The 55,808-nt window shown below is 58.1% G+C and carries 51 protein-coding genes and 7 pseudogenes (1 of these 58 running past the window's edge); 11 read left to right on the top strand and 47 right to left on the bottom strand.

Annotated features, from left to right (window positions below):
* On the top strand, positions 1-1,877 hold the 3' portion of the coding sequence (traG, locus tag MOV76_RS04980; RefSeq protein WP_077991366.1) for a Ti-type conjugative transfer system protein TraG. 43 nt of this gene lie to the left of the window's left edge; the window shows 1,877 of its 1,920 coding nt (coding positions 44-1,920); its start codon lies off the left edge, out of view; it ends in the stop codon at positions 1,875-1,877.
* A gap of 8 nt (positions 1,878-1,885) precedes the next feature.
* Here the strand turns inward: traG and MOV76_RS04975 are convergent, their stop codons facing one another.
* Entirely contained in the window at positions 1,886-2,155 is a 270-nt protein-coding gene (locus MOV76_RS04975) for a type II toxin-antitoxin system prevent-host-death family antitoxin (protein WP_097545114.1), read from the bottom strand.
* Between the two features lie 158 nt (positions 2,156-2,313).
* Positions 2,314-2,795, bottom strand: a pseudogene (locus MOV76_RS04970) (hypothetical protein).
* 503 nt (positions 2,796-3,298) lie between these two features.
* Between MOV76_RS04970 and MOV76_RS04965 the strand changes: the two are divergent.
* Positions 3,299-3,604 carry a WGR domain-containing protein gene (locus tag MOV76_RS04965; protein WP_012489498.1) on the top strand — a complete coding sequence of 102 codons (306 nt, stop codon included), beginning with the start codon at positions 3,299-3,301 and terminating at the stop codon, positions 3,602-3,604.
* A gap of 81 nt (positions 3,605-3,685) precedes the next feature.
* Here MOV76_RS04965 and MOV76_RS04960 read toward each other — a convergent pair whose 3' ends face one another.
* The 6 genes and pseudogenes from MOV76_RS04960 to MOV76_RS04940 all read right to left on the bottom strand — a co-directional run.
* Positions 3,686-3,853, bottom strand: coding sequence for a hypothetical protein (locus MOV76_RS04960; protein WP_004676096.1), 168 nt, complete (start codon positions 3,851-3,853; stop codon positions 3,686-3,688).
* Between the two features lie 345 nt (positions 3,854-4,198).
* Positions 4,199-4,522 carry a DUF736 family protein gene (locus MOV76_RS04955; protein ID WP_004676095.1) on the bottom strand — a complete coding sequence of 108 codons (324 nt, stop codon included), beginning with the start codon at positions 4,520-4,522 and terminating at the stop codon, positions 4,199-4,201.
* Positions 4,523-5,127: 605 nt separating this feature from the next.
* Positions 5,128-5,524: pseudogene (locus MOV76_RS04950) on the bottom strand (type II toxin-antitoxin system VapC family toxin).
* Positions 5,521-5,787, bottom strand: coding sequence for a type II toxin-antitoxin system Phd/YefM family antitoxin (locus tag MOV76_RS04945; RefSeq protein ID WP_004676093.1), 267 nt, complete (start codon positions 5,785-5,787; stop codon positions 5,521-5,523). Before MOV76_RS04945 ends, MOV76_RS04950 begins: the two are co-directional and overlap by 4 nt.
* Positions 5,788-5,871: 84 nt before the next feature.
* On the bottom strand, positions 5,872-5,994 hold the full coding sequence (locus tag MOV76_RS39810; RefSeq protein WP_258719717.1) for a hypothetical protein: 123 nt from the start codon (positions 5,992-5,994) through the stop codon (positions 5,872-5,874).
* A 179-nt stretch (positions 5,995-6,173) separates the two neighbouring features.
* A pseudogene (locus MOV76_RS04940) lies at positions 6,174-6,433 on the bottom strand (toprim domain-containing protein); the annotation flags it as partial.
* Positions 6,434-6,743: 310 nt separating this feature from the next.
* On the opposite strand from MOV76_RS04940, the gene MOV76_RS04935 reads away from it, so the two are divergent.
* From MOV76_RS04935 to MOV76_RS04925, 3 genes are all read left to right on the top strand, one after another.
* Positions 6,744-7,934: a DUF1173 domain-containing protein gene (locus MOV76_RS04935; protein WP_077991364.1), complete on the top strand. Its 1,191-nt coding sequence runs from the start codon at positions 6,744-6,746 to the stop codon at positions 7,932-7,934.
* 303 nt (positions 7,935-8,237) lie between these two features.
* A complete protein-coding gene (locus tag MOV76_RS04930) occupies positions 8,238-8,684 on the top strand; it encodes an excisionase (protein ID WP_077991362.1) in 447 nt (148 codons plus the stop codon).
* Positions 8,674-9,114, top strand: coding sequence for a PIN domain-containing protein (locus tag MOV76_RS04925; RefSeq protein ID WP_245304432.1), 441 nt, complete (start codon positions 8,674-8,676; stop codon positions 9,112-9,114). Before MOV76_RS04930 ends, MOV76_RS04925 begins: the two co-directional genes overlap by 11 nt.
* Before the next feature lie 180 nt (positions 9,115-9,294).
* Here the strand turns inward: MOV76_RS04925 and virB11 are convergent, their stop codons facing one another.
* The 13 genes from virB11 to MOV76_RS04860 are packed head-to-tail and all read right to left on the bottom strand — an operon-like array spanning position 9,295 to position 19,436.
* Positions 9,295-10,323: a P-type DNA transfer ATPase VirB11 gene (virB11, locus tag MOV76_RS04920; protein WP_077991360.1), complete on the bottom strand. Its 1,029-nt coding sequence runs from the start codon at positions 10,321-10,323 to the stop codon at positions 9,295-9,297.
* 7 nt (positions 10,324-10,330) lie between these two features.
* A complete protein-coding gene (gene virB10, locus MOV76_RS04915; protein WP_247263947.1) occupies positions 10,331-11,506 on the bottom strand; it encodes a type IV secretion system protein VirB10 in 1,176 nt (391 codons plus the stop codon).
* Between the two features lie 8 nt (positions 11,507-11,514).
* Positions 11,515-12,372: a P-type conjugative transfer protein VirB9 gene (virB9, locus tag MOV76_RS04910; RefSeq protein WP_077991357.1), complete on the bottom strand. Its 858-nt coding sequence runs from the start codon at positions 12,370-12,372 to the stop codon at positions 11,515-11,517.
* Entirely contained in the window at positions 12,369-13,040 is a 672-nt protein-coding gene (locus MOV76_RS04905; protein WP_077991356.1) for a virB8 family protein, read from the bottom strand. Before MOV76_RS04905 ends, virB9 begins: the two co-directional genes overlap by 4 nt.
* 1 nt (position 13,041) lies before the next feature.
* Complete coding sequence (locus MOV76_RS04900; RefSeq protein ID WP_077991355.1) at positions 13,042-13,326, bottom strand: hypothetical protein; 285 nt, start codon at positions 13,324-13,326, stop codon at positions 13,042-13,044.
* A gap of 39 nt (positions 13,327-13,365) precedes the next feature.
* Positions 13,366-14,298, bottom strand: a complete 933-nt coding sequence (locus MOV76_RS04895) for a type IV secretion system protein (RefSeq protein ID WP_077991353.1) — start codon at positions 14,296-14,298, stop codon at positions 13,366-13,368.
* Positions 14,299-14,300: 2 nt separating this feature from the next.
* A complete protein-coding gene (locus MOV76_RS04890; RefSeq protein WP_007636178.1) occupies positions 14,301-14,534 on the bottom strand; it encodes an EexN family lipoprotein in 234 nt (77 codons plus the stop codon).
* Complete coding sequence (gene virB5 / locus MOV76_RS04885) at positions 14,531-15,232, bottom strand: P-type DNA transfer protein VirB5 (RefSeq protein ID WP_077991351.1); 702 nt, start codon at positions 15,230-15,232, stop codon at positions 14,531-14,533. The genes MOV76_RS04890 and virB5 overlap by 4 nt, the downstream gene beginning before the upstream one ends.
* Positions 15,229-17,595 (bottom strand): VirB4 family type IV secretion/conjugal transfer ATPase, encoded by a 2,367-nt coding sequence (locus MOV76_RS04880; protein ID WP_077991348.1) that lies wholly within the window; start codon positions 17,593-17,595, stop codon positions 15,229-15,231. The genes virB5 and MOV76_RS04880 overlap by 4 nt, the downstream gene beginning before the upstream one ends.
* Positions 17,588-17,926 carry a type IV secretion system protein VirB3 gene (locus MOV76_RS04875; protein ID WP_077991347.1) on the bottom strand — a complete coding sequence of 113 codons (339 nt, stop codon included), beginning with the start codon at positions 17,924-17,926 and terminating at the stop codon, positions 17,588-17,590. The genes MOV76_RS04880 and MOV76_RS04875 overlap by 8 nt, the downstream gene beginning before the upstream one ends.
* A 5-nt stretch (positions 17,927-17,931) precedes the next feature.
* The gene (locus MOV76_RS04870) at positions 17,932-18,231 is read right to left on the bottom strand and encodes a TrbC/VirB2 family protein (protein WP_077991346.1); all 300 of its coding nucleotides are present in this window, start codon (positions 18,229-18,231) and stop codon (positions 17,932-17,934) included.
* Positions 18,228-18,896 carry a transglycosylase SLT domain-containing protein gene (locus MOV76_RS04865; RefSeq protein WP_077991344.1) on the bottom strand — a complete coding sequence of 223 codons (669 nt, stop codon included), beginning with the start codon at positions 18,894-18,896 and terminating at the stop codon, positions 18,228-18,230. Before MOV76_RS04865 ends, MOV76_RS04870 begins: the two co-directional genes overlap by 4 nt.
* Before the next feature lie 3 nt (positions 18,897-18,899).
* Positions 18,900-19,436: a hypothetical protein gene (locus tag MOV76_RS04860; RefSeq protein WP_077991342.1), complete on the bottom strand. Its 537-nt coding sequence runs from the start codon at positions 19,434-19,436 to the stop codon at positions 18,900-18,902.
* A gap of 98 nt (positions 19,437-19,534) precedes the next feature.
* Between MOV76_RS04860 and MOV76_RS04855 the strand changes: the two genes are divergently transcribed.
* Entirely contained in the window at positions 19,535-19,906 is a 372-nt protein-coding gene (locus MOV76_RS04855; RefSeq protein WP_004673403.1) for a hypothetical protein, read from the top strand.
* 768 nt (positions 19,907-20,674) lie between these two features.
* Entirely contained in the window at positions 20,675-20,857 is a 183-nt protein-coding gene (locus MOV76_RS04850) for a hypothetical protein (protein WP_016737443.1), read from the top strand.
* Between the two features lie 110 nt (positions 20,858-20,967).
* On the opposite strand, the pseudogene MOV76_RS04845 reads toward MOV76_RS04850, so the two are convergent.
* The 7 genes and pseudogenes from MOV76_RS04845 to MOV76_RS04815 form a co-directional block, all read right to left on the bottom strand.
* Positions 20,968-21,180, bottom strand: a pseudogene (locus MOV76_RS04845) (zincin-like metallopeptidase domain-containing protein); the annotation flags it as partial.
* A 32-nt stretch (positions 21,181-21,212) separates the two neighbouring features.
* A complete protein-coding gene (locus tag MOV76_RS04840) occupies positions 21,213-21,764 on the bottom strand; it encodes a hypothetical protein (RefSeq protein ID WP_077991339.1) in 552 nt (183 codons plus the stop codon).
* On the bottom strand, positions 21,757-22,338 hold the full coding sequence (locus MOV76_RS04835) for a hypothetical protein (RefSeq protein WP_077991337.1): 582 nt from the start codon (positions 22,336-22,338) through the stop codon (positions 21,757-21,759). Before MOV76_RS04835 ends, MOV76_RS04840 begins: the two co-directional genes overlap by 8 nt.
* The gene (locus MOV76_RS04830; RefSeq protein ID WP_077991335.1) at positions 22,335-24,485 is read right to left on the bottom strand and encodes an integrase; all 2,151 of its coding nucleotides are present in this window, start codon (positions 24,483-24,485) and stop codon (positions 22,335-22,337) included. Before MOV76_RS04830 ends, MOV76_RS04835 begins: the two co-directional genes overlap by 4 nt.
* Positions 24,482-26,269: a hypothetical protein gene (locus MOV76_RS04825; RefSeq protein WP_077991333.1), complete on the bottom strand. Its 1,788-nt coding sequence runs from the start codon at positions 26,267-26,269 to the stop codon at positions 24,482-24,484. The genes MOV76_RS04830 and MOV76_RS04825 overlap by 4 nt, the downstream gene beginning before the upstream one ends.
* Positions 26,266-27,690, bottom strand: coding sequence for a site-specific integrase (locus MOV76_RS04820; RefSeq protein WP_077991331.1), 1,425 nt, complete (start codon positions 27,688-27,690; stop codon positions 26,266-26,268). Before MOV76_RS04820 ends, MOV76_RS04825 begins: the two co-directional genes overlap by 4 nt.
* 164 nt (positions 27,691-27,854) lie before the next feature.
* Positions 27,855-28,568 (bottom strand): annotated as a pseudogene (locus MOV76_RS04815) (ArdC family protein); the annotation flags it as partial.
* 294 nt (positions 28,569-28,862) lie between these two features.
* Here MOV76_RS04815 and groEL point away from each other — a divergent pair.
* Positions 28,863-29,086 (top strand): annotated as a pseudogene (groEL, locus tag MOV76_RS04810) (chaperonin GroEL); the annotation flags it as partial.
* A gap of 747 nt (positions 29,087-29,833) precedes the next feature.
* Here groEL and MOV76_RS04805 read toward each other — a convergent pair.
* From MOV76_RS04805 to MOV76_RS04760, 10 genes are all read right to left on the bottom strand, one after another.
* Positions 29,834-32,632 carry a bifunctional diguanylate cyclase/phosphodiesterase gene (locus MOV76_RS04805; protein ID WP_077991329.1) on the bottom strand — a complete coding sequence of 933 codons (2,799 nt, stop codon included), beginning with the start codon at positions 32,630-32,632 and terminating at the stop codon, positions 29,834-29,836.
* A gap of 175 nt (positions 32,633-32,807) precedes the next feature.
* On the bottom strand, positions 32,808-35,069 hold the full coding sequence (locus MOV76_RS04800; protein WP_077991327.1) for a methyl-accepting chemotaxis protein: 2,262 nt from the start codon (positions 35,067-35,069) through the stop codon (positions 32,808-32,810).
* 292 nt (positions 35,070-35,361) lie between these two features.
* Positions 35,362-36,327, bottom strand: a complete 966-nt coding sequence (locus MOV76_RS04795) for an AraC family transcriptional regulator (RefSeq protein ID WP_008534397.1) — start codon at positions 36,325-36,327, stop codon at positions 35,362-35,364.
* A gap of 296 nt (positions 36,328-36,623) precedes the next feature.
* Complete coding sequence (locus tag MOV76_RS04790) at positions 36,624-37,889, bottom strand: NAD(P)/FAD-dependent oxidoreductase (protein ID WP_077991326.1); 1,266 nt, start codon at positions 37,887-37,889, stop codon at positions 36,624-36,626.
* A 63-nt stretch (positions 37,890-37,952) separates the two neighbouring features.
* On the bottom strand, positions 37,953-38,264 hold the full coding sequence (locus MOV76_RS04785) for a putative quinol monooxygenase (protein ID WP_004671505.1): 312 nt from the start codon (positions 38,262-38,264) through the stop codon (positions 37,953-37,955).
* A gap of 12 nt (positions 38,265-38,276) precedes the next feature.
* Positions 38,277-39,380: an NAD(P)-dependent alcohol dehydrogenase gene (locus tag MOV76_RS04780; RefSeq protein ID WP_004671507.1), complete on the bottom strand. Its 1,104-nt coding sequence runs from the start codon at positions 39,378-39,380 to the stop codon at positions 38,277-38,279.
* Between the two features lie 58 nt (positions 39,381-39,438).
* Positions 39,439-40,437 carry an ABC transporter permease gene (locus MOV76_RS04775; protein ID WP_026188838.1) on the bottom strand — a complete coding sequence of 333 codons (999 nt, stop codon included), beginning with the start codon at positions 40,435-40,437 and terminating at the stop codon, positions 39,439-39,441.
* 5 nt (positions 40,438-40,442) lie between these two features.
* A complete protein-coding gene (locus MOV76_RS04770; RefSeq protein ID WP_004671512.1) occupies positions 40,443-41,384 on the bottom strand; it encodes an ABC transporter permease in 942 nt (313 codons plus the stop codon).
* 12 nt (positions 41,385-41,396) lie between these two features.
* Positions 41,397-42,926: a sugar ABC transporter ATP-binding protein gene (locus MOV76_RS04765; RefSeq protein ID WP_170964873.1), complete on the bottom strand. Its 1,530-nt coding sequence runs from the start codon at positions 42,924-42,926 to the stop codon at positions 41,397-41,399.
* Positions 42,927-42,981: 55 nt separating this feature from the next.
* Positions 42,982-44,070: a substrate-binding domain-containing protein gene (locus MOV76_RS04760; protein ID WP_004671515.1), complete on the bottom strand. Its 1,089-nt coding sequence runs from the start codon at positions 44,068-44,070 to the stop codon at positions 42,982-42,984.
* A 255-nt stretch (positions 44,071-44,325) separates the two neighbouring features.
* On the opposite strand from MOV76_RS04760, the gene MOV76_RS04755 reads away from it, so the two are divergent.
* Positions 44,326-44,955 (top strand): 2,3-bisphosphoglycerate-dependent phosphoglycerate mutase, encoded by a 630-nt coding sequence (locus MOV76_RS04755; RefSeq protein WP_064842555.1) that lies wholly within the window; start codon positions 44,326-44,328, stop codon positions 44,953-44,955.
* Between the two features lie 363 nt (positions 44,956-45,318).
* Positions 45,319-46,425 (top strand): NAD(P)-dependent alcohol dehydrogenase, encoded by a 1,107-nt coding sequence (locus tag MOV76_RS04750; protein ID WP_037145482.1) that lies wholly within the window; start codon positions 45,319-45,321, stop codon positions 46,423-46,425.
* 235 nt (positions 46,426-46,660) lie between these two features.
* Here MOV76_RS04750 and MOV76_RS04745 read toward each other — a convergent pair whose 3' ends face one another.
* The 8 genes from MOV76_RS04745 to MOV76_RS04710 form a co-directional block, all read right to left on the bottom strand.
* A complete protein-coding gene (locus MOV76_RS04745) occupies positions 46,661-47,941 on the bottom strand; it encodes a bifunctional 3,4-dihydroxy-2-butanone-4-phosphate synthase/GTP cyclohydrolase II (RefSeq protein ID WP_082935757.1) in 1,281 nt (426 codons plus the stop codon).
* 16 nt (positions 47,942-47,957) lie between these two features.
* On the bottom strand, positions 47,958-48,476 hold the full coding sequence (locus tag MOV76_RS04740; RefSeq protein WP_004671524.1) for an NAD(P)H-dependent oxidoreductase: 519 nt from the start codon (positions 48,474-48,476) through the stop codon (positions 47,958-47,960).
* 359 nt (positions 48,477-48,835) lie between these two features.
* The gene (locus MOV76_RS04735) at positions 48,836-49,168 is read right to left on the bottom strand and encodes a GFA family protein (RefSeq protein ID WP_225880288.1); all 333 of its coding nucleotides are present in this window, start codon (positions 49,166-49,168) and stop codon (positions 48,836-48,838) included.
* A 77-nt stretch (positions 49,169-49,245) separates the two neighbouring features.
* Positions 49,246-50,541, bottom strand: a complete 1,296-nt coding sequence (locus MOV76_RS04730) for an LL-diaminopimelate aminotransferase (RefSeq protein ID WP_011053357.1) — start codon at positions 50,539-50,541, stop codon at positions 49,246-49,248.
* Positions 50,541-51,710, bottom strand: coding sequence for an ABC transporter substrate-binding protein (locus tag MOV76_RS04725; RefSeq protein ID WP_008534383.1), 1,170 nt, complete (start codon positions 51,708-51,710; stop codon positions 50,541-50,543). The genes MOV76_RS04730 and MOV76_RS04725 overlap by 1 nt, the downstream gene beginning before the upstream one ends.
* A 123-nt stretch (positions 51,711-51,833) precedes the next feature.
* The gene (locus MOV76_RS04720) at positions 51,834-52,955 is read right to left on the bottom strand and encodes an LLM class flavin-dependent oxidoreductase (RefSeq protein ID WP_011053356.1); all 1,122 of its coding nucleotides are present in this window, start codon (positions 52,953-52,955) and stop codon (positions 51,834-51,836) included.
* Positions 52,956-53,015: 60 nt separating this feature from the next.
* Entirely contained in the window at positions 53,016-53,423 is a 408-nt protein-coding gene (locus tag MOV76_RS04715; protein ID WP_008534380.1) for a carboxymuconolactone decarboxylase family protein, read from the bottom strand.
* Positions 53,424-53,495: 72 nt separating this feature from the next.
* Positions 53,496-54,005 carry a flavin reductase family protein gene (locus MOV76_RS04710; RefSeq protein ID WP_008534378.1) on the bottom strand — a complete coding sequence of 170 codons (510 nt, stop codon included), beginning with the start codon at positions 54,003-54,005 and terminating at the stop codon, positions 53,496-53,498.
* 134 nt (positions 54,006-54,139) lie between these two features.
* Here MOV76_RS04710 and MOV76_RS04705 point away from each other — a divergent pair, with 134 nt between their 5' ends.
* Positions 54,140-54,907, top strand: coding sequence for an SDR family oxidoreductase (locus tag MOV76_RS04705; protein ID WP_004671535.1), 768 nt, complete (start codon positions 54,140-54,142; stop codon positions 54,905-54,907).
* Between the two features lie 443 nt (positions 54,908-55,350).
* Here the strand turns inward: MOV76_RS04705 and MOV76_RS04700 are convergent.
* Positions 55,351-55,796: pseudogene (locus tag MOV76_RS04700) on the bottom strand (transposase).
* Positions 55,797-55,808: the final 12 nt, after the last annotated feature.

Genomic DNA, 55,808 nt, shown 5'->3' with positions numbered 1-55,808 from the left:
TGGCGCCGATCGCCGGCACTGCTTTTGGTGCCTATGTCGTCGGCTGGCGGTGGCAGGAACTCGCCGCTGTCATGTCAGGCAAGACGGAATATTGGTTCCTGCGCTTCGCACCCCTGCCGGCGCTTCTGTTCGGGCCGCTCGCGGGGCTGTTGACGGTATTGGCTCTGCCACTGCACCGGCGAAGGCCGGTGGCCATAGTGAGCCTCGTCAGCTTTCTGGCTGTGGCCGGTTTCTACGCACTGCGCGAATATGGCCGGCTCGCCCCATCCGTGGAGAGCGGCGCGGTCTCATGGAGCCGGGCACTTTCCTATCTGGATCTCGTGGCCGTCATCGGCGCGCTGATGGGCTTCATGGCCGTGGCGGTCGCCGCGCGCATCTCGACCGTCGTGTCCGAACCGGTGACGCGCGCCAGGCGCGGTATCTTCGGGGACGCGGGTTGGCTTTCGATGTCCGCGGCTGCAAAGCTCTTTCCACCCGATGGCGAGATCGTCGTCGGCGAGCGCTACCGGGTCGACCAGGAAATCGTCCATGAGCTGCCCTTCGATCCGAACGATCCGGCGACTTGGGGGCAAGGCGGCAAGGCCTCGTTGCTGACCTACAAACAGGACTTCGATTCCACCCACATGCTGTTTTTCGCAGGATCGGGCGGATACAAGACCACCAGCAACGTCGTCCCGACGGCGCTGCGCTATAGCGGGCCGTTGATCTGCCTCGATCCCTCCACCGAGGTCGCACCAATGGTGGCCGAACACCGAGCCGGCGCCCTCAAGCGCGAGGTCATGGTGCTCGATCCGACGAACCCGATCATGGGCTTCAACGTGCTCGACGGGATCGAAGCATCCAAGCAAAAGGAAGAGGACATCGTCGGCATTGCGCATATGCTGCTGTCGGAAAGCCTTCGCTTCGAAAGCTCGACGGGATCCTACTTCCAGAACCAGGCGCACAACCTCCTGACCGGTCTGCTCGCCCATGTGATGCTCTCGCCCGAATATGAGGGCCGGCGAAGCTTGCGCAGTCTCCGCCAGATCGTTTCCGAACCGGAGCCCTCGGTGCTCGCTATGCTGCGCGACATTCAGGAGCATTCCGGTTCGGCCTTCATCCGCGAAACGCTCGGCGTCTTCACCAACATGACCGAGCAGACGTTTTCGGGCGTCTATTCCACAGCATCGAAGGATACCCAGTGGCTGTCGCTCGACAGCTATGCCGCGCTCGTCTGCGGCAATGCCTTCAAATCGAGTGATATCGTTTCGGGCAAGAAGGACGTCTTCCTCAACATCTCCGCATCGATCCTGCGCTCCTATCCGGGCATCGCTCGTGTGATCATCGGCTCGCTCATCAACGCCATGGTGCAGGCCGACGGCGCCTTCCAGCGCCGGGCGCTGTTCATGCTCGATGAGGTCGATCTTCTTGGCTACATGCGCGTGCTCGAGGAGGCGCGCGACCGCGGCCGCAAGTACGGCATCTCGATGATGTTGATGTACCAATCGGTCGGGCAGTTGGAGCGGCATTTCGGGAAGGATGGCGCGACGTCATGGATCGATGGCTGCGCTTTCGCCTCTTACGCAGCGATCAAAGCGCTTGACACGGCGCGCAACGTCTCTGCGCAATGTGGCGAGATGACGGTGGAGGTGAAGGGCAGTTCCCGCAACATCGGCTGGGACACGAAGAACAATGCATCCAGGAGATCCGAGAACGTCAACTTCCAGCGCCGGCCGCTGATCATGCCGCACGAGATCACCCAGTCGATGAGGAAGGACGAGCAGATCATCATCGTCCAGGGGCATAGTCCGATCCGCTGCGGTCGGGCGATCTACTTCCGGCGAAAGGAGATGGATGAGGCAGCTAAGGTCAATCGTTTCGTCAAACCCGTGCTATGATCGTGGTTTTATGAGCGGCCCACCTCGTCCTCGCCGGCATAGGCGTCGACGGCGTTTTCGAGTTCGGCAAAAAGCTCGTCGGGCATCGTTTCGATAGTGCCGACGGTGCGTCGGCCTGCCTGCCTGATCAGTTGCTGATAATCTTCGATATTGAGGAGAACCAGCCGGGGTTTGTTCCGCTGGGTGATCGTCACCGGATGACGCAGCGCCTCGGCGATGATGTCGCTGGATTTACGTGGGAGGTCACTGGTTGAATACGTCCCGCTTGGCTTCGGCATATGGGCTTCCTTGTTGCTATCGCTGGGATTTACAGCATTTACAACATTACTGCGATTGTTGTGAAACTTCGCAGCCGTCCTTCCTCGGCCCACTTGAGGGCCATCGGCAACTGAGAGGCAACCTCGTCTGTCGCCTCTCAGTATGTGAGATGGTGCTGCTACCACCATGACCAAACGGCGCGCCCCGCATAGACCGGGATGCGAGTTGCCAACGTGATATCCTTGATGATCGGCGCCAGCGAGCCGAGTTCGTCCGCAATCAGCGCAACGAGCTCAGGATAGTTGATATCGACGCCAGTGTCGTCGGCAGCCCAAGCGCTCATCCAATCGCCGCCGTTGACGCGGAATTCACGCGTGTCGTAATCAATTCGAGTTCGTCCAGCAGATTGATAGTGAAGCGCCCGAAAATCTCGATCTCGCCCTCCAGCTGATATTCGGCGAATTCATCCTCCCCGATGAGAACACTTCGTTCCAATTCCATGATGACGCGGATCCGATCGATTGCCGCGTCGAGCCCCTCAACCAGGCGATCGTGAAGCTCTCGCGAAAAATCGCTGTCGCAGCCGAAGCGGTTTGCCAGGACCCCGAGCCGGAAGCCGGCAAGCTTGGTGTAGAGCATGAGGTTCTGATCGGTTGTCACAATGTGATCTCCTTCATCTTGATGACGGAGATCGGCCACTCTGTTGCAAAGAGGGGTCAAGGACCGCGGAACGCGGCTCGCAAGCGGGGGAACCGATTTTTCCAGAGCGCAGTGAAACGCAGCAGCGGAAAAATTGGGGGAGACGCGCCGTCCTTGACGCCGGATTTGCTGGAGTAAAATTGGACGTCAGAGAGAGAAGAGACCCGCGGACCCGAAGGGGACGCGACCGTTTCCGGCGTGAGCCGGCAGCAGGTGTCGAGGATAGAACCCCGCCCCGCGGCTGGGCAATTCGCTCACGTCATTCCGCGAGAGGGGGCGTGACCGGAGGCGCAGACGGTGTTCGGGCTCCGTGAGCGGAGCGAATAGCACCCGGCCGGCGATTGGCCGGCTCGCCCAAATCCATGATCTTCGGCTTCGACGATCATCACAAAAATGAATCGGTGTGGGCCGATCGATTCATAAGTGTCGTTAGACGCAAAAGCTGGAAGAGGCGACTCTCCGTCATGCTCACTCAACCCTATCAGCTCTACATCGAACGCACGGACGCGACGAAAAACATGGCGCGCTTCTACGCGCTCGCAATCGAACCGACGTTGTTCGGCACACCTTGCCTGACGCGGCGATGGGGACGCATCGGAACGATCGGACAAGCCATGGTGCATCACTTCGACAGAGAGGAGGATGCAGTCCGTATGTTCCTCGAACTTCTCCGATCAAAACGGGCGCGCGGCTATAGGCCGAACACAAATGCCGGACGGGAACCCATGGTCCGCGCTGTCCGCGGAAGTCTTCCTGGTCCTTGCCGGTGATTATCGGCGTGAAGCGCAGCTTCGGGTCGACGCGCCGGTCGATCCGGCGCGCCGGCCCAGGCGAGGAGGCAAACGCCGCCCTCAGAAGGGTGGCGCGGCGTCGATGGCGCCCTCCTGCTCGGCGATCGCTACCCTCAGTTCGGCCCGAGCGATCTCCAGCTCCGCTTCGATCTGGCGGCGCTCAGCCGGATCGGCGTTTCTGAGCTCGGCCCGCAGTTCCTCAACCTGAATTTCGAGTGCAATCGTCATCGTCGTCATCTCCTGAAATGTGAAAGATGACGCCCGGGGTCGTGAGGATCGGGCCGGGTCAAGGATCGCGTCAGCGACCGGCGGAGCCGGCGAGCGGAGGAACCGATTTTCTGACGGTGCCCTTCAGGGCGCCGGCTGAAAATTGGAGGGGCCGCGAAGTCCTTGAGGCGGCACGAGCCTCACGGCAGACTTCAAGTATCTGGGCAGACAGGGTCCTTGGTCTCGTGTGGCACGACAGGAGGATTGAAAGCGGGCTCGATGCCCGCTTTCAATCCCGCTATTGCGCGCAAAACTTGAGATACGACGAAGCCGGCCCCGATTGCTCGGGGCCGCTCGCTTTGTTCTTCAGTTCGGGCTGTTCCAGAGGATCACCTTCTTGCTCGGATCGCCGCCGGGTGCCGGTGCGAGATTGCCGAAGATCACACCGATCTCGGGGGCCTCAAGCTTCACTGAGAGGTATTCCTCGCCGGTCTGCCGCGCGATGCGGTTCCAGGCGGCGCCGATCTCGAAGCCCGTCTTGCGGTGAATGACGCGGTAGTCGGGCGCTTCTTCGCTTGCCTTGCTGGCATTTGGGACGATGGCGATCGGGGCGTTGACCCGGATCGTGGCGAAGACGCCTTCGAGGATGCCGTCGGTCTTCTGCGTGAGCGTTGCGATCGTGGTGGCCATGGTTGTTGTCTCCGGTTGCTCGGGACCATTCCCGATGGCGCACGAAGAGACGGCCGACCTGCTGCGGTCAGCTCGCCTGAAAATTTTGCAAAATTCTATTTTCCACCAGGACAAGCGAACCGAAATCGAATTTTGCAAAAATTTCGGGCGAGTCTTACCCCTTCAGGGGTTGGCCGCAAAAGCAGGCGGTCGTCTATACGAGCGACATAAAACGGGAATGGTTCGGGGCAATCGAAGGCTGCGACAAACCATCATGGCCCCCCGGTCCAAGCACTGGGGGATATTGGCCGCGCACTCCACGGACGCTTCGCCCGCATGTCGATCAACATAATCCCTCGCCCGCTCCCGGCTGCGGCAGGCTGTGAGCACCTCGATAGCATTTCTGCTGATCGGCGAGGTCGCCGCGGCACCGCATTGCCGTCTGCAGACCGTGCTCCAATCCCGGGTGAAGCTGTTCACGCGGGTGTCGAATGAGTGATCTTCCCCAAACGTGCCCGCTCCCAAGCACCTGAGCCGCCGATGGGTCGCCAGGTACATCGCCATTGGCAAACACGCAACCGGAACGATCTGAGCCGGCTTCATCCGCGGAGCCAAGCTCGGTGAGATCACAAGGCAACAGGATCGGAGCAAGTCACAAACGGAATGCCATAAAGCGCGACATTTTGATCGTCCGAAACCAAATACGCTCCCTCCGCCACGGCTTGCGCCATGAGCAGATGATCGAAAGGATCGCGGTGATGAAGTGGAAGAGCAGCGAGAGCGATAAGATGCGCGTCCGAGATATCCAGCCGGTCGAAACCTTGATCCGGCAAAATCGCAACAATCTCTTCGATATCGGCATCAAGTTTGCCGATGCGCAGCTTCACAGTGATTTCCCAAAGCGAGACAGCACTGACGAGGACATCATTCTCGGGATCGCCGATGGCGACGCGCATGGTTCCCTAGCTTCTCGTCGTCGTTCAGCCACCACAGCAAGGCATGTGTATCGAGCAGCAGCCTCACGTCCCGTCTTCCATGGACTTCAAAACATCCGCCGGCAGACCATCGAAGTCATCGGCAACTTTGATCTTTCCGCGCAGCGCGCCTGGTTTCCGCATGACGACGCCGGCTGACGGCGGGCCGATTTCGGCGACAACCTTGTGATGCGACGTCAGGACGAACCGCTGGCCGTCTTCGACCTGCTTGAGGAAAGACGTCAGGTTGCCGCGAAATTCCCGCACGCCGACACGGCGGGGAGATGGTATCTGCTGCCGAGATTGGGTCATGGCGAAGCTCCGTTTCAACGGCAAATGTGTACACAATTTTTACGAAATACAAGCATCTCCTTCAGCCGTATGGACAGATGGCGCTTACGCGCCATCTCCCGCCGCTTGCCAAACGGAGATGCCAAGTCGGCGGGCCTTGTCGGCCAGATTGCCGGCAATGCCGGAGCCGGGGAAGATGACGACGCCAGCCGGCATGACCGAGAGCATGTCGTCATTGCGGCGGGAAGCCAGGGGAAGAAACCTGAGCGACCCGCTGAAGGCCCGCCCGCCGCATGGTAAGGGTCGCCTCTCGGCAGGCCCGCGGGCGGGCGCCTACCCGTGCGGCGACCGGCAGAGACCGGCCATCCTGTAGGCCCTCACGCCCTCACCTTCCCCGTCCGGCTCGATCATGCGGGCAGAAAGGCCAGAGCGTTTCCCAGAACGAGCTGCGCCCTGAGATTAGCGATGAGCCGTTCCGGGCTGAGCCGGCGCAGATCCTCGTTGAAGTCGCCGAGCTCCGGGGCAAGCACTAGCGGCAGGATCCCCAGCGCCTGGGCGCGGCAGCTCAATCCCTCGATACGTGCCGGCCGGCCGCATCGGCGTCAGCTGCGATGTAGAGACGCCGGCAGCCAGCGGGCAGTCGGAAGGCGGCAAGGTGATTGGCGGTTCAGCGCCGGCCGGCTCGAAGGGCTGGGTAGCACGCGATTAGAACTCACTTTATGCTGGCGCAGTCTCTACATTTTGACGGGCTGACGTCTAATCAACGCACCGTTGACTTCTAATTATCATGATCGTTAATTTTAATTTTTGGAGGCTGGAATGCACGTATCTTCTTTCCTGCCTATGGCGTTGAAATCGGCCCCAGCGGCCGTAACATTTACATACTAACTATTTTGCGCTAGTAAAGTCCGCGAAGCTCGTGCTACGCCTTCCTTTTACGGTTCGATCAGCCTTTGGTCAGGCAAGGGAGGAACGACGTGCGACAGTTTTTGATCGGCAACCAGGCGTTCGACGACAGTTCTCCAGAGTTTCTGCCGCAGCTCGAACGCGCTTACCAACAGAAGCTCAGGCCACTTTGCCAGTGCCGGCAACCGCCGGTGCCGATGTACATTGCCCGGATGGATGGCCAATTCCTGATCAAACGCATGCCGCTCTCAGGCCGGCAGCATGATCCCGGCTGCTCGTCTTACGACCCGCCGTATGAGCTATCCGGCCTCGGGCCGTTGATCGGCAACGCCATCCAAATCGACGCGGCGACCGGTGCGGCAACGCTGAAACTCGATTTTTCGCTGTCGAAACGAGGGGGCCGATCGACGTCGACATCGCCTTCGGAGCCGTCGGAGATTGTGCGAAGCGAGCCCAAGAAGCTCTCGCTCAGGGCGATGCTCCACTATCTCTGGGACATGGGGGAGCTGACGGAATGGACCTCGCTATGGGCCGGGAAACGCGGCTGGGGGCGCGTGCGCAGCAGTCTGGTGAACGCGGCAAAGCAGATGATCGTCCGCGGCGGCCCTCTCAGCGATATCTTGTTTGTCCCGGAAGTCTTTCATCAGGACGACAAAGAGGGGATTTCAGCGCGGCGTGCGGCTATGTTGGCCGGCGCCCAGTTAACCGGTCCCGGTCCGCGGAAACTGATGATGACCGTCGGAGAGGTAAAGGAATTTTCCTCAGCGCGCGATGGCCAGAAGATGCTGGTGCGCCACCTGCCTTTCCCCTTCATGCTCGATGAGGGGGCGTGGAAACGGTTGAATGCCCGATATGAAACCGAACTGGAACTGTGGCGATCCAACGAGGGGTTTCATCTCATCGTCATCGCCACGTTCGGCATTTCGGGAGCGGGGATAGCTTCGGTCGAGGAAGTGGCGCTGATGGTGGTCAACGAGAACTGGATCCCGTTCGAAACCATCCATGAACAGCGTCTCCTGGAGCGGCTCTCAAGCCTGAAGCGAAGGAGCGTGAAAGGACTCCGGTTCGATCTTTCGCGCGACCAGCCGATTGCCTCCGTGACCTTACCGGAGGCAAAGCCAGCGCCGATCGCCATGTTCATCGTTCCGACGAAGGCCGACGAAGACTATGACGTTGCACTGAATGAGATGATCGCCGCGAGAGCCGAGATGACGCCGTGGATCTGGCGTGTGGCCGACGGCGAAATGCCGCGACTGCCATGATCCACACCAGCCTCCTTGGTCAGCGACGTAGACGCCCTAAAAGGAAACCAACGCCCGGGCGATCTCGACTGCGTGAAGCTATATCCCGGTCAAATCGGCCCAGAGGCGGCCCTTTTGCATTGCACGATCACATCGAAAGCGGAGCGCTTGCCGTTGGCGGTAACCCACGCTTGAAGTTGGCGGGTCGAGCTCGTTCGCCGCGCGCTCCTATGGCACCCAGAAATCGGAGATGGAAGGGGAAGATATTTCAGTTATTGCAGTTATGAGCGACTTGCCCTATATACATGGTCAGAGGTGTTCGCCATGACCAGCCATGTTCTTCAATTTACCAAATTGTCGGATCGCGACCGCAAGGCCGTCGCGCCTATGCCAAATCTGGCGGAGGGCGACCAACTGGAACTACGGATTCGCCGTCAAAGTGGACAACTTCAAACCCTTTCTCTCCCAGCCTCGGCTCTCGCGCCTGTCGAAGCACTCCTCGATCATCTGTTGCGCGGCAAGCGTGTTGCCGTGCTCACGGAAGATCAGGAATTGAGCCCGACCGACGCCTCCACCATCCTCGGCATCTCACGTCCTCTCGTGGTGCTGCGCATGGATCGCGGCGATCTGCCCTTCCGCTATGTCGGCAAGCACCGCCGAGCCAAATTGAAGGATGTTCTCGCGCTCAAGGCCAAGCTCGATGCTCGCCAGAAAAGCCTCGACGCGCTGGCCGAGGACACAGAGGATCTCATCGTCAATCATGGCCTCTAAGCCGCCTGTCGCGGTCTATGATGCCTGCGTCCTCTACCCTTTCCATTTGCGCAATGTCTTGGTCCAATGTGGCTTCGACGGTCTCGTCGACGCACGCTGGACCGACGACATCCACGCCGAGTGGATTCGCAATCTGGCCATCGGCTCCCCCGAGATACCCATCTCACGTCTGGAAGCGACCCGTGATCGGATGAAAGAGGTTTTGCCCGATGCAGATGTCGGTAACCACCAATTTCTCATCCCCGACCTCTCGCTACCGGATCCGGATGATCGTCATGTTTTAGCTGCAGCCATCGCCGGAAAGGCTTCTGTGATTGTCACGTGGAATCTCAAAGATTTCCAGCCGCGGACCTTCGGCCTCATGGGGTGGCCTGCGTATCGCCAGACAATTTCCTCGTGGGCCTCCATTCCATCTTTTCGAGCGCATTGATCGACAGCATCAGGCGCGCCCGGTTGAATTTACGCAAGACGGTGCCGGCGGTTGACGAATTCATTGATGCACTGGACCATCAGGGGCTCCGCGCGTTTTCAGTGGTCCTGCGTGAGAAGGCCGCACAATTGGACTGACGGTCGAGACAGACAGAATCGTTAGAGGCCCGGACGCAACCCGTTAAGCTCGATCCGACGAAGAGCGGCCGAGGTCAGTCGCGGCGTCTCGATAGTAGATCTCGCTCACCCGAAACCGGCCGTCGATCCGCTTGCATTGGATGATGATGTCGACCGCGATCGTCAACATCTCGCGGATGTCGTGCCGTTCGAGGTCCGCACCTCCCTCCGACTCCTTGACCAGCAAAGTCAGCTGCTCAAAGGCGAGGCGGGCCGAGTCGGCATGGACCGTGGTGATGGAGCCAGGATGGCCGGAGTTGACATTGCGGATGTAGTAGAAGGCCGTGCCGTCCCGCAGCTCCTGAAGTAGGATGCGGTCGGGCCGCATGCGCAAGCAGGATTCCAGCAGATCCTTCGCATCGACTTTAGACAATCCCTGGCCGCCTTTGGAATAGAACAGTCGAACGTGGTTGGGCTGCGGGACCACCAGTTCCGGAGTGTCTTCGATCGAAATAATCCGCTCGCTTTGCGGAATGTGGCGGATCAGCGCTTTCGATAGAGTTGTTTTTCCCGACCCGGTGGCGCCGGAGATGATGATGTTCTTTCTTGCAAACACCGCCTCCCGGAGAAACGCCTTGTAGGCACCGATGCGATAGTATTCCAACAGCCTATGGTCTGATCGTCGCCCGTCGTCTTGGGCCGGCACAACATCGGCGAACAATCCCCCATGATCGAGATCCTCCAGGGTCAACGACACGGAGGATGGCTTACGGATGGTGATGCTGACGGTTCCCTTCGTCGTTGCCGGCGGGATGACGATCTGAATTCGCTCATCGTCCGGCAAGGTCGCCGACAGGATCGGTCGCGTCTCGTCGATCGACTGATTGGAGAAGCTCGCGACGGAGCGGGCGAGACGCATCAGCCGGTCGAAAGAAAGTTCGGGCATCTCATAGGTCTGCCATCCGTCCCTACCCTCTGTGACGACCTGTCCCGGCCGGTTGACGATGACCTCATAGAGCGTCTTGTCGCGTAGGAAGCGTGATAGTGGCGAAAGCAGTTCGCGCACGACGCCGGCGTCGGCAGCTTCAGTCATGCAGAACCTATTTTGTCACGAGCTTCGAGGAGGGGCTGAAATCCCCAAGCACGGCGCGGTCATAGACGCGATTGCGGGGCTCCGTCACGCGAAGCCGATAGACGCTGGAGAAATCGAGATCGCGCGCCACGAAGATCGAAACGAGCTCGCCCTGATGTTTCATCAGGGTCGGGGGAATGTTGATCGACTGCTCGACGGCGATCGCCGCGGCCTGCTGACCGGCACTGGTGGTGTTTTGCGCTTCGACGTCGCTGTCCTGCAGCCGGCTGCTGGCATAGGAACTGGCATCACCGACGATCGACAGGAGCATTGCGCTGCCAAAACGCACCCACCAATGGGTGTCCACATAGCCGTCGATGCCCGCCCGGCCAAGCGCATCGGTTGCCGGCGATGCCAGCGTGATGATCACGCCTTTCGGCGTCTTCGCCCGGTTCCAGAGAACGAACACGCGCTTTTGCCCGCGGCGAATGCCGCCGCGATATTCGCCGACGACCTGCGTACCTTTTTCCATCAGCACAACGCGGCCGTTATCTGAAAGAACGTCCCGGTTGATGACGCAGCTCGTGAACCCCGGCTGATCGGAGGAGAGCGCGGTCTCGAGAACGCAAGGAATGGATGTCCCCATTGCGACGATGAAATCGCGATTGCCCAACGTCCCTGCACGCGATCCCTGCAATTGCGTCGGCGTCAGCAAGCGGTTGAAGCGCTGATCTTCGTTTTCGCCCTGCGAGGCGAAGCCACCGGGATTGGCGCCGAGCGGCACGTAGTTCGAAGCCTGATCCGTCGCCGCATCCTGATCCTGCCGCCGCGTCGCCGGCGATTTCTCGCCGCCATAGGCGATGACCGGCGCACGCCGGGCAGCGTCGAGCAGCTTATCGTCGTCCGTGGGCGCTTGTTCTGTGACAGCGGGCGTCGGCAGTTGGACCTGCGGAAGAGGCGCTACAGGCTGGACCGGTTCCTTGGCCGGTTCGAAATCCGATGTCTGCCGGATGACCACCCGCTCCGGCTGGGCACCGTCTGACGGTTTGTCCTGGCCTCGCATCGACCAGAGAGCGAAGGCGACAAAGACGACGATCGCCAAGGCGATAGCGCCGCGTTTGAGGATCGGGTTATTGTCGAGCCGGCCACCGGCCGACGTCTCGGCGCGCTCGCCCGGAATCTGGGTAATCTCTTCCTCGGCCATGTCACCTCCTATTGCGCCGCGCCGGGCGGCACTTTGACGACGCGCTCGACCGATGGTGACGTCGTGTTGGTCTCGGGATTGGTGCCGACGCGATCGTAGGCTTCGTTGAAGACGCAAAGCCCGTCGCCGCCACGGCGCAGTATGAACTTGCGGCTGATCGCGTGAACGAGGACGAGATTGCCGTCGACTGACTTCGGAACCAGGCTTTCGCTGCCGTCGGAATTTTCCATATAGATCGCCGGCATTTCCTGGTTGCCGGCAAAGGTGAAGGTGGTGACCTTGCCGTTGTCATAGACCGTTTGCGGTTCGAGCGCCTGGGTCCCTTGCGCCGAATAACGCCAGTTGCGCGGTCCATAAGCTTCGTGAAGGGCAAGCACGCGATCGGCCTCGCCGGCCTGTGCCGCCTGCGCGCGCGCAGCTGCTTCCTGGCGGCGCCGCTCCGCCTCATCAGCGGGATAGCGGTATTTCACATAGAAATAGGTGTTCTGCCCGGCTTCGACGCTGCCGTCGCGAACGGTGAGTTCCATCTGATAGCTGCGGGTCGAGCCGTCCCGTCGTGTCGTCACGACCGAGATATTCGTCACCGGCTGATTTTCCCTGGGCTTCAGGAACAGGATGTTGCCGGCCGGCGCCACTTCCCAAGCAACGCTGTTGCCAAGCGCCACATGAGCGACTTCCTCGTCGGCGGCGAATTCGATTTGCACCGAAGACCGCAGTGTGCCGACGACTTTGGTGATGTTATAGGGCTGGTAGACGACGAAACGGATGCGGCTGTCCTGCGCGGCGCCGCGCGGCGTCTCGAGGGCGAGCGCTGCAGACGAAAACCCGGTGGCCAGGATGAGCGGAAGGAGAAAGTGCGGTCTCAATTGATGGCCTCCGGATCGGCGCGATATTCGCTGACGACGAAGCCGAGCGGATTGGTCAACCGGTCGGTCGAGGACATCGGAGCGTTGGCATAGGAGAAGGTCAGGGTCGTAACCCAGTGCGTGGTGCGCACCTCGTCACCGCGGCTCACGGTCCTCATATAGCGGACGGATGCCACATTGGCGTTGATCAGCGAGATGGAAACAATGTTGATCCGCGACGTGGCGCTGCGGCCATAAATGTTCTGCGGGGAATCGGGATTGCTGCCGCGGTAGACTGCGGCAAATCGAGTCTGTTCCGGCTGCGTCGACAGCAAGGCGACGGTGCGGAAATTCTCCTCGCCCTCGCTCCAGACGTAGCCCTCGCGGGCGCGGACATATTTGGCCGCGAAATATTTGGTGACGGCCTCGTCGTAGGTGCCGGCGGTGGATGTCAGCGCCGAGACCACATCGACGATACCGGTGGAATTATCGACCCGCACGACGAAGGGCTCGACGGTTTTCAAAGGAGTGAGGCCGGCAACGGCAAAGACGGAAACGGCAGCAACCGTGCCGGCGCAAGCAGCGACGAACCAGGCGATGCGGGCGGAACGCTCGACCTGGATCATCCGGTCCTGATCGAACCGGCGGGCTTTGTCGAAGTAACTTTTGAGGTTATTCGTGGTCACCATGTCATTCGCCCTCGCATGGACGGTAGGAGCCCGCGACATCGAAATGCGCGAAAGCGGCCGGTGTGGCTGAAGATGGTTCCGGCACATAGGCGGCCGCGTGACTGGTCGGCTCCGCGGGAACAGCCCCGGTCGTCGGCTGCTGCCTACCTCCGCCATCCTCCCACTGCCACATGGCGCGGTTCAGCGGCCGGCGGGAATAACCGTCACATTTGGGCAGCGGGTGGGAAATCGAACCGCAGCCTACGAGACCAGCGGTCAGCAAAAGCGATAAAACGATACGGAGCATCCAAAAAAACCTGTTCGATTATCTGAAGCGTTGGGGGCGTCATTCGGTCCGGCCTGGCGTCAGGCGGCGGCCGACGGAACGCGCGCCGCGGCCGACCGCTCTGACTGTGTGGGATGTCGCCCAGGAGAGCGTGCTTTCGTGCGCATCGCGGGCAGCGCCGTAGCCATAGGTGAGCGACGCCCCGCCCGCCGCAAGAGCTGAAGCAATGCCGGGCAGTTGGTAGAAGACATAAAGAGCGGCAAGGCAGATGGCGCAGAGCGCGATCGGCCGCATCAGGACGTCGCTATAGCCTTCGATCGCCGCAAACGTCGTGTCGATGCAAGTGATCAGCAGCGAACCGATGGCAACGACCAGAACCTGAAGGATGACGAAATTGACGAGCTGGCCGATCCAGGATTCGGTGAACCGGCGGGTCGACTGGAACATCGCAAGCGCGACGAAGATCGGTCCGATGGCCAGAACGATGGCGAGCGCCAGCCGGGCATAGAGCGAAACGATATAGCCGATCGCGGCCACGATGAAGCTCGCACCGATGACCATCATGCCGCCGATGCCGGTGACGATATCGACCGGCCAGGAGGCGCGCGACCAGATCTCATAGGCGCATTTCTGGCCCTTATCGAGCAGGCTGTCGAAGGTCGATGCGCTCGGCGCCGTGCCGGAGTTCAGCGCCTGCGAGATTTCGCGCGGCAGCGCATCGAAAAAGATATTGGTGACGTAGGTCTGATAGTCGCCGGCATTCCTCACCAGCATGACGATGATGGCGAGCTTCATTGCGCGGAAGGCGAATTCGAGTATCGGTTCCTGCACGGAGCCGCGCAGAACGAGATAGCCGTAGAGCACGACATAGAGCGTGAGTGCCGCCGTCAGCGGGCCGCTGACCCAGCTGGCAATATTTGACGTGCCGGAGGAAATGAAGTTCTCGAGCGGTGCCTTGAACTGCCCATCGACGAAGCTGAAGACCTGATACATCGTCAGCCTCCCAACGATTTGCCCATCCGCTCCAGCCGCAGCTTGCCGTCGGCGGCCTCGGCGTTGCGGCAATTGGGCGTATCGCGGAGTTCTCCGGGATTGTTACGGCATTCGCCGATAATCCTAGCGAGCAGAGCATCGTCGGCCATAAGCTCATCGACGGTGTAAATCTTATCCGCCTGTGGGGAGCAGGCCGCCAGAAAAAGCATGGCCGTGCCGGAAAGAAACCACCTCATTTGAGCGCCGCTCCCATCGTGTCCATGCGCTTGCGCCAGTCCTCGGCCTTGCGTTGGTCGTCGACCTGCACCTGGGCCTGCTGGACCATCTGCAGGCCCTGCATGCGCAGGACATCGGTTTGCAGGAAGGCGGTCTCGGCCTGGAGGCGGGCCTGCAGATCGGCGATGTCCTTGGCGTCGGCAGCACTGGAGATTTTCTGGCGAAGCTCATCGATGCCGTCGATGCGCTTGGTCGCCGCATCGTAGATCTGCTGGCCGAGGCTCATCTGCCCGGCGTTCTGGTTCTGGATGCGCGACAGTTCCTGCGCATAGAAATCATCGGCATCGGTGCGATAGCTGGAGTTGTCCTGGCGGAATTTCGAAGCGGAACTGCCGAAGACGCCGCTGCCGGAACCTTGGAACAGGCCCTCGATCGCGTTGAAGTCCTGGGGAAGCGCCTCGCGGATCGACGGATCGTTCAGCAGGTTGGCGACGTCGGCCATGTTGGTGATCTTGTTCAGCGAGCCGTAGAGCTGCTGGGCTTGCTGGAGCTGCTGGTTCAAGGCGTCGAGCTGGGACTTCAGCTGCGTGATGCTCTCGATCTGCTTGGCGATCGATGTCTGATCGATGACCGGGATGCCCTGGGCCGACGCCAGCATCGCCGACGCTAAAAGAGCGGCCGATACGAACAATGGCCGCATCGTTCCTGTTCGGATCATCCTGTCTTCCTCCTCTGATGAAACACGGCAAGCCAATCCTCCCGTCCCTCGCCGATCTCCAAACGGATAGTATCGGCAAGCTCGACATTGGCCGTCCGGCCGGAGAGGATGGCAAGTTCGTCGTCGAAGCCGTTGAGGTTCAGCTCGGCGACAACGCTGTTGTGCCCCTGCTTGACGATGAACCGGCGGGTTTCGACGGAGAGTTCGCGTGAGACGAGCTCGAATTCGCGCTCAGTCAGCTTGAAGCCGTCGACATAGTCGGCGCGGTCGCCGCGCGGGTTCGGAAGAAAGATCTGGGTCGGGCACTGCTCGATGATCGTGTGGGCGATCGGCGATACGATGGCGTCGCGCGGGCTCTGGGTCGCAAACAGCATGAGACCGTTCTGCTTGCGGATCGTCTTGAGCTTGTTCTGGGCGAGATCACGAAAGCCTTCGTCCTGCAGCGCCTTCCAGAACTCGTCGATGACGATGATGATGCGACGCCCGTCTATCAGTTGCTCGATGCGATAGAACAGGTAAGCCATCAACGGCGTGCGGATTTCCTCGTTGTCGAGGAAATCGGTCATGTTGTAGCCGATGAACCTGGCGCCAATGCCGATATCGTCGGCTTCGTTGTCGAAGACCCAACCAAGCGGCCCGCCCCTCTCCCAGCGTCGCAGACGTGCGGCAATGCCCTCGGGATCGGTGTTGTTGAGGAAGGTGCGCAGGGCGCCGATGGAGCGACGCTCCACCGGCAGGTCCGCCACCCCGTCGACCGCCGAGGCGATGTCGCGCAACTCGGTGATCGATAGTTCGCCAGATCCGGATCGGACCAGCTTGGCGATCCAACCGGTGAGGAATATTTTGTTTTCCGCAGTGAATTCCAGTGCTTTCAACGGCGCGCAGCCGGTGGCGACACCATTCCTCAGCGGCAGATAGGTGCCGCCGGCCGCGCGTACGAAGAGATCCGCGCCGCGGTCCTTGTCGAAAAAGACCATATGCGGATCGTGCTTTTCGAGCTGCGACAGCATGAAGTTCAACAGCACCGTCTTGCCCGCACCCGACGGGCCGCAGACGAAAGTGTTGCCGAGGTCGCCGTGATGGAAATTGAAATAAAAGGGCGAACCCGAGGCGGTCTTGAGCATGGCGACCGCCGGTCCCCACTCGTTGCCGTCCTTCTTACCCGCCGGATAGGAATGATAGGGAGCAAGGGCTGCAAAGTTGCGCGACGTGAGCGCGCCCGAGCGCGCCCGATAGCGGAAATTGCCCGGCAATTGCGCCCACCAAGCGGCCTCGAGGCCGAGATCCTCGCGGGCGACGACCGCGCCGCCGCTGGTGAGGTAGGCGCGCGCCTTCGCCATGTGATCGGTCAGTTCCTTGACCGAGGGCGCGAAGACGGCAAGCGCAAGGTGATGCTCTCCGAGGACGAAGCGATTGGATTCGAGATCGTCCATCGCCTCGCCGAGTTCCTCGATCTGCGAAGCCGCCTTGTCGCCGGCGCTGACCATCTGGTTCTGCTTGCGGCCCATGATTGTTCGAGCATCGGGCTTTGAGGTGAAGGCGAAGGACTGCGTCAGGATGAGCTCGAAAGGTGCGGTCAGGATAGCATCGAGCATGCCGCTGCGCGTGGTCGCCGGATATTCCTTAAAGCCGAACATGCCGGCATAGCGGCTGTCGGCCTCGTGACGGATCTCGACGGTCTCGCGCCCGAAAATGACCCGGTCGGAATAAATCGCCGAAGAAATTCGTCCCTCCGTCAACGGAATCGGTTCCCGCCGGCCGCCGATGATCTGGTGGAGCACTTCGCTCGACTCGGAGAAAAGGATCCCGTCATGTTCGTGGAGGGTGAGCAGCCGCGGCTCGAAGCGCTGCAGGCCGGCGACGACATCCGCCACACGGTCACGCAGATGCTTCAGAGCCTGCCCGTCGAGCTCTGTATCGGATCGGCGGGCCTTGCGCAGTCGGGAGAGAAGCTTGGCCGCCTTTTCGGCAGGATCCCGGCCGGGATGCCAGACAAGGGTGAGGTAGAGATCGTTGCGAAACAGGTCTTCCCTCACCATCCGCTCCCGATATCTCGCGTTCAAACCGTCGGAGAAGGGATTGGCGAAGCGTCCCTCGGGATAGGCATTGTCGCGGCGGCGCACGACATGCGTCCAGAGCGCCAGCCGCTCGTCGGCGATATTGCGATAGAGCGTGTTCAGGCTTCGGTGCAGGCCGTTGAGGTCCCTGACGTCTGATGTCTCGAAAGAAACGCCGTCGAGAGCGATCATCGTCATCAACGCTCGGGATTCGAGCGCAATGGTCGTCTCGTCGACATGCCTGACATAAGGAATGAAGGTCTCCGGCCCGAGCTCGCGCGACCGGAGCGTCGCAATGTTAGACAAAGCTGAGATCCCTTTCGTCATAACGCCGGGTGAGCGTCAGAGGCGAGAGCGTGGCGCCGCCCCAATAGGAGGCATTGCGGGAGCGGCCACGGGTTTCGATCCACGCAATCAGGATCCGAAACATATTGTGGTCGTGCTTGACGAGCGCGCGAAACAAGACATGGAAGACGATGCCGACCAGCGCGTAGGCGATTGATCCCGCGGTGATGTAAAGGATGGTCGTCAGCATGATGTTGACGCCCATCGCCTCCATCGTCACACCCGCGATCATTGCCGGGCGCGTGCAGGCGAGAAACAACGTGTCGTCTTCGAGACTCGGAATGCTCACCATAGCGCTCAATTCCCGACGATGGTGTTGACCAGCTCGGTGGCGCCGAAAATGCCGCCGATCCCGATAATCCAAAAGCCGGCTCGCCTCAAATCCATGTAGCCAAACATCCAGGCAATGCAGATGATGATGACGGCGATGACCGCCAGCAGACGGGCGATATTGCCGGTCAGCATGTCGACGATGTTCTGCAGCACGGTTTCGATGCCGGCGGCCTGGGCGAAGGCTGGCTCGACCAGGCAGATGACAATGGCGGCCGCCATCAGCGTGGATGAGGCAAGGGGGCGAAGACTGGCTTTGGAGATCATTCACTTTGCTCCGATCGATCATTCTGGAAAACGAGAATCGAGGATTGCCGCCCTGAGCTGAACACATCCCAGGATGCGGCCTCGACGGTTTGGGAGGGTTGTAAAGGCGGTTCGGGAAGTGCTGGTACCACCTCATCCTGTGGCTGCCCGCCAGCCCCGGCCTGGTCACCGCGTTCGCCAATGGTGAGCGAGGCAAGCGTCGGCGATAACTGCTTTGCTTCCTGGCGTACCTGCTCGTCATATTTGACCATGGCGCCGAGGGATGGATCATCGCGGCCATAATAGGACTGGAGCATCACCCTTTCGGCCTGAGCCGGATCCCCCGCGCGTAATGCGGCGCGGTAGTATCCGTCGAGAAGCGTGGCCGTGGCCTTGAGGTTCCGGCAGGGATCGAAGGCGTCGGCGACGGATAGATTCAGTTTCTGAAGGTGCTCGATGCCAATGCCGCCAAGGCCGATCTGGATATCCTGGCGATCGCCAATCAGGGACGTGGCAACCTCGATCGCTTCGGCCTTCGATGCGGGTTGGGTGGCCAGCGGCGGGCCCGTGTTGATGCGGATGGCGAAGGGCTGAAACCGGCTCTCGAGGCTGACAACGCCGGCCAGCGTCTGCACCTGAACCATCGGCGCACAGGTTTGCGCGATTTCGACGAATGCAGCACCCATCGGTCAATACCAAACGCGCTGTTTACCGGCGCCGTCGATGGTGACATCGACATAGCGCGGCTGCGATCGCACATTCGGGCGCGTTATCGGATAGCCCATGCACTGGCGGTGCCCGTCCACGCGCTGCCAATGTGGCGACAGGACCGAATTGTCGCGGGAAGTATAGTCGTTCCCATCCCAGCAGAGGCTGTTGCTGACCGGCTGCGGCGATGTCGATACGCAGGTTGCTTGCCGACCGCCGCGACCGCTATCAGTCGTGAGCTTGTACCCCGCATCGCAATAATAGGGCTCATAGCCAGGCCGCGAACTCTGAAAACCGACGCCGCTACAGGTCGGGAATGAGTGCCCCTCGGCAAGCTCCCGCCACAGCTTCTGGATCGGCGGCCGGCATTCTGCATATTGCGTCGGCCCGCCGGGATTGGAAAGGCATAGGATAACCTGGCATCCCCAATCCTCGGCCCGCGCGTTACTGCCGAAAATAAGATAGGGTGGCGCAACGAAGCAGACCGTAAGCAGTGAATTCAGGAGAAGGCTTTTCATGAACAGGATCCTTCGAGACGATGGCGCCCTATTGCGTTTCGGGAGACTCAATCTGCCTGCCCGCGTTTATACTGTCGTATATAACATAGTTAAATGACATGACAAGCGCGATTAAAACGCAATGGCACAACCTTGCCTTCTCGGGACTCATTCTCCATGAGATCCTCGACCATCCGCTGGAGGACGAGACCCCGCAGGCGAGGCTGAAGCAGATCGGCATGATGACGATCCTCTATACGATGACTCAGGCCCATCAGAAGCTAACCCTCTCTAATATAATTGAGATTACCGAGCTAACACGCAGCGGTGTGAAGGAGACGGTCGACCTTTTGGTAAAGCGGGGAATGCTGGTGGAGACGATGGGGAAGAACGCCATGGGCCGGGGGACGGCGCGGCAATTCGAGATCTCTCAGGACCTCCTGAGCAAGCTGAGCTCTTTCCGCGCCAGCCAGGAGGCGGGGTTAAACTGACTGATCTTCGGCTTTAATGGAGTGAGATGCGAATCATCCGCCAGCCCGATCGCATGGCTGCCGGTAGTCATCAGGGACGATCAGGCAACCCGTCCGCAGGCGGGTTGCAATCAAACAATGAAGAGTATCGGAGAAATCAGCATAGCGGCGCCGTGAGGCGGATTTCGGGAATTCTCGCCACGCTAAGGGCGGAACAAGGGCAGCCGCAGGAGCCTCAGCATAGCGGCCGTCAAGGGAGGCGGGACCGACTGCCCCCGCCCGTGCGTTCCCTATCTCCGTCGCCGCTCAGCATATGGAGCGCGTTGCGCACCGGCGAACTCGGCTGGAACATGACCTACCGGTGAGGGCGCCGATGGTTGGCTCTCCAGTGTCTATCCGGCATTACGCGCCAAGCGAAAACAGATTTCATGAACGGGTCCAACGCGTTTGGACGGAGAGATCGCTAATCCCAGGCAGGATCTGACGAAACAGGAAAGACGTTGTTTGCAGCTTTTATCCGACGGCGATAGTGACGGTGCTATCCATAGGAGACTGAAACTTATCCATTCAAACCGTCCGCCTCCATCTTTCCAATGCGCGCCAGCGGCTGCAGGCACCCGCTCGTGTTGAGGCCGCGGCCAAAGCTGTCAGCGCAAATTTATCAAAGCAATATTTTTTGCTAGTTCCAAATAGATCATCCGACGACCCGCTGTCATCAACGCTTCTCTCGATGCTACGCACGACGACTCGTTCGCGCGGGACATCGTTCTCGTTCGCCCTCGGCGGACGATGGCTTCCGCCATCGCGATGCTAAGGGAGGATCTGCCGGAGGAGGTTGCAAGCCTGCACAGTCGCGTGATTTTCAGCATCGACGGTCGAGGGGATGCGCTGGTTCTCACCACGGGCCGCATGACGACGCCGTCGGAATACTTCGCGCGTCACTTCAATATGCCGGTGAACACGCCCCACTAGCTGCGCGAGGTCAATGCCTGACGATTTTAGACGCCGGTTCGCGGGATAGGAGCTTGCGGCCGTCGGGTCGCGGCAGTGGGCGGCGTCCGGGTGGCTAAGAAGGAGACGGCTCACGCCGCCTCCTCCTCGTTGAGGTCCGGCTGCAAGTCATGCAGATAGTCGACCGCGCGCTGGGCATGAGCTGCCGCTGAAAAGATGGCACGCTTGTCGCTGCCGAGAACCTTGAGCCAGTCATCGAGATAGCTTGCATGGTCGGGGCGTGGTTCGAGCTCGGGGACGATACCAAGATCGGCGCAGAGAAAGCAGCTGCCGAGTTCGGCGATATATCCTGACAGTCAACCGAAAAATACGATGTTCAGGACGTGGCGCAGTACCGGCGAAAAGGGGTGTCAATGAAATCTGGAGCCTTGGCGACATATTCGAGCGTCGCGCGGCGCCCATCTTCTGAAATCGATCGAATGTGCTCCGCAGCAGCGGATATTGAAAACGGCTTGCCGGTCTTCTGCGTGAAATTGCTCTGCAAATTGGTCCAGACGACGGCATCGAACGCTCTCGTGACCGCCCAAGCGTTAATTATGGAGCCCGACCCATCATCTCGCGATCGTGTGCGGCCATCCCGATGGATATAACCAATATTGGCAAGGCTTGTGCCTTCTCGGATGCGGAGATCCTCCACAGCCTCCGACAGGTCACTTCTCAAGCTTTGACAATAGGCAACCTGGTTATCGGAGCCATTCATCGGATCCAGCACAAGCGTCAATGCTCCGAGGCGAGACGACGAAATACGTGAGAACTCGATCTTCAAGACCGGCCCGTCGAATTGCCACGGCCCATGCCAATTATCGAAATCTGGGCGCCCGTCCCATAGCAAAGAGCCCCATCCGAGGATTGCAATTCGTTCACTCATGGCGGCCTCTTGGCGATGTGTTCGGTGGCCAGCATGCAGCAACTAGGAAGAAGCCCGCTAGGAGCAGCACGACAAGACCGCTGACCCCTGCTATCGGTTTGGCACATCCGCCGGGCTGAACGATTGATAGCAGACCCAGCCAAATGCTAAGTAATCCCGCCCAGATTCCTATAGCACCGAGACGAACCCCTAACCTCACGACGATATCTGGATGATGTGACGCAGCACGCATCTGGTACCAGGGTTTCCAGCACCCGAGCGGGCATAAATTGAGTGTTACCTTGCCAGTTTCGTTATCCTTGTCGGTAGTGCCAAAGCCTCCCAAGGCATCTCGATACCACCCAGACATCACGATGGTGTTTTGCTTCAGCTCGTTGATCTCTATACGGCCAGCACCCTCGGCATTGTAGCGATCCAAGAAGTTCTTATCGAACTTTCTGGTCTGACAAACGACGCTCCGATCATTTGTCTGATGGATTATTTTTATCAAACTTCGGGACGGGAAATCTTCGACCCAGACCCACCCCTCATTCGCCTCGTCGTGTAATGACGCACGGATAATATAATCTGTCATTGCCCCCCTCCCTCCAGAACTGCCTGTATGCGACCAAGCTCACTTCTTAGTACTTCCCGTTGCAATTTTGACAGCCTTTTCTCTTTCAACAAGCTTCGAGTATCGTCAGCCATACGTTTCCATGCTGGCAGGTGCCGAGCGGTGATGCAGGCGTTTGGACAGCGCGTTGGCTGGCAAAGTGCTGTTAGCGGCGATTTGTTGTCGTTGTTGGTGGCCTGCTTCAGGCACATGGCCATGCCGGGATCGAAGAAGCAATCGGCCAGCACGCCGACATGAAGGGTCCGCGCGAGGCTCGCGAGCATGGTGCGCAGTCGGGCGCGATCAGCGATCATGGCCGGAAGCGGCCCGAGATCATCCGATACGCTGTCGAGCGTCTTCGCGATCCGCACCGCCGCAGGCCCCGACAGCCTGGCTCCGGCCTGCCGCTCGTCGAAATAGATCAACAGGTCGTCGAGCTGGCCGAGGCTACGCTGGTTCTCGACTTCCGCCCTGAAACCGGAACGGCTGGAGCCGGCATATCCTTCGAAAGCGGCGACGGAGGCATGCTTGTACTGGATCATTTCGGCGATGGTGCCGAAGGGACGATTGGCGATGTGCCATGCGATCGTTCGTCTGAACTGCCGCGTCGTAATACGCCAGGGTTGTCCACCTGGTCCGCTCGGGACCGCTGGCTCGTCGGGTGTTCCGAACAGGTCGTTGAGGTGATCTCGGAATCGGTTGAGCTGGCGGACGATCTCAGCCGAGAGGTGGTCCTTGCAAACAGGCCTTGCGATCAGAACGGGCCAGAGCGTCATCAGGCCGCGGGCGGAAGCGACCCGAAAAGACAAGCGTTCCAGAACCTCGACAGCTCTGGCAACGGGCTCGATGGTGACCCACTCGGCAGGTTCACCCTGGGCAGACTTGCCCTTATAGGCGACGGATTGCACGCGATGGCGCATGATCACGCCGTCGTCGCTGCGCGTCAGAGAAACGCATCCACGCTGCATCGCCTGGACTTCGCAATCTCGCATGCCGGTCAGATAAGCACAGAGAATATAGGCCGCTGATTGCAGCATGCGCTCTTCCGCCGCCAGGGTCTTGGCATCGAAGCGAGACCGCCAGGGCTTGCCGGTCTCTGGAAGAATGGAGATGGGTGTATCCATGCCGCCAGTCTCGACACCGAGCTCGAGCACCGCAGCTCTGATCTGGCGTGGAGCGCCGTTCGTGAGTTGAATGTGCATCTTCGGCTCGGCCAGCGTGTCGATACCGATGTGCAGGTGAAGCAGGTGGGCGTTGACGGGTGGCGACAGCTCTCCTGTCTCGGGATGCCGGAGAAACATGCCGTTATGGGCAGTGCCCCAGACCGGCACCCCGCGACCTTCACTGCGCAGCCGCCCGAAATAATCCTCAAGCCGCTTACGCTGCTGGCGCCGCCGGTCATTACGTTCGAGAACGCTGTCCTGCTCGATGAGTGAGGTGCAGTGAGCTTCGAGGTGGTCCATCTCCTCGCGGGCTGCGAAGATATCGGCGGCGAACTCGGTGACATACCGGATCGACCAAGCCAGCAACGGTGAGATGATTGTCTCGGGAATGCGCGGCGTTCGGTTCTCGCAGATGTGACGATAGCCCGCGACACGCGCAGGTGATCTTCCGGACCAAGGTTGAAACCGCAGTCCTCCGGAGGGCAGATGGTCGCGATAAAGGAAGAGATCGGCAGGTACTTCCAGTAATTGCGCGACAATGACGGGCCGACGGGCCCGATCGGCACTGAGATGGCGGGCATATCGGTCCAGGAGTGGCTGATCGACCAGGTGAAGATCGACAGCACCGAGTTCATCACGCACGAAATCGAAGAAGCGCCGCGCTCGGTTGAACGCCTGCCGGACACTGCCGGGAGGAAGTATCTTGCGGTGACCCGGCAGATCGACGTTCAGCCGGGCATAGAGGAGTTCGCGCAACGCCTCGCGGACGCTCGTATCCCCGACAGACCCGAGATGCACGGTGACATGACAGCGACGGGCGCTCTCCCGAAACACGGCCGGGCCGAGATCCCAGCTCGGATCACTGTAGCGCGACAGAGCGTCCCGATCGAAACCAGGCTTCAACGGAGCGGTCGCGAGAACCGGGCGCAGATCGTGTTGCCGGGCTGCTGACGATAGTCCCCTCATTGGCGGGCCTCCGGAGGGAGATAGAGGGGATGCACTTCTGCCTCGCGACGGGCTGCGGCAACCACACTGTCGGGGAATGCCGGCAGAACCTGCCCGGCAATGCGAGCATGGGCACGCCCAAACTTCATGGCCCAATCCGCCGCGGAGAGACCCGCCCGCTGCTCTTCGATAAACCGCAGGAACGCGACGATAGCCGGCAGCTTGCGCGCGGTGATGACAGCGTTACGGCATTCGAGACAGCCCCAGAACGGTTGCGGGCAAGGCTCGCCTGAGTCTCCGAACGGGCTGCGGTCAAACCCGGAGCATGCCGCCAGCCAAACGTCCTGCTCGCCACTGAGGATACCGTCTCGGTTCTCGCGCGCTTCCGGCGTCGCATCGCATTGCCGCCAGGAATCTTCCCGGGCGGGCGCCACAACGATCGGACCTGCAGCGGCCGCGACTTCTGAGAATGCCTCGGCAATGGTGGCTTCGTGCAGCGGTCGCAGCGAGGGGATATCCGCGTAGTGGCGAGCGGCGATCTCCGGCGTATGTCCGACTGCGAAACGGGTCATATGACCCTCGGTCTTCAGATACCAGAGCGCCTTGTGGGTCTTGCGCAGCCTGGAAAGAACGAGACGAAGAGGTTCACCATTGTCATCGACGATCCCATGGCCTGCGGTCCATCGGTCGACGAGCTCATGTGGATGCTCGATACCCGCCCGGAGCTGCGTAGGCCCGGTATAATAATAGAGCCAAAGATTCTCGCTCGGCACGAACTGCCGTGTGAATGCCGTTGCCTCGATCAGCTTGCGGATCAGACCGCCCGGTGTTCCGATCCCACCGTCACGGACGCGGATGTGCTTGTGCTCAGCGCCGCGGGCCCGCCGCTTCACATAGGCGATCTCGATCGTGCCGGGTCCGGGATTCTGAAGGCAGTCGACCGTCAATGCCTTGCAGCACTCGATCTCAAGGCCGGTCTCCAGTGACAGGAAGGTCAGCAGAGGAGGAATATCCATTGCACGCAGATGGAAACCTGCATGTAGATCCTCGGCCAGGGTCGAGACCGGAAGACCACGCCGCAGCCTCATGAAATAGAGGCTTTTGAAGGCGGGGTCTGCGCTGCTGAGCCTGCCGGACGCGACGATCCGGGCATTGGCCTCGTCGGTCACTCTGCGAAGGTTGGGATAGTTGTCGTCTTCATCCAGCGGCTTCCCGATCCGCCGGAATATCCTGGCGATATCGCCACGGGCAGCGTCGCGAAGCTGCCTTGCAACGAACGGGCTATAGGCATCACGCGGTCGGGATCGGCCGGCGGATTGTGAGCTAGTGTAGCTGAGGCGACGACGAACACCTTCATCCAGAAGCCTTGGCTGGTCGGCGTCTATCGAGCGCAGGGCGAGGATGGCTTTGGCGAGAACAGTGTGTCGGTGGATCGGGGTCATCCCGACGAATGCGAGGAAATCCTCATACCCATCGATATCATCTGCGCGCAGATCGGCGGGCGTCTTTACCGTGGAATGCTCGCGCAGATATGCGAAAAAGCGGAGATAGGCCTGGAGGTGTTGCTTGATCGTGCTCCGCGCGCCGAGCGGACCACCAAGCTCGGACTGCCGGCGCAGAGCCCCTGCAAACGCGAGGGCGAAGGGTCTAGGATGCTCGCCGACAAGATCAACTTCGACGGACCCGCCATACCGCGCCTCGATGTTGAAGCGCAGACCCAGCACCGGATCGCTGGCGTGTGGAAGAACAACGCCATCGGCTGGCGCAAAACGAACCGCAGTTCCCTTGCGTGGGCGCCCCCTCATAGCGTGGCCTCCGAGGGGAGCAGTCCCAGGAGTTCTTCGACAGCCGCATCGACGGTATCGGAGCGCGTCGCGATGTGGTCCAGGTAAATATATGTTGTCGTCAGGCTGGCATGGCCCAGAAGCCGTTGCACCTGCTGGAGAGGATCGCCAAGAACTTGCCGATATCCCTCCATCGGCCCGGCAGGCAAGGCAGCATCGCGGAGGCGATGCTGAATGAGCATCGCCAGCATGTGAACGGCGAAGGTGTGACGGAGTTGGTGCGGGCTGATGCTGATATCGAAACCGAAGGATCTGCACCGGCTGGAGGCACGGGCGAAAGCGACTTCCCAGGAGTTCGGCTGCACCGGTAAGCCGATCTCCGAAAGCCATAATATCGCCGGTTCGCTCGGCGTGCCGTCGCTGTCGCAGACAATGATCCGACCGCGTTCCTCCGGATCGAGCAGGTCGAGTGCGATATCGCCGCCATCAAGCAACCGCAGCCGGGCAGCATGCCGATCCCGATGAACGAAGATCGGTCGGTCGATCGACCGCCACGCAGAGCGTTGCTGGAACTTCGTGACGGCATGAGCACGTTCGACACCGACATAGGCGCGCACCTGCTGGAGCAGTCGAGCGGGAACGAGGATCTGTCGACCGCGATCACCCTTGGTCTGGGCATCCGCCAAATCCAGCCAGACCTGACGGCCCGGACGCTGATCGCCGAAACCGAGATCGGAGGTGAAGAGGGATGATGCTTCTTCCAGCCGAAGACCTGTCGTCACCAGGAGATCGGCGAACAGCGCATTGCGGATACCGTTGCGATCTCGGGCGCCAGGGCGTACGTGGCCGTCAGGCAAAAGCGTTTTGAGGCCGACGTCCCGAAACCGTCGGTAGTCATCGAGCGTGACGAAACTGACGTCGGTTCGACGCGCGGCGGGCTCATAGGCATCGTTCCGCGCTGCCACCTGCGACCGCCGCCCAGCGTACCCCTGCCTCCAGACCGAGCGATGCGTGAAGGGTGCTTCCGCGATCAGTCCTTCCTGCACACCCCAGCGATATAGCCGGTCGAGGCAGGCGACGGCGCGGTTCCACGAGGCAGCGGAGATGCGTTGTCCAGCGTCGGCGCGGCGCTGGACGCGGTGATAGGCAAGAACATCATGCCGGTCGGCTTGCCATATCGTCTTCGCGCAGGCTTCCGAAAGAAAACGAACCCAGACGAGAACGTCGTAGCCATAGGCACGAAGAGAATGGCGGGAGCGAACGCCGTTGAGAGGGAGGTCGCGGAAAAAGCGATCCAGATCAGGATCGTATAGCGCCCCATCGCAGAGGATCATCGGGACATAGGCATCAAGCCCCGCCGATGATCTGCGCTCCTGAATGGTGATACTCAAAGCTGCGATTACATTGTCCACAAGTTGCTCAACCTTCCCCCGGACCCCCATCCGGGGAGCCCAGAATCAACGAAGGAGTTCAACTTGCCCGGCACTCTCCAGGCCGGCCTCCGCCAGCTATTTGGGAGCGCTGCGTCCGGCCTGGAAAGCGCCTCCGTCAGCGAGTGCATCAACCTGAGCATGAAGCCAAGAGTTAGTGCAGACTGTCAAGATAAGGCAATGAGCTCTTCGCGGGCGCGTTCGCTCCTGTCTTTCGCATAGCGGCTGAGATCCCGATCGAGCCTTCGCGGTGCAGCGGTCCAGTGCGTCATCTCGTGACTGAGAACGGCGACATAGGATGCATCGTCCCGGAAGGCGTCGAAGCACGGCATCTGGATGTAGTCACGGGCAGCAGCATAATAGGCCGCCGATCCTCCATGGCGGATCAGGGCGCCGGTATTGGCAAAGAAGCGGCCGGCAGCACCGATGCGGCTCATCCAATCCTGGTCAGGCGCGATGGAATGGGCAAGGCCATCAAGGCCGGTGATCTGGTCGGTGTTGAACACGGTGTAGGTTTTGAGGAAGGGGATGTCGCGTTCGATTTCGGCGCCTGTCTCCGTCGTCTCGGCGCGGATGAAAGAGCTGGCGAAGACGACGGTCGTGCCGGTTTCGCCCCTGCGGACGGCGCCGCCGAGCTCGATTGCCTGGCGAAACGTCATCCACCTTGGTGATGCAAAGCCGCGGGCGATGGCTTCAGACCAGAGGAGCAGAGCATTGATGCCGGTGTAGGGTTGGCCATTGTGGCGCAGTGGCCGGCTGACCTCGGCTGTCCAGCCTCCCGTCGTCCATGGCTTGGTCCATGGACGGACGCCCTGTTTGAGATCGGCGATGATCTTGGTGGTGATGCGGCTGTAGATATCGGATCGTTGATTGGATTGCTGCCTGTTCATCTCTGAACCTCCGTTCGAGGTCGCGGCCATCGCGACCTGCTACGGCGGTCCAAAAGCCAGGCTGCAAGTGCGGCCAGCACCCGCAGGGCCGCAACGAAGTGAAGGACGGCAAAGCCGTTGCGGGCAGCGCGAGCCTGGCAGGACCAAAAGCCGGGGCAGGACGGGATGCAGCAACACCACGGCGAGACAGGTTTGAAACCCAGGCAGAAATGAAAAATCCAGTCTATTACGCAAGGCGGGAGCGTCCGGGATGAATCGATGGACCCGAAGCGTGGCATCGACCTTGCGCGGCCGTTCCTCGTCGACGCAATGGAGAAGGTTAGCAACGAGAGTGCCATTTCGTCGAGGAAGCCAAGACCGCCGAGACCAAACTCGTAGTCTTCGCGCGCATGCAATTCGACCCGTACCTCAGCCCCTACTTCGTCGCCAACCAGGACAAGATGCGGGTAGAGTTCGAGGATCCGTATATCCTCATCCACGAAAAGAAGCTATCGAACCTGCAGTCCTTGCTGCCGGTAAGTTGAGGTCTGATGGAGCATTCCAATCGGCCGACCGCCTTCAGCAAATAGGCAGAACCATTACGAAATCACGGCGCAATCGCTGGCGTTTTTTTCCGCCACCCGTTCAAATGGCCGAAAGTTTCGAGTTGATCGAATTGAAGCTCCCGTGTTCGGGAAGTGGTGGGATCCGGGAACGTTTGGCAAGATTCAACGAACCACTGGCCGCCACGCCCAGAGAGGGTCATAGGGAATACGATGACAAGCGCGGACGCTCAGTCGTTCAGTCAGGTTGCGAGCACGTATCAGCTTGGGATCGGTATGACTCACATAGCGCCTCCAACTGATTTACGGCACTAGCCAAATCGTGAAGTTCCGATTTCAGCGATTGGATGATGTCGAAATGTCCGGAGCCATTCGAATTCGCAGTTGAACTTTTCAAATCCGCAGAATTTCTATTCGGATGGGGAAATGGGATGAGCTTTTGCACGGTTATGCTTTTGACGATATTGACGCAGAATAGTAGATTGTACTGGGCAAGTCTTTGCAATGGCAATCGAAAGCGAAAACACGTCAACGTATGTTTCGTCGCGCAATTCGGTACAGGGCCTGCATATTTCGGAACATCAAAGCACCTGAAGTTTTAAGTAGTTCCTATTGGTCCGCGTTTTATCCAATCGCCCAGAGTAGTTTGGGCTTCCGTTGGATGAGTGCGGTATAAACAGCGCCGCAGGTGGCGTGGATCCTGCGCGCTGTTAGCCGTAGGCTTCACGCGGTTCGGGTCCCAACAGATGCGGGAGGCAAGCGCATGAGTGCCACCCCTTCCTCTGCGGGCATCGGCGTAAGATGGGAATCACCGCGAGAGAACTCGGGCACTGCGTTTGCAGCGAGAAGTTCGGACTTCGGGATGGGCTTGCTATAGTAGAACCCCTGTGCCACAGCGCAGCCGCTTTCAGCCAAGAATTTTTCTTGATCGACCGTCTCCACGCCCTCAGCGACTACATTTTGCCCTAGGCAGCGCGCAATTGAGAGAATTGCCTTGACCAGTTCTCTACTTCGCTTGTCGGATCGATTGATGAATGACCGGTCAATTTTGAGGGTATCAATGGGAAAGTTAGCCAAATAGCTCAGAGATGAGTAGCCGGTGCCGAAATCATCGATCGCTATGGAAATTCCGCTCGCATGCAATTGAGAGAGTGTCGTCGAAACGCCCTCGCAGTTATGGAGCAGGAGACTCTCAGTTATTTCAACCTCGATCCACTCCGCACGACAACCGGTTTCCTGCAATACGTCCGCCACCGTTTGCGACAAACGCGGGCATTGAAACTGCTTAGGAGACAAATTTATCGCAATCTTGTGCGGGGGCAGTCCATCTGCATTCATGACGGCAGCCGTGCAACACGCCTCATGCAGCACCCATCGTCCAAGATCGATGATCAATCCCGTTTCCTCGGCGACACCTATGAATTCTCCCGGAGGGATCATTCCCATCTTCGGATGATGCCATCGTAGCAGTGCTTCTGAACCGATCACCTTTCCGTTGTCCAATAGGACCTTTGGCTGATAATGGAGTTCAAGTTGCTCATGTTTCAAAGCTAGGCGTAGGTCTGATTCTAGCGCTAGGCGCTTTTCAGCCCCAATCGTGAGATCCTTTGAGTAGAAGCGGAAGTTGCTACGCCCCGAGCGCTTCGCCAAATACATCGCAGAATCCGCATATTTCACCAAATCGTCGGGAGCGTCGCCGTCATTTGGAAATACCGATATCCCGATGCTGCAGGATACAAAGATCTCCCTGTCGGAAAGCATGAAGCGTTCGCCGAATGCGGCAAGCATTCTGCTGGCAATTTGAGCCAAATCGTCATTGTCCTGAACATTGGGCAGCAAGACTGCAAATTCATCTCCACCGAGTCTCGCCACGGTGTCGCTGGCACGGACGCCTTTTTTCATGCGTGTCGCCACCTGCCGCAGCAACTCGTCACCAACGGGATGTCCCATAGTGTCATTGATCGCTTTGAAATGGTCCATGTCGATCAGCATCACCCCGGCTCGCTGGCCCGCCGAAGCCGCGTCCCCGATCATCTCGCGTAGCCGTTCATTGAAAAGTGTCCGGTTAGGCAGGCCGGTCAGAGAATCGTAGAATGCCATCTGATGGATTTTCTTACGGGACGTGTCCAGTTCGGTGATATCGCGGGCGACGCCGAGGATCCCCATCAGCTTTCCCCCCGTGAATACCGGAACCTTACGAGTCTCCAAAAGCGTTGATCGACCGTCCTCGTGAGCGGTAAACCGTTCCTCATTGATGAGAATACGGCCGGCTTGCATGGCCTCCTCATCCTTGTCACGAAAAAATTGGGCGAGTTCGGGAGTAAACAGGTCATAATCCGTTTTCCCGACGATTTCCGCTTCTGCCTTGCCGACCAATTCTTCGAAGGCATGATTGCACAACAGATATTTGCCTGTTACGTCTTTCAGCCATACCATATCCGGAATGGTCTGCAGGACACTTAGGAGGCGAGCCCGAGCTTCAATAGTCGTGCCCTCGGCGTGCTTTCGTTCGGTAATATCGCGAGATAACACCAGAAAAGTGACGGTTGAGTGATTGCTGCTTGGTCGCCTTGCGACCGACAGTTCAAACCAACGGGATTCGCCGTTTGGTAGGGCTATACGGACACAACGACCGTAGGAGGCGCCGGTTTCATCGGCTTCTTCAAGAGCCAGCATAGCGATGTCGGCCTGATCTGGAGGGAGCACATCGCGGACAAGCTTGCCGAGCAGCACTTCTTTTCGCTGCGCCAGGATCTCCTGATTCCTTGCCCAGACCTGCAGGTAGCGACCGTCGGCATTTACCTCGAACAGAACGTCAGGAATGGCGGCAATAATTCCCTCTGCGAATTCAAGAGCCTCTTTGAGATCATGCTCCGCACGTTTTCGCTCTGTGATGTCCAACATCGCGCCAACCAAGCCGATCCTGTTACCAGCGATATCAGTGATTGCGGTCTTGCTGAGTAAAAGATCAACGACACCACCATTCTCGGTGGTGGCCTTTGCTTCATATTGCTGAACACCGCCATTTGCAAAAAGCGCCTCGTCCAACGCGGCATACGTCTCGGCTATGGGTGCGGGCACCAAATCGAAAACGGTTTTTCCGATAATATCTCCCTTTGAGCGGCCGGAGAAGCTTTCGAAGGCCCTGTTGCAACCAAGGTGTATCCCATCTCTGTTTTTGAAGAAGACGGGTAACGGGATCGCGTCGAGTACGACGGCACTGGACATCTCTTCGGCGTTGAATGGCAAGTCGACGTTTGTCGCAGGATGCCGGGGATTCGCCCGGAAAGCCTTCTCAAACGGTTGCTTCAGACTTGCGACATCTGCGTCGTGACCGTCCGATGGCCGGACAACGGAGGCTTCCGAAAATGGCGGGGCCGTGCCCGTGGCAAGCGGAGGGCTGGCATTGACCGCGTTGCGGAAGGCTCCACGCCCCTGGTCGATTTGAGCATCAGTCGCCATCTGCACTTCCACAGGCTGTTCGGGGCGGGATGTGCGTTCCGATTGACGTACGTGTTTCATGTGCCTGTCCTGCTTTGTCACGTGGCTGAGCAATCATGCGTCAAGCCAGCATTTTGTTAGGACCGCACAAGTCATTTGGCGGAGTACCATGCCGCTACCCCACCGGGATATCGCTCTCATTCAGAATCATCAAAGACGTGTATTTGCATGTGGTCGGCGACGCCGCCCATATCATTTAGAACGCTTGCCAATCATCATTCGAAGGCGCGAGCACCAGGTTACCACGGCGCATCGGATAGTCTCCGCGGTCAACCATTGTCTGACCGGGCGGGAAGCTCTTCCCAAGTTCGCCCGTGACCTTCTGTGGCTTCCCGCTCTCGTCTTTGAAGTGGAAATGTTTCAACAGTGCGGCTAGGCTTTGGCTCTCTTGAGCGAGGTGCGATCCTGCAGTATTCATCTCCGCGACCATGCTCGCATTTTCTTGAGTGGCATGGTCCATATGGTTAACCGCGCCGTTGATCTCGCGCAGGCCCGACGATTGTTCCTGGGAGGCCGTTGCGATTGCGTCCATATGAAGATTTACATCCTGCACAAGCTCTTCAATCGTTCTCAGGCCCGATCCGGTTTCACTCACGAGCCTTACGCCTTCGTCGACGGCAAGAGCTGAATTGCCGATGAGATCCTTGATTTCTTTTGCCGCTGTCGCTGAGCGCTGTGCAAGCTCCCTGACCTCCTGGGCAACAACCGCAAAGCCTTTTCCCGCGTCGCCAGCACGCGCTGCTTCGACGCCGGCGTTCAGCGCCAGGAGGTTCGTTTGGAAGGCGATCGCGTCGATGACGCTGATGATCTGGGAAATCTGCTTGGAGGAGTTTTCAATGCGATTCATGGCGCCGATAGCATCGCGTACAACCCGACCGGACATTTCCGCATGATCTCGCATCTGTTGGACGGCTCCGCGCGCCTCAGCCGTCCTCTTCGTGGTCGACGCAACGTTGACGGTTATCTCCTCCAACGCCGCTGCAGTTTCCTCGAGCGAAGCCGCCTGCTGCTCCGTGAGTCTTGAAAGATTTTCAGATGCGGCCGAGACGCCCGAGCTGCCATTCGTGACCGTTTCAACTGAATGGCCGACGGTAACAAGCACGTCCCGGAGCTGACGAATGGAAGCGTTGAAATCCCTGCGCAAACTTTCAAACTGTGGCGCTAACGGCTCCTCAATCTCATAAATCAAGTCTCCATCCGCCATCCGCTTCAACCCGGTTGCCAATGCCGTCGTCGCTCGGATGAGGCGCTCTTCTGCTTCTTTTTCCGCCCTTACCTGAATATCCAGCTTCTCTTGGTCAGAACGAATGCGCTCAGCTTCCGCGGATGTCTCCAGGTTACTTTTCTGTATGGCCGCGCCGCGGAAAAACTCAAGGCAACGCGCCATGTCCCCGATCTCGTCGCGTCGGATCGTCAAGGGCACCGGCGCCGACGTATCGCCTTCTGCGAGTGCCTTCATTCGGCTTGTCAGAGTCCGAATGGAGCTTGAAATTCTCCGAACGACCGAAATGCACAAAATGAGTACCGTAGACATGATCAGAAGCGTGGCGCCGGAGTAGCCGATAAAGGCATTGCGAAGATCGGCGTAACGCTGAAATGCCATCTCGTCCAACTCGTCGCCGGTGCGCATAATGAGTGCGGTCAACAAAGCAGCCCGCTGTTGGGTGATTTCATTCCATCGATCCAACGTCTCGGGGGGGAAGGAAACGCCCGGCTGGTTTGCATACATCTGATCGCGAACGCCCGCGATGAACTTGCCTGCGGCGCTGGCCTCGAAGTCGTCATAAGATTTGACGAGATCGGCGGGGAGAAATTCCTGCATCGCAGGCACATAAAGCTGCTTTAGATTTTTTGACTGTAAGAGGGACGAAAATAGATCGACGGACATGGCTGAATTTTTGACGTAGGCTCGGCCGGGCCTGATCTCCAGCAAACTAGCTTCCGTGATCTGCATGAGCGCGTGAAAACCGGTAATTTGGCGTGCTAAATCCAAATCATTGACAGTCGCCCCAGTGCGACGGACGAGCTCCAAGCCCGCAAGGGCAGCTGGGCGCAAAGCAACAGCTCCCTCCGCCTCGCTAGCCGTTCCGTCATCGACGCGCCGGCGGAAGCTATCGATATTGTCCCGCCTTTCACGAATGATCTGTACCGCCCGTTCTATGGCCGGATCGTCGAATGCCTTTTTCCAAGAGTCGTAAGCGGAAAAGACCGCTGTAAAAGCCCTGTCCGATGCAGCTTGCTTTGCCCGACGCACGTCGGCGCCTGCAAACGCTTCCGCCGCTATAGCTTGGGCGAGGAATCCGCCTTCCCGCCCAAGTCGCTGCGTTGTTTGTGCGCTGCGGAAGGTAGAGTATTCTCGGTAATATCCCAGTGATGTTGATACTCCGATGATTACGAACGCCGTCAACGGGATAATTGCCAAAATCATTAAAAGTAGAGATAGCGGCAGTCTCGACATATGTTCCTCATAGACGACTATAAATTACACCGGCTTCCATTAGCGACGCGGTCCAGAACATTGCGACATTGACCGCTATGTGTGAGATGACCTCGGCATAATTACTATAAGATTAACCCCTGTAGTGGTCTTGAACTGCGTTGCGCAGATCGGAACATCGTCGCGTTCAGGGGATCATCTGCAAGACAGATCTTGGGCCGAGGCAGTCGGCTTTTCTGGAGAGTGCTGTTGCTACAAGCCTTGAGGACGGTCGAGCGTGCCGGCTGATCGTAGCTCGGTCGGCGCAATCTGCTTATGATATACGCAATGTTTCCGAGGGAAGTACCCCATAGCGCTTGCGATAGTCCGCAGAAAATCTGCCTCTATGCACGAAGCCCCATTTCAGAGCGACCTGCGTGACCGAGAGGCCAGGTTCGCCTGTCATCAGTTCCTGATGCACTAATTCCAACCGTAGGTGCTGCAGGAATGCCAGAGGGGTCGTATTCCGAAAGTTGCGAAAACCGCTTTGAAGAGTGCGTCGGCTTACGCCACAAGCCGTTGCGATTTCCTCAAGAGATAGCGGCCGAGTAATATTGGCACGCATATAGTCGACCGCCCGCTTAACGGCCTTGGGTAAGGGTGATTCAGCAACGCGGCATAACTCAGATGAGTAGCGATGCTGCGCAGCTTCGATCAAAAGCTCCATCGTCGTTTCAGTGAGGTGATGAAGTGCTATCGGTGATTGAAGGAGGGTTCCGTCTCGTAATCCAGCATACAGCACTGGTACCAGTTGAACCAAAAGGGAGCCGAACCCGACCGATAGGTCGATTTCTGGCGAGAAATCGAGGCTGCCTCTTATTGGCGTATTGAGCCGACATCCCAAACGGCGCGTCAGCTCATCATGGGCGATCCTAAGCCCCAAATGTTTCCTGGGCCCAATGAATTGGGTCGTACTCGCCGACATACTGTTCACGAAAACGCCCCGCGTTCCCTCTGACGGGATTTGTCTGCCGTCAACGGTAACGACCGATCGCCCATGTAGTGGAAGCATGATGATGTTTGCCTCCGCCGGTCCCCGGTGCTGGACCGTTAGGTCGCCCTCGTAGTGCGCGGCAATAACTGCAATCGGACCATTGGTAATCGCATGTACATCGTAGGCGATCGTCTTATCGCCATGTACATGCGCTTCAGATTGCGGGGAAAGCCTCGAAAGCGCTGCCGCGAGTTCCTCGCTGCAGGTACCTTTGAGCGAGAAATGGTCAATCTTAGAGGGGGACACTCTCAACTCTCCACATCATCACTTCCTTCCCGAAACGGTATTCAAGCATGAGGCCCGCCTATCGCTAACGACAGGCGGACAGGGCAATTGACTTGTCGCGGCCAGTCCTCGCCGTGAATTCGACGCAGTCGAAGTCGCCTAAGTTGATAGTGCGAAGATCAATCATTGTTATATATGGAACTCCGACAGAATTGTTACCTGCTGCCAACCATCGCTTCGCAACCGATTCCCAAATGTCTGGCCTTTGATGGTCTCCATTCACGGCCCAGCAGACTCGGGCGTGCTCGCGCTAGCGACTAAACCTCATCCTTTAAGGTTTCTTTTTGCGTGATCAAACGTGCGGAGTGATGGCCGGAAACAAAGATCCATAGCCAGCTTAGTCCAACTGCCAATCTGCTCCTCGTACCTATCAGGAAGTAGATATGGGCAAGCCCCCAAATCCACCATGCAATTCCGCCCTTGAGCCGGATCTTCCCGAAGTCGATAACAGCCGAATTCGGCCCGATGGTAGCCAGGTTTCCCAGATGCCTATATCTGAACGCACTTGGAGTGGGTGTACCCAGACGTCGTGCTTCAATTACCGAAGCGACATATTTGCCTTGCTGTTTGGCGGCGGGAGCCACTCCGGGGACGGGTGTTCCATCAGCGGCCTTCACGGAGGCAGTATCTCCAATAATAAAAATCTCGGGCTTACCGCCAACAGTCAGATCTGGCTGCACGACCGCCCTACCCGCCCTGTCCTTTTCAGCACCGACCCAGGCGGCGGCGTTCGACGCTTGCACCCCCGCAGCCCAGATGACGGTCCGGCTTGAAACGAACTCATCTCCGATCGCGATGCCGTTCTCGTTGCATGCCGTCACGGGAATGCCTGTTCTCACTTCGACGCCCATCTTGATTAGCGACTGCTCGGCATATCTCGAAAGTGCTTCCGGGAACACGGGTAGGACACGTGGACCTGCCTCGATGAGAAGGATGCGCGCCGATCTGGTGTCGATGCTACGGAACTCCTCAACAAGGGTTCGTTGGGCCAGTTGCGCTATAATCCCAGCCATCTCCACGCCTGTCGGGCCTGCTCCGATTATGCTGAACGTGAGCATTGCCTTCCGCCGTTCGGGATCAGCCTCCAATTCGGCCTTCTCAAACGCGAGAAGAAGCCGCCGCCGGATGGTCGTCGCGTCTTCGAGTGCCTTTAGCCCGGGCGCAAACGGCTCCCACTCGTCCCGGCCAAAATAGGCGTGCCTTGCACCTGTCGCGAGAACGAGCGTGTCATAGGGAATAGCATTCCCATCCTTGAGCGATACTACGCGTGCCTCGGTATCAACGCCAACAACCTCGCCCAGCAGCGTCGATACATCCTTTCGTCCTCTGAACAATGCTCTGATGGGCCAAGCTATCTCCGAGGTTGCCAATACAGTCGTGGCAACTTGGTAGAGGAGCGGTTGAAAGAGGTGATGGTTGCGCCTGTCGACGATCGTTATGGAAGTGTCGGGACACTCGAGGTCCTTCGCTAACTGGAGTCCGGCAAAGCCACCGCCGACTACGACAACTCGATGCGTATCCATTTCGTCTCCCTCAAACCTGCGCGCTCGGGGCGCGCGCCTCGTAGAAATGGCCATTGCGCCCGATCAGTCGCTGATACGGGTATTTACATTAATCGACGGTGGACTCACCAACAGTGGAAGAAGAGGCTCCAGCACCCGCTTGACATTAGGATGTTCGCCATGGCCAACGACAGCCGCCTCATTCTGCCAGCCGTCTAAGATGATGAAAGTGTTCGGATCGTCCGACCGCTGGTAGAGGTCGTAGTAGAGACAACCAGACTCTTCGCGGGCGGGTCCAATGAATTCCTGAAGGAGTTCTTTTACGCGGTTTCGATTTTGGGACGTGGTTTTGAATTCCACGACAAGGTGCTGTTCCTCTGACTTCTTCGATGTCATTTGCGCTGGCTCCTAGTTGAAAACGACGACCGGCTTGATCACTCGCCCGGCTTCGGCGTCCGCGATCGCTTCGTTGATCTTCTCGAAGGGATACTTGGTGATCAATTTTTGGAAGGGGAAAAGCCCAGCCTGATTAAGATCCATCATCTGCGGAATGAACAGCTGTGGAATCTGATCACCAAGGATCGCACCCTGGATCTTGCGATTGAACACCATTAGATCGAGGGGGATGGGAATGTCGTTCCCGAGCGCGTCGAGGCCGAGCAAGACAACGTGCCCGCCGGCACGGGTGCACTTGATCGAGTTCAGAATAACCGGAATGATGCCAACTGCGTCGATCGCGAAGTCGGCACCGCCGCCCGTCAGCGCATGGATCTGGTTGACTACGTCGGGATCTTTGCCGTTGATCGCATGTGTGGCACCAAGCCCCATGGCCATGTCTAGCCTCTGCTGATTCAGATCTATGATGATAATCTTGCTGCACCGACGAACTTTGGCGGCCATCACGGCGGCCATGCCGACAGCACCTGCGCCGAAAACGGCTATCGTCGACCCTATTTCCGGCTTCATCGCGTTTATCACTGTTCCTGCACCTGTTGCCATGCCGCACCCGAGTGGCGCAGCGTCGGTAAGGTCGAGGTCTGTTTTCGGCAAAAGCGCTGCATTGTTTTCAGTCGCAAGGATATGCGTCGCAAAGGACGACTGGCCCACGAAATTGCTGCCAATGCCAACTTCATCGCAGAGCAATGCCTTCTTACCATTCGGACGAAGCCCCGTAAGATTGTACTGGGTATAGTTTTGGCAGTTCATTGGGTGAGAACGGCGGCAGTCGGCGCAGAATCCGCATGAGCTCTGGCTCAGTGCGACGTGATCACCCACTTTGAGGCTCTGAACTTCTGGTCCGACCGCCTCGACGACGCCGACGCCTTCGTGCCCCGGGATCACCGGTGCCGGCGGGCCAAAAATACCGTCGCGAAGCAGCAAGTCCGTGTGGCAGATCCCGCTCGCAACCGTGCGAACCAGGATCTCGTTGCCTTCGGGGTCAGCCAGTTCGAGTTCACGGAATTCCAGCGGGCTCTTTGGCTTCACGGCGACAGCCGCAGTGATCTTCACCATTATATTCTCCTGCGTTCTCCCGCAATTGCTACGGGAATGACTTGATCGGTCCGACGGACTAGACGCGACCCGCGCGCGCACCGTAGATGATTGCGGCAAATGCAATGATCACGCCCTGGACGATAAGCTTGCCCGGCTCCTGGATGCCGAAGACGGTCAGCATCGCGAACAGGAAGCTGAAGGCAACGACGGCAACGAACGGCCCGGCGACGCCGCCCCGGTCGACGCCGAACGTCACACCGCCGAGGATCGTGGCGGCGAGCGCATTCATGAAGGTGTCGAAGCCTGGCTTGATGGTGCCGACCGCCAACGCGGATACCTGGACCAGGGCCGCGATGCCTGTCAGGGCGCCCGCGAGCGTGTGCGAGACAAAAATCGTACGTGCCAACGGAATTCCTGTAGTTTCCGCCGCCCTCGGATTGTCGCCGACGGCCCTGAAGTAACGCCCGACGATGAGAAAGCGAAATGCGATAGAAATCAGGGCGGCGATGACGATCCACAGGACCACGGAATAGGAAAGGCCGTGGATATTGCCGCTCGTAAGTATTCGAAGCCAGCTTGGCGTTGAACCGGGCGCGCGGCCGGCGCTCATGTATTGGACGATCCCAATCAGAATGGCCGAAACACTTAGTGTGGAGATAACGGCAGAAGCGCGCACGTATGCTACGAGTATTCCGTTTACACCCCCCACAGCTAGCCCAATCACAACAGGCATGAGGACGGTCATTAGCGGTGGATAGTTGTTGAGCTGGCCCGAGCTGGCCAGATAGATCGCGAAGGCGAAAATACCGCTGACAGAGAGATCGATGGATCGCACCCGCATGACAAGCGACTGGGCGAGCACCGCGATCCCGAGCGGCGCTGACTGCTTGAGGATTACAAACCAGTAGTTGGGATTTATGAGCGTGGCGCTCACTGCTGGAGCAACCGCAACCAGGATTGCGAGCACATAGTATGCGGGCGGTAGCCCGAGTATCCACGAAATGGCGCTCTTACCCCTCAATGAGCGAGATGGTGCTTCAGTTTTCGAGTCTGATGTGGTCATCGAGAAGTCCATCTCTTTCAAAGTCCGATTGTTTTGCGTCGCTGCGAAACGACGAGTACGAGAAGCAACACACCCTTGACGACCGACTGAAGAAATGCAGAGACGTTGGCCAGATTCATCACATTATTCACTGTCCCGAGGATCGCCGCGCCAACGACGGTTCCCACAATGCTTCCGATGCCCCCGGCGAGGTGGACCCCACCCAATGCTGCAGCCGTTACAGACTCAATCCCGAATGAAGCGCCGCCCTTAGGATCACCCGATGCAAGGCGACCTGCAAGAAACATCCCCGCAGCGCATGCGAATAGAGCGGAAAGAACATACGCTTTGATGATGGTGCGCTCGACGGGAACACCGTTCATCCGTGCGTTGAAGTCATTGCCGCCGGAAGCGAAGAGGTAGAGGCCGAAGGGACGACGATAGAGAATCCAGGATGCGAAGAGCGATGCCGTGATCAACCAAAACAATGAGTTAGGTACGGGGCCGATGGATCCGGCTACCGAGCCGGAAAGCCACTCCGGAACGCGCCCACCTGGGATTGGCAAAATGATCAACGCGATACCTTGGCCGATGCCCATTGTTGTCAGCGTCATGATGATTGGATGTACATTGAGGCGCGCGACACCGTAACCGTTCGCTACTCCGAACCCCATCGCCACCGCGATGCAGATAAGCACGCGGGTTATCTCAGGAAGATCAAGCGTCATGATCGTCGTCGTTAGACTGATGACGGACCCAACCGACACGTCGAGGCCGCCAGTGAGAATGACGAACGTCTGACCGAGAGCCGAGATGACGAGCACCGTCGATTGCGCCAGGAGATTAGACAAATTCTCCGGATCCATGAAGTCCGGCAATAATATTACCGAGGCGACAACCATCACCAGGAGCGTTCCAATGGAAAGCCCGATCGCTCCCGCGCGATAAGGGAGCTTCAGGCGACTGGCAAATGAATTCATAAGTTATCCTCCTCAATGCACCGCAGCACGGGGATCCGGTGACGCACTCGCCCCCAGCGCAGTCTCGAGGATTCTTTCCTCGGTCGCCCCCTCTGCGGACATCTGCCCGACGATCTTCCTGTCATGAACGACCAAAATGCTGTCGCAGAGCCCTATAAGCTCAGCGTGCTCGCGCGACGAAACCACGACCGCACCGCCACGATCACTGAAGTCCCGCAGCAATCTGTAAATCTCTGCCTTTGCACCGACGTCGACGCCGCGCGTGGGCTCCTCAATAACGAGGATGTCCACTCCGGAGAGCAACCAGCGGCCCAGCAGCACCTTCTGCTGATTCCCGCCCGAGAGTTTACCTACGGGCGCATTGGGATCGGCGGCCGCAACTCGTAGCGACTTGATCACCTCGCGGACCCTCGACACCGATCGCCACGCAACGCTTGCCATATTCCGATTGAGCTGTTTTCCCAGCGCGATGTTGTCGTAGATAGGCAGGCGCAGGAACAGCCCTTCCTGCTTCCTGTCTTCAGGGATAAAACCGATTCCTGATGCGACCGCGCGAGCGAACCCTGACCCTACATTCACCACGTGCATGCTGTTGTCGAGGCCGGCACGCCACACGGCGATGGCCTTTGGCGATTCAACGCCCACAATGGCACGCATTATCTCTCGCTGGCCCTGTCCTTCGAGCCCTGCCAGCCCGATGATTTCACCTTTTCTGACAACGAAAGTGACTGTCGAGCTGCTGTCGTCGAGGCGCAAGTCCGAAACCTCCAGCATTGCCGCTCCGGTGGCCTGCGAGCGCGGCGGAAAGAAGTTCTGAAGTTCGCGACCAACCATTGTCGCTACCAGCGTTTGCAAGTTGAAGTCCTGCGCTCTTGCAGTCCTTACCCAAGCGCCATCTTTCATGACGGTGATGGTGTCGCATAGTTCGAAGACTTCATTCATGCGATGAGAGATGTAGACGACAGCCTTATGTTGAGCCTTAAGGTCGCGGATAACCTTGAAAAGATGCGCGACATCGGTCGAGTTCAACGCCGCCGTTGGCTCGTCGAAGATGAATACGTCCGCGTTCGACGTAAGTCCCTTCGCGATCTCTACTGCCTGCTGCTGCGCGACAGTCAGTGTCTCGACGATCGCAGTTGCGTCGAGCTGTGGAAATACGTCAGCCAGCAAAGCGCGAGCGCGTTTCACTACCTCGACGCTATCGATCGAACCGTCAATGCGACGAGGTTCATGGCCCAGGAACATGTTCTCAGCAACGGTGAGATTGGGGATCAGGGTAAACTCCTGAAACACCGTCGACACTCCCGCCAACCGTGCCTCCTTAGGGGAACGGAAATTGACTTCCTCCCCGCGGAGCCGAACACTTCCTGCGCCCGGCTGATATACCCCCGCCAGAATACGCATCAGGGTGGACTTCCCCGCGCCGTTTTCCCCCATCAGAGCGTGCACGGAGCCACGTTCCAGGGAAAAGCGAACGTCCGAAAGGACTTTCGTGAAACCAAACGATTTGTTGATGCCGACCATCTCGACAAGCGTGCTCATGGGAATTTCCATCTTCGACAGGGATACGGGCACGAGTGATCGTGCCCGTAGTTCATCAAGCCTTGAAATAATCAAGGAGCTTTTCGTTCGGCATTTCGGTCGGCGCCCAGTACGCATCAGTGAGATCTGCGCGATAGAACTGGGAGAGCGTCTCGTCGGTGATCGGCTTGGGGCGGTTCGTCCAGTTACGCTGAATCGGCTTCCCATCCAGCAAGGCGAAGGCGGCCCGCAGCGCGGCAGTAGACAGAGCGGGTGGGCAAATCGGACCGATCGAGGAAAGTTTTTCGTCATTCCAACGACGCATCCAGCCGTTAAGTGCTTCGCCCGTGATTGGCGGGATCGTTGAGGCGCCAGCCTCCTGCAAGGCATCCAAAACGCCAAGAGACATGTTGGCTCCATCGGTCCAGATGCCCGCGACATCGGGGTCGGAGAGATACAGGCTTTCGGCGATCTTCTTTGAGTCCTCATAAGACCAGCTTCCGTGCTGGGTCGACGTGATCTGAAGTCCAGACTTGCTGAAGACTTCCATGGCGCCTGCATAACGATCTGCATCGATGGGATGCCCGGCGACGCCACGCAGAACCCATACCTTGCCCTTGTTGCCAAGCTTGTCGACGAGGAACTGAGCCATCACGCGCCCGAAATAGAAGTCGTCGCCCTGGACCTGAACCGTAAACTCCTCGGTGTCGACGCGTCCGAGATAGACTACGGTTGGAATGCCAGCAGCCTTTGCCTTCTTGATGCCCTCGACGGCGGAACCGGTGGTTAGCGGTGCGATGATGATCGCATCGACCTTCTGGGCGATCAGATCCTCGATATCGGCAACTTGTTTGGAGGCATTGAGATCAGCGCTCCGGAACTGGTAATCAGCGATCCGATCCTTGTTCTTTTTTATTTCATATTCGGCTTCAAACGCCGTCTGGTAGGTATGCGTTGAACCAGCGAGGCCGTAGTGGCTGTGTCCGATCTTCCACGGGCCTGACTTCTTGAACTTACCCGCGTCGACAATTGGGTTGGCGCCTTCGGAGGGCCAAGTGTCAGGTAGGAGACTGATCGCGTCGTCGGCGCGAAGAATCCCCGGCATTCCGAACGTGCCGGCTACAGCAATTGCCCCGCTCGCTTGTAGAAATGTACGTCTCTTCATGAAAATTCCTCCTCCGGCCGCTCTGGGCGGCATTGTCTGTTAAGGCGAGAGCCTTGCCTTCCCAAGCCGTGCCGGACTCTCCTCAATACGGCGGAGTGCATTGGTATGAGCTATCAGACAATCTGTCAATAAATATATACTTCGACGTTTATTTTTTCGGCATCGTTTTGTTTTCACTTGCACATAGTCGCACTTGACGGATTGTCCGATAGTGCGACAATATTCGTGTTCGCTAAATCGATGGGAGGGTTATGAATGTCCACTCTGGTGATTGTCCGGCATGGCCAAAGCGAAGGGAACGCGCGCGGGGAGTTCTCGGGTACGAGCGACGTTCCGCTCACACAGGAGGGCTGGTCTGAGAGCAGGCGAGCCGGCTCACTGCTCGCGAACCTCGGCATCTCGTTCGATATTGCGTTTAGCTCTGCCCTCTTGCGCACAGTTGACACTTGCAGAGCGATTTTGAACGAAACCAACGGCGATCTGCTGGAGCCAATCAGGAGAACCGAGTTGAACGAACGCGACTACGGACAGCTCACCGGCATCAACAAGAACGTGGCACGTGAGCGGTGGGGCCAGGATGTTGTCCAGGTTTGGCGCCGCTCGTACAGCACTCCACCACCTGGGGGAGAAAGCATACGGGACATAAGCGCGAGGGTTCTGCCCTTTTTGATAAGCGAAGTGTTCCCCCCCTTGTTGAGAGGGAAATCGGTTCTTGTGGTGGCCCACGGGAATACGATCAGGTCACTAAAGCAGGGCATCGAACGCCTCACGATCCAGGATACGCTCGCTATTGAGTCACCGACCGCCGCGCCAACTGTATACCGGATTGCGTCGGACCTCTCGATCATCGAGAAGACTAACGTCCTGGTTGGTACTGTCTGTTAAGCCTGGCTGGCAGTAGCATCGTTTGTAGTCGGTTAAACTTGGCAATACCGGTGTCTCGAAGCTGTCGATAGCCTTCAGAACCGGCTCGACGTCGGCAAGCGACGCCATCCGGCTCGCCTCACACGTTGCTACTAAATTTTCGTCTGCCGATCTTTCAGCCCAAAGCGGGACAAGACGCATGCTCCCTTTCGAACATGCACGGAACCCTTTGATCACTTCAAATCAGCGTTCACTCGTGACTTTGCAAAAATGCAGCCCTGCTCCGGTTGAACTGATCTAATTTAACAGAGTAATTATTGACTGATTGTCTGACGATGAGTACGTTCGCGCGAATTGCGTTGTGAGCCTTGGAGGAACAGTTACATGAAGCAGGCATATGCGGCGGTCTCGCGCGAAAAGGCGAAGCCCTTGATCTTGGAGTGCATAGGGATTGAGGAACCTCGTGCAGACGAGATTTTGGTCCGCATCGTCGCATCGGGGGTATGTCATACCGACCTGGTGGTCAGGGACCAGGGATATGACGTACCTCAACCTGTTGTGTTGGGACACGAAGGCTCTGGCGTCGTCGAGGCCGTCGGGAGCGCAGTTAAAGATCTTGTGCCCGGTGATCACGTTGCTTTGAGCTACGCCTATTGCGGCAAGTGCGAAAAGTGCCTTTCCGGTACACCTTTCTACTGCGAGGACTTCTTCGGTCGCAATTTCCGCGGCACTCGTCCGGATGGCACCTGCCCGATCCATGATTCTCACGGGAAACAGATTAGTGGCTGCTTCTTCGAGCAGTCGTCATTTGCAACCTACGCCATCGCCAGCGAACGAAACGCCGTGAAGGTTGCAAAGGATGTTCCACTCGAGTTGATTGGACCGCTCGGGTGCGGGCTTCAGACCGGTGCTGGCGCGGTACTGAATTGCCTCAAGCCGAAGCCCGGCTCGTCAATAGCAGTGTTCGGTGCTGGTGCGGTTGGCATGGCGGCTACGATGGCCGCGAAAATCGCCGGATGCGCGACCATCATCGTGATCGACTTGAACGATGAACGGCTGGAACTTTCGCGCGAACTCGGGGCGACGCACACGATAAATGCCCGCAAATTGGACAGCGTTGCCGCGATCAGGAAGATCGTCCCCGCAGGCGTTGATTTCAGCTTGGAATGCACGAGTTCGCCACGAGTTTTCCGTCAGGCAGTCGACTGCCTTGGTACGCCGGGAACATGCGGTCTCGTTGGCTCGTCCGCTCTCGGCACTGAAGGCACGATCGATATCGGGAACTTCCTTTTCGGCCGCACATTGATCGGCGTTGTCGAAGGACAAAGCATTCCGTCCGAGTTCGTCCCGCAGTTGATCGAGTATTGGCAGCAGGGACTTTTCCCGTTCGACAAACTGGTTCAGTTCTATGACCTCGACCAGATCAACGAGGCGATGGCTGATTCCGAGAGCGGCAAAGTCATTAAGCCGATCCTTCGCATGAAGCATTAGTTTGCGAGACTTTTCGAAAGACAAGACGGACCGCGATTAAATGCGATCCGTCGGAACAGCCGTGCTCAAGACGAGATATGGTCGAACGCTGCTTTCGATGCAATCGCGGGCCACATCACTCCGATACGCCTGCACGAATGATGTGCTGGCAGGGCCGACGCAAAAGCTCTAGGACTCTGCCGGTCAAAGGCGGCCCCCTACAATCACCGGCAGGTAAGTGGCGAGGGCGGCTCCGCTACCCAAGGGGTCCAGAGAACACCTGCGCGCCAAACACTGAAAAGACGTTGTTCCGGCCGACGTGTTCAGCTGACGTGTCCTGGTCCAACAGGTGGCCAAACCGATCGCGCTTTGTCTTAAGATAAGTGATGTTGGACGCGCTAGATGCGGCGATCAGACTCTGGCGAGACGACACGATGACGCCTGACGTTCGCAGCGCCTCTATTTTTGCAAGATTGTTGGTCAGAAGCCGAACGCTGCCGATACCGAGGTCGCGGATGATATCCGCCGCTGCGTTATATTCGCGGGAATCAGATGCGAAGCCGAGTTCCCGATTTGCCTCAAGAGTATCACGACCATGATCCTGCAGGCCGTAAGCCGCAATTTTGTTTCCTAAGCCAATGCCACGCCCCTCTTGCCCACGCATGTAGATCACGCAACCAGCGCCCGCTAACTGGACCGCCCGAAGAGCCATTTCGAGCTGTTGACCGCAGTCGCATCGCATGGACCGGAACGCCTCACCTGTCAGACATTCAGAATGCACCCGTACCAGAACGTCTTCCTTCTCGCACAACTCGCCAAGTGTCAAAGCTAAGTGTTCCGTTCCCGTCAAACTATCGCGATAAGCAATTGCCTTGAAATCCCCAAACCGCGTTGGCATAAAGGACTGCGCGTAACGCTTTACCCTCGTATCACGACTCCTGCAGTACTCAATCAAAGCGTCGATCGTTACTATGTGCAGGCCATGTTCGATTGCGAACTTCTCGAGATCTGGCAGTCGAGACATGGTTCCGTCGTCATTGGCGATCTCGCAGATTACGCCAGCCGGCGCCAGGCCGGCCAGTCGTGCAAGATCCACGGCAGCTTCGGTGTGGCCAGGACGGCCCAGGACACCGAGACGATTTGCACGCAAAGGAAAAATGTGACCCGGCCGCGATAGGTCTTCCGGCCGCGTCTGCGGATCGATGAGCGACTTGACGGTTGCTGCTCGATCTTCGGCTGAAATCCCTGTCGTTGTGCCGTGTTTGCAATCGACGGAAACGGTAAATGCCGTCTGCAGTGAGTCCGAATTACGTGTGACCATCAGGGGGATCTCGAGTTTGTCGAGACGTTCGGCTGGAAGTGGCACGCAGATAAGGCCTCTCGCATATTTCATCATGAAAGCGATGTGCTCAGCTGTTATTTTTTCGGCAGCAACGACTAGGTCGCCTTCATTCTCCCGATTTTCGTCGTCGACCACGATAACCATCTCGCCCGCTTCGATCGCCTCGATCGCCTCATCTATGCTCGAAAAAGACATGGAATCCTCCTCCTTATTATGGGCTGACGGCGCGACGCGCGGCATCGAGCTCTCTGTCGACAAGCGCGCGCAGGTTCTCAGAAAGAGCATCGTTCTGAAAATCTTCATCGAGAGCGAAAATGAAACGGCTATGTATTTGCGCTTCGAAAAAGTCGAATAAGGCTTCCATCGAGGCTTCGACGAGCGGCTTGTGACTCGATGCTTTACCGGTTGCAAAAGGGATCACATAGCGGCCCTTAAGCGCTTTCATGTCGACAAGGTCGAATAAATGCTTCAGCAACCCAGTGTAAGATGCTTTGTAGACCGGACTACCAACAACTAGCACGTCACTAGCCAAAATATCGTTGAGTGCCGCTTTAACAATCTCAGCGGCGCTGGAGGGCAACACTGTTGCCCCAAGGTGCGGATGAAGGTCGACAAGGTCCCAGCAGCTTGCTTCGTTGCCGGACGCGCGCACCCGATCCACCATGAAGTCTGCTACGGCCCGGGTTTTCGAGGGGCGCGATAAATTCCCCGTTATTACAACAACTTTCATGTCACAGGACTCCCAACATTCTCGCATAAGACAATCTTACAATTTTCACTCACACCGCAATGGAGGTCGTTGAGGACCCGTGGGGGCAAAAATAGTCCTGCGGTGTCCTGAGCCCTCACAACCCGTAATTTCCGAACCTCGAAGGCTGGATTGCTTCGCAGAAGTCTTCTGTCTCGTACGACTTTATTCTCTCAATGGGTGGGCTCGCCGTGCAAGCGAACCTATTGTCTCCAATCCCTGCCGCTTTTACCGACCCAGCACGTTTGCGTTAGAACCTCCTGGACAGGAATGAGGCGTTGCCGCTTGATATACGGTCGCCGTGACTCCACCTCAGTTACGACAGGTAGTATCCCGGTCACTTACGGGAACTCTGGTGAGCTTGCCTTCGATGGATCATGGGCGAGCCAAGGTTTCGCATGCGATACCCATACGTTTGACATCGGCACACTTCCAGGATCGGTATCGAACGTGCCGGCTCTAACGACTTTGAGCTCCGGGCTGGCCGGCCGCTCCGCATAAACGTGCGAGCCACATACCGAACAAAACCACCGCAGCTTTCCAGGCGTCGATTCGAAGCTATGAAGCGTATCTTGGCCTGTAAGGATCTTGAAGTGCTCGCTTTTCACCTTCGCAGCGGTATTGTGATCAGCGGCGTGGGACTTCCGGCATGTTTGACAGAAGCAATTCCACATGGGTCCATCAATTTCCTGAACCTGGTACGTAACGGCTTTGCATTGGCATGATCCGAAGATTGGCATCGGGTATCCTTTCACTGATTCATTACGTTGATTTCAAATTTCTCGTCGCCGCTAAGCCAGCGTTTGATGTTGCGCGCAGCCTGGCGGATGCGGTGTTCGTTCTCGACGAGCGCCAGACGGACGTAGTCGTCGCCCATTTCGCCGAAGCCGATACCCGGTGCAACGGCGACGTCGGCCTTCTCGACCAGCAGCTTGGAAAACTCCAGCGAACCGAGATGACGGAACTTTTCGGGGATCTTCGCCCAGGCGAACATGGTGGCAGCCGGCGGCGGCACGTCGAAGCCGGCCTTGCCGAAGCTTTCGACCATGACGTCGCGGCGACGCTTGTAGACGTTGCGAACCTCCGCAATGTCGGAACCGTCGCCGTTCAGCGCATGGGTCGCGGCCACCTGGATCGGCGTGAAGGCGCCGTAGTCGAGATAGGACTTGACGCGGGTGAGCGCCGCGATCAGCCGCTCGTTGCCGACGGCAAAGCCCATGCGCCAGCCGGGCATGGAAAAGGTCTTCGACATCGAGGTGAATTCGACGGTCACATCCATTGCACCAGGCACTTCGAGAACCGATGGCGGCGGAGCGCCGTCGAAGTAGATCTCGGAATAGGCAAGGTCGGAAAGCACGATGATGTCATGCTTCTTGGCGAAGGCGACGACGTCCTTATAGAAATCGAGCGTCGCGACGAGGGCCGTCGGGTTCGAGGGGTAGTTGAGGATCAGCGCCAACGGCTTCGGGATCGAATGTCGGACCGCCCGCTCCAGCGGCGGGAAAAAGCTCTCATCCGGCTCAACCGACATCGAGCGGATCACGCCGCCCGCCATCAGGAAACCGAAGGCGTGGATCGGATAGGTCGGGTTCGGGCAGAGGATCACGTCGCCGGGCGCGGTGATCGCCTGCGCCATGTTGGCGAAGCCTTCCTTGGAGCCCAAGGTGGCAACCACCTGGGTATCCGGGTTGAGCTTGACGCCGAAGCGGCGGGCATAATAGGCGGCCTGGGCGCGGCGCAGCCCCGGAATGCCCTTGGAGGAGGAATAACGGTGGGTGCGCGGATCCTGCACGACCTCGCACAGCTTGTCGACGATCGATTGGGGAGTCGGAAGGTCGGGGTTTCCCATGCCGAGATCAATGATATCGGCGCCGCCCGCTCGCGCGCTTGCTTTCAAACGGTTGACCTGTTCGAAAACATAAGGCGGCAAACGTTGAATTCTGTGAAAGTCCAGCACACTATTTCCAATCAAATCGCAGATACCTCCCGCGCCGATTATAGAAACCGACGCGGGAGGCTGGGAGGTCTCCTTCCGGAGAACATTCATTACTTCTTCGGCCGCCAAGCTAACGGATCTTCAGGACGTTCGAAGTAGTTTGCAGCGACGTCTGCAGGCCACCAGCCGTTGTTCTTCGGCTCGATCCAATCCGTAGAATTGGGATCGCAATCTTCCTTCAGCACTTCCTTCACGTCATCAATGGTGTAAGGAAGCGCAGGACGAAGAATCGACTGGATCTTTGGTCCCTGGCCTTCGAGCGTTCGCATCATGACGTCCCACACAAGGCGGGCATCAGACCGCGGCGGCCAGAAATGGAAGCTCTTGCTTATGAAATCAGGGTTCTTACGCCAGTAGCAGGCTGCGGAAGCCTCACCCCCGAGCACGATAGGCATCATGTCGCGGCCGGATTGCTGTACTGCGTTCACGACACCGTTTTCTGAAGCGGACTGAACGAGAATGCCATTAACCTCAGCAAGATTGGTGGCAAGAAACTTCTGAACCTCAACCTGGGCGACCTGGTCGGTCCATTTGCCAGCTATCGTGCCTACAATTTTGATACCGGGGAATTTATCGAACGCGTTCTTCGCGCCGATGTCGAAGCTGTCCGATGATGCGAAACCGGGGATGCCCGATACCATCAGGACGTTGCCTTTTTCACCGATTTCCTTGGCAAGCCATTCAGCAGCCTTGTAGCCACCGTCGGTGTTATTCTCTGTGGCATTGATTGCGTAGGGTGATGTGACATAGCCCGAGACTGAGAAGACTGGCACGCCTTTCGAATGAGCATACTCTATGGTCTTGTTAAGTGCGGTAATGTTCGAGCAGCAAATGACGATCGCATCAACACCGTCGTCAACCATCTGCCGCATCTGCTGGATTTGGACAGCGTCTTTGAGGTCAGACTGCGTGACGATAAGATCGGAGACTAGGCCTGCTTCCTTATATTTCGGAAGCAATACGTTGGTGAATTCGTCCAGGATGTTCGCGCGCCAGGTATTACCGGCATATGTGGATGCATAACCAATTTTCCACGGCGGTGGACGTTTTGGAACAAAATCTTTGTACACCGTCCCCCCGAGCGGAATGGCGGGATCGATATTCTCGTAAAGCGCCTTTTGGTCCGGCGGCAACGAATCGAGGCCGTCAGCCTTCGCCACGCCGTTCATGTGATAAAGGCTCGACAGCGTAAAAAGCGCTGCAACGATTTTCTTCAGCATTCAGGGCCTCCTCCCCTTGTGGTTCCGCTCAACCGCCGGCCCCTTTGGCCGCCAGCCGCGAAAATCCTGCCAGAATCTGGCAGAGTTCGTGTCGGGACGGCAATCGCCGTCCCGAGGACTGGTTCAGTTGCGCAGACCGGCTTGCTTGAGCAGCGGCATGACACGGTCGTTAAAGAAGGGAAGTTCCTCGTTGTAATCGACCATTGTCAGCAAGGCGCCGTTGACGCCTGTATTGCTGAGATCCACGAGCTTGTCGGCGACTTGTTCTGGATTGCCGACGATCGGGTATCCACCCCAGCCAGCGACGAAGCGTTCCTTGAATTTTTGATACATTTCGGCAGAATGGTTTTGAGATTGCACCTGCAGAACTTCACAGATGTTCTCGCATGCCTCCCAGTCACCCTTCTGGTTGACGTAGTAGTCGTAGTATTCCTTTGCTTCCTTCTCCGTTTCGCGAACGATAACGGGGCAAGCTGTGAATGTGCCAAGATCACGGTTATATTCAGTACGCGCCAGGTCCTTCACCTTTTTGACCCAGGCAGCGCCCGATTCCATGTCTTGCATGAAGCCGAAGTTGAAGTCGCAGAACTTGGCGGTGAAATGCAGTCCCTTGCCCGAGGCGCCGGCGCAGATCAGGAGCGGGCGACCCGCCTTGTTGTAGGGTTTGGGTTCACTGAAGGCGTCTTTGACTTTGAGGAACTCGCCTTCGAAGGTAACGCCATTGCGTTTCCAGAGCGTCTCGACGATATCCATCCATTCAGTGGCGTATTCATAGCGGGTGTCGTGCTCCATCATAGGAACTCCGAACATTTCCATTTCGGGAGTGAACCAGCCGGTAACGAGATTGAGGCCGTATCGACCCTTCGAGATGTGATCGATTGTTGTCGCCATCTTGGTTGCAACAATCGGGTTTAGCGTCGGAATGTGAGTCGTTGAGAAGAACTGGAGCTTCGTGGTGACCGCCGCGAGAGCGGCCGCCCAGGTGAACGTATCCATGTTCACGCCATTGAAGTTTGAAGGACCGCCAAAACCACGCCAGCGTGCAATCGGCACCATGCATTCCCAACCGGCTGCCTCAAGCTTCTTTGCAATCTCGACGTTGTGGTCGAAGGTAGGTTCGAACGTTGTCTCAGCGAGCGTAATCGCGCATGCATTCGAGCAATTCGTGCCAAATACGCCGAGCTTGAGCTTGTTATCATTGAACATTGGGTTTCCGGCAGCGCGGAAATCGTCTTGTGCGGTCACTGTAGTCCCTCCTCGGGCTGGCAACGGATGATGCTCAGCCCACTCAAATGCGTTGAATAACTAGATGCCCATCTCGTCGAAAACTTCCGCTGCCACGCGGAAGCTGTCGATGGCCGCAGGAACACCGCAGTAAATCGAAACCTGGAGGAAAACCTCCCGAATTTCCTCTTTGGTAAGACCGTTGTTGATTGCTCCGCGAACATGCAGTTTCAGCTCATGCGGACGATTGAGGGCCGAAATCATCCCGAGATTGAGGATGCTGCGCTGCTTGCGCTCCAGGCCCGGCCGATTCCAAATCGCGTCCCAGCAGTATTCCGTGACGAGGGTTTGCATCGGCCAATTGAAGTCGGTGGCTTTGCTGACCGACGCATCAACATAGGCCCCCCCCAAGACTTCGCGCCGGGTCTTTAGTCCGCGCTCAAAGCGCTCTGTGACTTCACGTCCATGAATTTCTCTTGCGGGTGCCATATTGCTCACGCTTTTCTCCTTGCCGCCCTTGGGCTTTCGATGAGTGATGTGATTGGTGGTTAAAGCCACCTACTATGCGGCCGATCCACTGATGGACGACGACCTGACGAGTTGACCGTTTTCGTAGAGAAGCGGCGCGATTGACTCGATGAACCGTGCTTCGAGCACTTCTCCGAGCACAACATCATGCGTTCCAACGTGAACGACATCTTTTAGCTTGCAGACAAACGCCGCCTGCGCATCGGACAGGACCGGCATGCCGTCGAGAGACAGCCACTCGCCGTAATGAAAGCGCTCTTCACCCTTCAATTGCCCACTGAACAGCGGCACAAGATCGGCATGTGAAAGATGCAGCATGTTCACGGCGAACTTCCCGGAGATCTTCAAAGGCTGATTCACCGAAGCCGATTGGTTGATGCAGACAAGAACAGTTGGTGGGTCCGCGGTAACCGACTGGACCGCGGTGGCGGCCATGCCATGACGGACCCCGTTGAGTTCGGTCGTGATCAAGCAGATGGTTGATGTGAACCGACGCATAGCTGCCTTAAAAGCCAACTGCGCCTCAGTGCTGGTATCGGCCATATTGTCCTCCCACGGCCAAATTCGATCGAGCCTAGATAAACAGATCAGCAGACAATCTGTCAACTGGATTTTCACAATTGACAGATTGTCTGCTAAAATGTCTTCTAAGGCACCCAAAAATGAGGAGATGGTCGATGGATTTGAATCAAAGGGTTTGTATCGTCACAGGGGGCGGCAGCGGCATTGGTCGTGCGACCGCCGAGCTTTTCGCAAAGAACGGCGCCTATGTGGTTGTTGCTGATGTCAATGAAGACGCCGCGGTTCGTGTGGCGAACGAGATCGGCTCGAAGGCTTTCGGTGTTCGCGTCGACGTCTCGTCCGCCAAGGACGCGGAAAGCATGGTTGAGAAGACGACCGCAAAGTGGGGCCGGGTCGACGTGCTCGTCAATAATGCCGGGTTCGGAACGACGGGGAATGTGGTGACCATTCCTGAAGAAACTTGGGACCGGATTATGTCCGTAAACGTCAAAGGGATCTTCCTTTGCTCAAAGTACGTCATTCCTGTTATGCGACGGAACGGCGGAGGTTCGATCATCAATACGACTTCCTACACCGCAACCTCAGCAATCGCGGACAGGACTGCCTACGTAGCATCGAAAGGAGCAATATCTTCGCTGACGCGCGCGATGGCCATGGATCATGCGAAAGAGGGAATTCGTGTCAACGCGGTCGCTCCAGGGACAATCGACTCTCCTTACTTCACGAAAATCTTCGCCGAAGCGAAGGACCCCGCGAAGCTTCGCAGCGATTTCAACGCCCGTGCCGTCATGGATCGGATGGGGACAGCTGAAGAGATTGCTGAAGCAATGCTTTTTCTTGCGTCCGATCGTTCGAGGTTCGCGACCGGTAGCATTCTGACGGTCGATGGCGGCTCCTCGATCGGAAACCACCTGGTCAAGTGAAGGAAAGGGCGGCACTCGTCATGCCCTTACATTTGAGGCAGGAACACCGGGGTATAAGGCTCCAGCCTCGTTGATCATTGACGTGTTCCTAACCCGTCAATGACAGCACAGAGCTGTTGGCCTAGGCGCAGCTCTTGTCGGACTTGCGGCACGCTCCAGCAAATATGATAGAGAAAGGACTGCCGGCGACAACGAGATCTAACAGCGGAAACTGGATCAAGGACATTTCGCAATTTTTGTCGAATAACCCCACGATGTCGGTCAGATGACGTCATGCGAGTGCCGACCTTCCGGAATAGCCGCATGCTGGTTCCGAATGCCCTCTATCGCAACGCTGTCGGCATAAGTTTAGTCCGGAATACAAGGTGATACGATCGTGTCCCGGGAGGTGGGGTAGCTGACGGCTGATTGCCGTGCTTTCCGAGGTCGGGTCGGAGGGGATATCAGCGTGCCACAGCGGGCAGGCTGATTTGGGGCTCATCGCTCATTTGGGCCATGGTCTCAAGCGTCATATACCTGGCGCGTTGAACGGCCCATTCATCATTCTGTTCGAGCAGCAGTGCGCCGACGAGACGGACGATGGCTTCGTCGTTCGGAAAGATGCCGACGACCTCGGTGCGTCGCTTGATTTCGCCGTTGAGACGCTCAATTGGATTCGTCGAGTGCAGCTTTCCCGGTGCTCTTTCGGGAAGGTCATGTAGGCGAACACTTCCTCTTCAGCGTCGTCCATGATGGTGGCAAGCTTCGGCACTTTCGGCCTGATTTGATCGGCGACACTGCGCCATTGTGCGCTTGCTGCCTCCGGGGTCTCCTGGGCAAAGGCCGTCGCGATGAAGGCGGATACGACCCGCCTGCCGCTCTTTCCAGCATGCGCGAGCACGTTCCTCATGAAGTGAACCCG

This window comes from Rhizobium sp. PRIMUS64, from assembly GCF_023006465.1.
Taxonomy (GTDB): domain Bacteria; phylum Pseudomonadota; class Alphaproteobacteria; order Rhizobiales; family Rhizobiaceae; genus Rhizobium; species Rhizobium leguminosarum.
Note: the sequence above shows the minus strand (reverse complement) of the source record. Positions and strands in the feature narration are given on the sequence as shown.

What these genes read in the sequence shown, in the direction of transcription:
- MOV76_RS04905 (WP_077991356.1), bottom strand. Translation starts at nt 13,040, where the DNA reads ATGGTGACCACGAATAACCTCAAAAGTTACTTCGACAAAGCCCGCCGG.
- MOV76_RS04850 (WP_016737443.1), top strand. Translation starts at nt 20,675, where the DNA reads ATGGCTTCCGCCATCGCGATGCTAAGGGAGGATCTGCCGGAGGAGGTT.
- MOV76_RS04755 (WP_064842555.1), top strand. Translation starts at nt 44,326, where the DNA reads ATGTCCACTCTGGTGATTGTCCGGCATGGCCAAAGCGAAGGGAACGCG.
- virB11 (WP_077991360.1), bottom strand. Translation starts at nt 10,323, where the DNA reads ATGACTGAAGCTGCCGACGCCGGCGTCGTGCGCGAACTGCTTTCGCCA.
- MOV76_RS04770 (WP_004671512.1), bottom strand. Translation starts at nt 41,384, where the DNA reads ATGAATTCATTTGCCAGTCGCCTGAAGCTCCCTTATCGCGCGGGAGCG.
- MOV76_RS04975 (WP_097545114.1), bottom strand. Translation starts at nt 2,155, where the DNA reads ATGCCGAAGCCAAGCGGGACGTATTCAACCAGTGACCTCCCACGTAAA.
- MOV76_RS04735 (WP_225880288.1), bottom strand. Translation starts at nt 49,168, where the DNA reads ATGTGGAATTGCTTCTGTCAAACATGCCGGAAGTCCCACGCCGCTGAT.
- MOV76_RS04830 (WP_077991335.1), bottom strand. Translation starts at nt 24,485, where the DNA reads ATGAGGGGACTATCGTCAGCAGCCCGGCAACACGATCTGCGCCCGGTT.
- MOV76_RS04760 (WP_004671515.1), bottom strand. Translation starts at nt 44,070, where the DNA reads ATGAAGAGACGTACATTTCTACAAGCGAGCGGGGCAATTGCTGTAGCC.
- MOV76_RS04890 (WP_007636178.1), bottom strand. Translation starts at nt 14,534, where the DNA reads ATGAGGTGGTTTCTTTCCGGCACGGCCATGCTTTTTCTGGCGGCCTGC.
- MOV76_RS04725 (WP_008534383.1), bottom strand. Translation starts at nt 51,710, where the DNA reads ATGCTGAAGAAAATCGTTGCAGCGCTTTTTACGCTGTCGAGCCTTTAT.
- MOV76_RS39810 (WP_258719717.1), bottom strand. Translation starts at nt 5,994, where the DNA reads ATGCTCTCGGTCATGCCGGCTGGCGTCGTCATCTTCCCCGGCTCCGGC.
- MOV76_RS04870 (WP_077991346.1), bottom strand. Translation starts at nt 18,231, where the DNA reads ATGATCTCCAAAGCCAGTCTTCGCCCCCTTGCCTCATCCACGCTGATG.
- MOV76_RS04775 (WP_026188838.1), bottom strand. Translation starts at nt 40,437, where the DNA reads ATGGACTTCTCGATGACCACATCAGACTCGAAAACTGAAGCACCATCT.
- MOV76_RS04895 (WP_077991353.1), bottom strand. Translation starts at nt 14,298, where the DNA reads ATGTATCAGGTCTTCAGCTTCGTCGATGGGCAGTTCAAGGCACCGCTC.
- MOV76_RS04780 (WP_004671507.1), bottom strand. Translation starts at nt 39,380, where the DNA reads ATGGTGAAGATCACTGCGGCTGTCGCCGTGAAGCCAAAGAGCCCGCTG.
- MOV76_RS04715 (WP_008534380.1), bottom strand. Translation starts at nt 53,423, where the DNA reads ATGGCACCCGCAAGAGAAATTCATGGACGTGAAGTCACAGAGCGCTTT.
- MOV76_RS04710 (WP_008534378.1), bottom strand. Translation starts at nt 54,005, where the DNA reads ATGGCCGATACCAGCACTGAGGCGCAGTTGGCTTTTAAGGCAGCTATG.
- MOV76_RS04705 (WP_004671535.1), top strand. Translation starts at nt 54,140, where the DNA reads ATGGATTTGAATCAAAGGGTTTGTATCGTCACAGGGGGCGGCAGCGGC.
- MOV76_RS04835 (WP_077991337.1), bottom strand. Translation starts at nt 22,338, where the DNA reads ATGACAGATTATATTATCCGTGCGTCATTACACGACGAGGCGAATGAG.
- MOV76_RS04965 (WP_012489498.1), top strand. Translation starts at nt 3,299, where the DNA reads ATGCTCACTCAACCCTATCAGCTCTACATCGAACGCACGGACGCGACG.
- MOV76_RS04800 (WP_077991327.1), bottom strand. Translation starts at nt 35,069, where the DNA reads ATGTCGAGACTGCCGCTATCTCTACTTTTAATGATTTTGGCAATTATC.
- virB5 (WP_077991351.1), bottom strand. Translation starts at nt 15,232, where the DNA reads ATGATCCGAACAGGAACGATGCGGCCATTGTTCGTATCGGCCGCTCTT.
- MOV76_RS04875 (WP_077991347.1), bottom strand. Translation starts at nt 17,926, where the DNA reads ATGGTGAGCATTCCGAGTCTCGAAGACGACACGTTGTTTCTCGCCTGC.
- MOV76_RS04855 (WP_004673403.1), top strand. Translation starts at nt 19,535, where the DNA reads ATGACAAGCGCGATTAAAACGCAATGGCACAACCTTGCCTTCTCGGGA.
- MOV76_RS04765 (WP_170964873.1), bottom strand. Translation starts at nt 42,926, where the DNA reads ATGAGCACGCTTGTCGAGATGGTCGGCATCAACAAATCGTTTGGTTTC.
- virB10 (WP_247263947.1), bottom strand. Translation starts at nt 11,506, where the DNA reads ATGGCCGAGGAAGAGATTACCCAGATTCCGGGCGAGCGCGCCGAGACG.
- MOV76_RS04960 (WP_004676096.1), bottom strand. Translation starts at nt 3,853, where the DNA reads ATGACGATTGCACTCGAAATTCAGGTTGAGGAACTGCGGGCCGAGCTC.
- MOV76_RS04925 (WP_245304432.1), top strand. Translation starts at nt 8,674, where the DNA reads ATGGCCTCTAAGCCGCCTGTCGCGGTCTATGATGCCTGCGTCCTCTAC.
- MOV76_RS04825 (WP_077991333.1), bottom strand. Translation starts at nt 26,269, where the DNA reads ATGAGGGGGCGCCCACGCAAGGGAACTGCGGTTCGTTTTGCGCCAGCC.
- MOV76_RS04930 (WP_077991362.1), top strand. Translation starts at nt 8,238, where the DNA reads ATGACCAGCCATGTTCTTCAATTTACCAAATTGTCGGATCGCGACCGC.
- MOV76_RS04860 (WP_077991342.1), bottom strand. Translation starts at nt 19,436, where the DNA reads ATGAAAAGCCTTCTCCTGAATTCACTGCTTACGGTCTGCTTCGTTGCG.
- MOV76_RS04945 (WP_004676093.1), bottom strand. Translation starts at nt 5,787, where the DNA reads ATGACCCAATCTCGGCAGCAGATACCATCTCCCCGCCGTGTCGGCGTG.
- MOV76_RS04785 (WP_004671505.1), bottom strand. Translation starts at nt 38,264, where the DNA reads ATGACATCGAAGAAGTCAGAGGAACAGCACCTTGTCGTGGAATTCAAA.
- MOV76_RS04790 (WP_077991326.1), bottom strand. Translation starts at nt 37,889, where the DNA reads ATGGATACGCATCGAGTTGTCGTAGTCGGCGGTGGCTTTGCCGGACTC.
- MOV76_RS04750 (WP_037145482.1), top strand. Translation starts at nt 45,319, where the DNA reads ATGAAGCAGGCATATGCGGCGGTCTCGCGCGAAAAGGCGAAGCCCTTG.
- MOV76_RS04740 (WP_004671524.1), bottom strand. Translation starts at nt 48,476, where the DNA reads ATGAAAGTTGTTGTAATAACGGGGAATTTATCGCGCCCCTCGAAAACC.
- MOV76_RS04900 (WP_077991355.1), bottom strand. Translation starts at nt 13,326, where the DNA reads ATGCTCCGTATCGTTTTATCGCTTTTGCTGACCGCTGGTCTCGTAGGC.
- MOV76_RS04820 (WP_077991331.1), bottom strand. Translation starts at nt 27,690, where the DNA reads ATGGGGGTCCGGGGGAAGGTTGAGCAACTTGTGGACAATGTAATCGCA.
- MOV76_RS04955 (WP_004676095.1), bottom strand. Translation starts at nt 4,522, where the DNA reads ATGGCCACCACGATCGCAACGCTCACGCAGAAGACCGACGGCATCCTC.
- MOV76_RS04865 (WP_077991344.1), bottom strand. Translation starts at nt 18,896, where the DNA reads ATGGGTGCTGCATTCGTCGAAATCGCGCAAACCTGTGCGCCGATGGTT.
- MOV76_RS04805 (WP_077991329.1), bottom strand. Translation starts at nt 32,632, where the DNA reads ATGAAACACGTACGTCAATCGGAACGCACATCCCGCCCCGAACAGCCT.
- MOV76_RS04730 (WP_011053357.1), bottom strand. Translation starts at nt 50,541, where the DNA reads ATGAATGTTCTCCGGAAGGAGACCTCCCAGCCTCCCGCGTCGGTTTCT.
- MOV76_RS04745 (WP_082935757.1), bottom strand. Translation starts at nt 47,941, where the DNA reads ATGTCTTTTTCGAGCATAGATGAGGCGATCGAGGCGATCGAAGCGGGC.
- MOV76_RS04840 (WP_077991339.1), bottom strand. Translation starts at nt 21,764, where the DNA reads ATGAGTGAACGAATTGCAATCCTCGGATGGGGCTCTTTGCTATGGGAC.